Raw genomic sequence first — 57,671 nt, forward strand, 5'->3', positions numbered from 1 at the left:
GTGGCTTTTCGAAACACATGTGGCTTCTCAGCTATCGGGTTCTTCCCTTCGGATGGTTATTCTTCAAGTTTTTAGCCAGCCTTCTATTCACACTTCACCCCGATATAAGGAATACACTTCCATGACTTCCAATCTTTTGACCCGCCGCGCGATGCTGAGCGGCGGGGCGTTGCTGGGCATGAGTGCTCTGCTTTCTGCGTGCGGCCAGCAGGCAAATAACGAGGCGGCAGCCACCGCATCCACCGCACCGAGCGAGACCACTTCAGCCACCGGCGGTGAGTCGCCCACAGCGAGCGCTACTCCATCCACTATCCGCGGCTATTCCGGCGGCTCGAAGGCACCTGATGGTGAGTACCGCAAAGCAGACGGCTACGGCCCTGCGCAGAATGTTCCTCTTCCGAAAGCCGAGCCGCAACAGTACCCCGAAACTACGCAGGGCCTCTACCGAATGATGAAGGACTGGGTGGTTGCCCATAACTATGCAATTCAGACTGGCGACTGTTCCTATGCATTCAAGTATGTAACAGAGGATGCTGAAGAATATGGGTTCTACGAATATCTTGAAGAGATGTACTCCCATGGAGGCTGGGTCGCCGATGGACTAGATATTTTTATCAGTATTCCGTTAATTTACAACCTTATTCCTACTTTCTATTTTATTTTTCTAACAAATAAGATTATAATAAGGAGTGTTTATTTTCGGAGGTTTTTATGTCATTTCTATCAAAAAATTGGGCAGGACTGTCAGTCTGTCTGATCATTTCTATCATCTCTTGGGTTTTAGGAGGATTTCTGCCTGTTGTGGGAGCACCTGTTTTCGCCATTTTTATCGGAATGATTCTCCATCCCTTTCTCACTTCCTATACACAACTGGATGCCGGTTTGACTTACAGCTCCAAAAAATTGCTTCAGTATGCTGTTATTTTGCTTGGGTTTGGACTCAGTATCTCACAAGTTTTCGCAGTTGGAACATCTTCCCTTCCTGTCATCATTTCGACCATTTCTATCGCTTTAATTATTGCTTTCTTTTTCCAACGCTTTTTTAACCTTGATACAAAGCTAGCTACCTTGATTGGAGTTGGATCTTCTATCTGTGGCGGTTCTGCCATTGCAGCGACTGCTCCTGTTATTCACGCCAAGGAAAAAGAAGTAGCCCAAGCCATTTCTGTTATCTTTTTCTTCAATGTCTTGGCAGCTCTTATCTTTCCGACTCTAGGTTCTTGGCTCCATCTTTCCAACGAAGGTTTTGCTCTCTTTGCGGGTACTGCGGTCAACGATACTTCCTCTGTGACAGCTACTGCTAGTGCCTGGGATAGTCTTTACAATGCAAACACTCTTGAGCCTGCAACTATTGTCAAACTGACACGCACTCTAGCTATTATCCCTATCGTTCTCTTCCTCTCCTATTGGCAAAGCCGTCAACAAGGCGACAACCAAGGAGTGAAGCTTAAAAAAATCTTCCCCGTTTTCATTCTCTACTTTATCCTAGCTTCTCTGCTAACTACTCTTCTCACATCTTTCGGTGTCAGCACTAACTTCTTTTCACCTCTCAAACAACTCTCCATATTCCTCATCATCATGGCTATGAGTGCTATTGGTCTCAAAACCAACCTCATTGCTATGATCAAATCCAGTGGAAAATCCATTCTTCTTGGAGCCCTTTGCTGGATTGCTATCATCCTGACTAGTCTTGGCATGCAATTACTCATCGGTATTTACTAAGAAAAAGGGAGCCTAAAGGCTACCTCAGAACGTAGACAAATCAGATGGATTTTGGACTGTCGTTGGCTCGCTTTCTCAAGAGCAGCTGAAGGAAAAAGGGCTACTGAAATAACCCCATAACCATTGAGAAGCCACATGTGTTTCGAGAAGCCACCATTATTGTGGCTTTTCGAAACACATGTGGCTTCTCGGCGTATAGGTATCGGCGCATGGGTATCAGCGCATAGGTATCCGCGCATGGTGACTTCCGTAAAATGGTTGTATGGCTAAGAAAACTAAAGGTAAGAAGAGCGGCGCAGCAACCGCCGCCGTAGCACTGCTGACCGAGACGAACACCCCCTTCCAGATGCGCGAATACGAGCATGTTGAGGGCGTCACCTCCTTCGGTGAAGAGGCCGCGAAGAACCTCGGCGCCTCCGAGGAGCAGGTGTTCAAGACCCTGCTGATCGTGCACGAGAAGGATTTCGCCGTCGCAATCGTGCCGGTCTCTGGCAAGCTGAACATTAAGGCTGCCGCCGCTGCCCTGGGCTGGAAGAGCGCCTCCATGTGCGACCCGAAGGTCGCTGAGCGCCGCACCGGCTACGTAGTGGGCGGTATTTCTCCGCTGGGCCAGAAGACCCCCTCCCCCACCCTGCTTGATGAGTCTGCGCAGCTTTTTGACACGATCATGGTCTCTGGCGGTAAGCGCGGCCTGGACGTTGAGCTCGCCCCGGACGACCTGCTGAAGCTCACCAACGGCAAGTACGCTGACATCCGTGCTTAGTCCGCGCGTAGCGGGAATAATCCGCCCGGCCGCGGCGTTACATATGCCGTAAGAGCCTGGGCATGAGAGCAAACTGAAGGAGTCATGATGGGCAATTCGCTACCCGGCGTGGGTGCTATCGCCAAGAACTGGCGTGAAGTGCTCAAGCCTGAAGAGTACGCTGTTCTGCGTGAGGGCGGCACCGAGCGCGCGTTCACGGGCGAGTACTGGAACACTCACACGGAGGGTGTGTATTCTTGCCGTGCCTGCGGTACGGAGCTGTTCCGTTCCGATCAGAAGTTCGATTCGCATTGTGGTTGGCCGTCGTTTTTCGCGCCGCTGGCTGAGGACCGTGTGCGTTACTTGGAGGACACGACCTTCGGTATGCGCCGCGTGGAGGTGCGTTGCGCCGCCTGCGATTCGCACCTGGGTCACGTGTTTGAGGGTGAGGGCTACCCGACTCCCACGGATTTGCGGTATTGCATTAATTCGGTGTGCTTGACGCTGGCCCCCGCGGGTGAAGCCGCGGCTAATAAAGCACAGCCGGGTGAAGCACAGCCCGGTGATACCCCAGCTGACGAGGCGGAATCCGCCGAATAAACCCCGGCGATACCCCCCCCAGCAGGCACGCAGGTGAACCCCTTATTGTGAGTCTCTCTAAATTCGAGGCTTTAAGCTCGGGCGGGTAGAATGGCGTAGTGCCTTCGCGGGCACGTCACCCCGCCCGGGCTCATGTTTGCTCGGGCGTACGCCTACCCGGGCATCTGGCGCATCGTATGGGCGCGTCGAACCAGACAGAGGAAAAGGATTGAGTGCATGAGTACCGCAGCTGAACAGAATGCCGCAGGCACCCCTCAGCTGACCCTTAACGGTATCGAAGTTCCGGACGTTGTTCCTCTGGAGACCCCTTCCGCACCGATTCCGACTCTCATCACCACTGAGAGCGGTCTGCGTCGTGCCGCTGAGCAGTTGGCGGCGGCGTCCGGCCCGGTGGCTGTTGATACGGAGCGTGCCCAGGGCATCCGCTACGGTTCGCGTGCTTTTTTGGTGCAGCTTAAGCGTGAAGATCAGTTGTACCTGATTGACCCTGAGGCGTTTAAGGATTTGCGCATTATTAACGATGCTTTGGCGGATGCTGAGTGGGTTATTCACGCCGCGATTCAGGACTTCCCGAGCCTGGACATGCTCGGTATGCGCCCGAACCGTCTGTTTGATACGGAGCTGGGTGCGCGTCTTGCCGGTCTGGAGCGCGTGAACCTGGGTGCGACCGTTGAGGAGCTGCTCGGCTATAAGCTGGCGAAGAAGCACTCGAAGGAAGACTGGTCGCGCCGCCCCCTGCCGGAGTCTTGGCTGAACTATGCGCTGCTGGACGTTGACGTGCTCATTGATTTGCGTGACGCGTTGGAGGAGCTGCTCCGCCAGCAGGGTAAGCTGCAGTACGCCCTGGAGGAGTTTGAGTACCTGTGCAAGACCCCGGTGAAGGATCCTGCGGATCAGCCGGAGCGTTGGCGTAAGACGAAGGGCCGCACGATGTTGCGTTCGGTCAAGCAGCTGACGGCACTGCGTAACCTGTGGGTTGAGCGTGACTCGCTGGCACGTAAGAAGGACGTCGACGCGAAGCGTCTGCTACCTGATTCTGCGATTGTGGAGGCGGCACGCACCATGCCGCGTAACGTGCCCGCTATCATGTCGATTCCTGGTTTTCAGACGCGTGGTTTGCGTCGTGAGGGCCCGCGTTGGGTGCGTGCTATTGCCGCGGCGGCACGCGGTGAGAACGCCGTACCGTTCACTTTGCCGTCGACTGCCCCGCCGCCGTTGAAGGCATGGGAGTCTAAGCGCCCCGAGAACTTGGCGCTGTTCACCGAGGTTCGTCAGGCAATTGATGAGCTCTCTGAGGAGCTGAATATCCCGGCGCAGAACCTGATCACGACCGATTATGTTCGCCGCCTCTGCTGGGAGCCGCCGGCTCGTTGTGACGAGCAGACCCTGCGGGATGCGCTCGCTGAGTACGGTGCGCGTTCGTGGCAGACGGGTCTGGTTGCCCCCGTGATTGCGCCGATTTTTGCCCGCCACCTGGGGTAGATTTCTCTAACGCTGAATAGATGTGTGTGCCGGTTGGGTGTGTTGCTGATGCGACCGCCCGACCGGCATTTTGTGTGCCTCGGGAGTTTGACACGGTAGTTTGTCCCGGTATTTTGCCTCAGCAGTTTGTCTCCGGTGCAAACGTGAACCAAGCTTAGCCTGCTCTCATTCGATTTTTGTCCCAAACCGGCATAGGGTGGAGAGAGTACACGAAAGGAACCACCATGCCCGCACCCAACGGATGCTGCCGCTCTCAGAAGGCATGCGCCTCCCCTGCTACTGAATCTGCAACCGTCGACACCGCAGTCGATACCACAGAAACTGATTCTTCTGCGCGCGTCTTCTCCCGCCGCGCAACCCTCATCACCGGTGCCGTCGCATCCGGTGCGCTGCTCGCCTCCTGCGCTGAAGGTGACTCCAACGTTACCGCGCCCGAAGGCACCGTTGAGGTAGGTTCCGCCTCCGCAATGGGCGTGGGCAAGGCCGCTAAGCTGACCCACGGCTCCACGACCGTTATCGTGTCCCAGCCGTCTTCGGGTGAGTACAAGGCGTTCAGCACCGTGTGCACCCACCAGGGTTGTCAGGTGCAGGTGCAGGACTCCAACCGCATCGTGTGCCCCTGCCACGGTTCCGAGTACGCCGTAGCTGACGGCTCGGTAGTGCACGGCCCTGCGGAGGCGCCTCTGACCAGCTACCCAGTGCAGGTGAAGGGCGGCAAGATTTTCGTCAGCGGCACTACTAACAATTCCTAAAACCACTACTTCTCATGCTCATAAGCTCAGGCGCTGGCCGATAGCGCCCCGTACAGTGGATACAGCATAGTGCATACGGCAAAGCCCCGCCCATCACAATCGATGGGCGGGGCGTTAATGTCTATACTGTGTCCGTCGCTAAGCGCCTGCTATTGCGGCGCGCTACTAAGAGAAGCTCAGGCGGCACTCAGATACGACCGTTTAGCGGGTGTGGCGCGGCTTCTGGCCCTCTTCACGAGCGAACGGCACCTTATCGCCAGCCAGCTGCGCACGCAAATCCGCGATAATGGTTTCCGCGGTCAGGCCGACCTCCTCCAGAATCTGCTCGCGAGAAGCATGCGGAATGAACTCCGCCGGAAGACCCAGCTCGCTCAGCGCGGTATCCACGCCAGCCGCACGCATTTCCTGGCGGATGCGCGAACCCACGCCGCCGGAACGCACGCCGTCCTCAATGGTCACCACAATGCGGTGATCACGAGCCAGCTCAACGACCGAAGACGGCACCGGCATCACCCAGCGCGGGTCAACCACGGTGGACTGGATGCCCTCGGCGGCAAGCACCTTGGAGGCTTCCAGAGCCACGCGAGCCATAGCGCCCACGGCAACGAACAGCACGTCACGCTGACCGGTCTCCGGGTGGGGCTCACCGGTGCGTGCCAGCACGTCCACACCGTCGCTGCGACGCTCCAGGGCGGGAATGTCCTCACCCACGGAGCCCTTCGGGTAGCGAATCACGGTCGGTGCGTCGTTGATAGCTACAGCCTCACGCAGCTCTTCGCGCAGGGTCGCGCCATCACGCGGAGCCGCCAGGTGCAGACCCGGAATGAACTGCAGCATCGCCAAATCCCACATGCCGTGGTGGCTTGCGCCGTCCGGGCCGGTAATGCCGGAGCGGTCCAGCACCACGGTCACACCCGCCTTGTGCAGGGCAACGTCCATGAGCAGCTGGTCAAAGCCGCGGTTCAGGAAGGTTGCGTAGAGGGCAACCACCGGGTGCATGCCGCCGTACGCCAGACCGGCGCTCATCGCCACGGCGTGCTGCTCAGCGATACCTACGTCAATAACGCGCTCGGGGTGGCGCTTCTGGAATTCGCGCAGACCCACGGGAATGAGCATCGCGCCGGTAATACCGACGACGTTCTCCTGCTCATCCGCAATATCTGCAATTTCGCGGCCAAAGACGCCGGTCCACGACTCAGAGGTGCTGGTCGAAACATCCTCACCGGTCAGCGGGTCAATCTGGCCCACCGCGTGGAACTGGTCGTCCTCATTAGCGCGGGCGGGCGCGTAGCCGTGGCCCTTCTCGGTAATGGCGTGCACAATCACCGGGCCGGCATAGTTCTTCGCCGCGGTCAGTGCGTTCTCCACAGCCTGCTGGTCGTGGCCGTCAATCGGGCCCACGTACTTCATGCCCAGGTCTTCAAAAATGCCCTTGGGTACGACGACGTCCTTAATGCCCGCCTTCATGCCGTGCAGGCCGCGGTACACCATCTGACCGACGGGGCCGCCACGCTGCAGACCGATGCGCACCGCATCCAGAGCATTGTCGTAGCGGTGATCGAGGCGCACACGATCCACATGCTGCTGCACACCGTGCTTGAGCTCAGAGAGCTGGTTCGCGAAACCGCCAATGGTCGGCGCGTAGGAGCGGCCGTTATCGTTGACCACAATCACGACCTTGCGGGTGCGGTCGGCAGCAATATTGTTCACAGCCTCCCACGCCATGCCGCCGGTCAGCGCGCCGTCACCAATGAGGACCACGGTGTAGCGGTCATCTTCACCGTTGAGCTTGTGCGCGCGAGAAATACCGTCAGCCCACGAAATCGAGCTGGAGGCGTGCGAAGACGCGATAATGTCGTGCTCAGACTCGCCACGATCCGGGTAACCCGACAGGCCACCCTTCTGACGCAGAGTCTTAAACGCGTGACGACCAGTCACCAGCTTATGCACATAGGACTGGTGGCCGGTGTCGAAAAGAATATTGTCCTTGGGAGATTCGAAGACACGGTGAATGCCGAGGGTCAGCTCCACAACGCCCAGGTTCGGGCCCAGGTGACCGCCGGTCGCCGACACGTTCGTCACGATGAACTGGCGGATTTCCTTAGAGAGCTCCTCCAGCTGCTCGTAGCTGAGGTTCTGCAGGTCCGCCGGGGACTGAATACCCGGGAGCAACTTGGCAGTGGCACCATCGCCAATGCTGTAGTCGGCGGTGGGTGCGCCACCGGCGGCGCTATTCGGGGTCTCCTCCTGCGGCAATGCGTTTTCAGCGGACATACACCCACACTCCTCAAGGTCGGGGCACGGCTCATTCCGTGCGTTGGTTCTTCAATGATTCTACCGTTTACGATGCCAAAAAGCAGATTTATGCGCCCGCAGAGCAAGACGCACCGGGTTGAGCGAAAACGGCCTGAAATAACCCCTAGTGGGCAGGCTGGTGAACAGCCCAACCCGTCCAACACGGCGATTATTTGCTGCTTTGTTACGGCTACTAGCCTCGCGCTACTCTCCGCACTACTTGGTGCGGCGGCGGCGCGGACGAGGCTTCGCCGGGGCACGCTCAAAAAGCGCAACCGTCTCCACATGATGCGTATTCGGGTACATATCAAACGCCCGAAGCTGCACCATATCCCAACCCAGCTCACGCAAAATACCGGTGTCACGACCCAGGGATGCCGGATCGCACGCCACGTACAGAATACGCTTGGGGTCCAGCGCATCCAGGCGTTCCAGGGTGGTGCGGTTCGCGCCCTCACGGGACGGGTCAAGGACCACCGCATCAATGGCGGGGATTTCGCCAAACTCAAGGGCGGTCTTCAAATCGACCAGGTGGCGTGCCACATCGCCGCGAATCACCTCAATGCGGGTGTCCGCAGAGTTCTCGGTGCGGGAGCAACCATCCGGCGCGAAGTTCGAGCGCGCATCCTTATGGGTCACCGGGGAGCCCTCAATGCTGACCACGGTACCGGTTGCGCCCACGGCGTCCGCGAGCGCGGCGGTGAACAGGCCCGCGCCAGCGTACAGGTCGAGGGTGCATTCGCCTTCCTGCGGGCGGAGCATGGTGAGCATGGTTCCGACCATGGTGGAGGGGGCGGCGCGGTGAATCTGCCAGAAGCCGCCGGCGGATACCTGGTAGCTGAATCGGCGGGAGCCGAAGGTGACTTCTTCGGTGACGGAGCGCAGGCCCGCGCCGAGCAGCTGGTCGCCTTCGGGTACGCGGCGGTAGGGGCTGTGGGCGGAACCGGGGCGGCGGCGCTTGGGCTTGCCGTTGGAGGTGGACTGCGGGGTAAAGAACAGCGAAATCTTGCGCTTGGCGAGCAGACCCCAGGCGTCGGATGCCTGCTGTTCGATGTCCTTAGCGACCTCCTCGACGGAGAAGCGCGGGTCGACGATGAACTGCAGCAGGACCCTACCGCGGGAGGAGACGGTCGCCTCGACTTCGCGTACGCCGCGCAGGTTCAGCTGTTCAAGCTGCAGGTTACGCAACTCGGTGGCGGCGAGGGGAAAGTCGACGACCGGTACGGGCTGGGAGGCGCGGTACGGGTGCATGCCGACGCGCCAGGTGACGGCAGGGCTCTTCTTGCCGCCGTTCTGCTCTTCGCTATTGTGCGCGCGGACCTTGGTCACGTTGTAGCGCACGCGGCTACGCCAGGACAGACCCTCGTTGTTATCGCGCAGGGGCAGCTCTTCAACCATGAGGTTGGTCAGCAACGGCGATTCGAGGGGCAGGCCGCCCAGGCGGTTGATTTGGGTGCGGACGATATCGGTCTTGTAGCGTCGCTGCTCATCCAGGTTGATGTGGCCGTACTCCATGCCGCCGAGTAGTTCGGGTACGCCGGTTGCTGCGGCGCGTTCCTCTTCGGTGGCGAGCGCATCCGCCTGAATCCAGGGGTGGGCACGGCGCGCCAGGGAGGGTACGGGTACGGAAATAACGTCCGCGAAGTAGAAGCGGCGCTTGGGGCCGATTGCGGTGATGCGCACTTCAGCCTGTTCGCCGACGATGCCGTGACGCACAAAGATGACGCCCTGTTCGGTGCGCGCTACGAAGGCGCCGCCGTGTGCGGGTGCCTCACAGGTGACGGTGAGGGTCTGCCCGACGCTGTATCCGTCTACTTTTTTAGAGGCGGCAGGCGTGGTAGCAGTGTGAGTCACAGCATTGTCTCCTAAAGAATCACTTAATGTGAACTATTTTACACCGGTTTGTATCTTTATTCCGATTCCGACGCCCCGCTAGGGGTACCGAATAGGGCGTAAAGGGCAAAGTCCAGGCGCTATTCGAGGGGATGTACGAGGCTACGTACGGGGTGTACGGAGGCTCAGAAATCGGCTTAGCCGATACGGCTAGCGCTTCTTCTCGCGCGCCACAGCGTCCGCCTCGTGCAGGCGGCCGCGGTACACCGCGTGGCGGTTACTCTGAATCAGTTCGCGGCCGCCACCGGCTGAACGAGTAATCTTCGGGGCGACAGCTGCCGTTGGGTCCTCTGCTTCTACCGTTGATTCTTCGCTTTGTAAACGCTGATCAAAAATCTCATCATACACCTCATCCTCGTGCATCGCCCAGGGCACGGTTGCCGTCATAACGCCTGGCTCATGCAGAAGCGCCTGCTTGAGGCGGCGCACCGTGCGGCGGTGCAGAAGACGCTGCCACCAGTGCTCCACCACGAATTCCGGCAGGTAGACCACCAAAATATCGCGCGGTGACTTCTTGCGGCGGCGGCGAATATACGAGACGACAGCATCCACCGTGTCACGGTACGGCGAATCAATCACCGACAGCGGCACCGGAATGCCCAGGGCGTACCAGCGCTTCTTCACGACTTCCAGGGCGGCGCGGTCGTTGTTGACCGTCAGCGCCTCAATCGTGGAGGGGCGACCGGCACGCGCATAGGACAGGGCGCGAACCGCCGGGCGGCGCACACGCTCCACATACACGATGGCGTGCACACGCGAAGGCAGGGCCGCCACATCCGCAACGGATTCAGCGTTCAGGGGGATGTCCAGGGCGGCATCCACCGCATCGTAGTGGCGGCGAGTCACAACCATACCTCCAACCATCAGGGCAATCATTCCAAGGGAGAGCCACGCACCGGCGGCGAACTTCGTCACCACGACGATGACCAGCACCGCGGCGGTTACGACCACGCCCACCGCGGAGACCGCAATATCGCGCAGCAGGGCGCGGCGCGGCATCTGCGCCAGGGTGATGCGCAGCAGACGCATGCGGTAGCGCACCACCGCCAGCTGAACCAGCATCATGGACAGGCACATGCCCACAATGTACAGCTGAATCAGCGAGTACACGTCCGAGCCGAAAATGCAGGTGAGGAAAATTGAGAATGCCGACAGCGCCAGCACACCGTTCGCGTACAGGCCGCGTGAATCCACGCTGCGGAAGAATACCGGCAGGTACTGGTAATCAGCAAGCGACGAGGCAATCACCGGGAAGCCCGTAAACGCCGTCAGCGAGGCAATAATCAGCACGCCCACCGTCGCAAAAACCAGCAGCTGCGCGAAGAACGGCGCACCCTGATAAATCGCCAAAGCCACCTGGTACAGCGCCGGCTTCTGGTGGAAGTACTCCCCCGGTGTGTGCCCGTCAATGAACAAGAAACGGGTCGTATCGTGCACCATGTGCACGCGGGTTGCCGCCGCAAAACCGAGCAGGCTCACCAGCAGGACCGAGGTGATCAGGCCCATCAGCATCATGGTGACCGCCGCGTTATATTTCTTCGGGCGGCGGAAATACTTCACCGAATTAGAGATCGTGGAAACACCCGAGAACGCCACCAGGCCGGCAGAGAACGAACGCGCCAGAAGTAGCACCAGCGCCAGGCCCTCCAGCGAATGGGTCTCCAGCTCAGGGGCAATCACGTAGGTCGCCGATTCAGCCAGCGGCAGCGTACCCGTGGCGGCACGAACCCAACCCACAATGAGGGTGAGCCCCAACAGCGCCAAGAAAACATACAGCGGCCAGTATGCGATTTTTCCCAGCAACTGCACGCCACGCAACGCAAACAGCGTCAGGGCAACAATGAGCAGCACCGCAATGAGGGTGCGCCAATCCTGAATCTGCGGGTACAGCGCCACCAAAAATGAGGACGCCGAAGACATAGACACCGCCACCGTGAGCATATAGTCCATCAGCGAGGATGCACCCATCACGATCGAGGGCAACGCACCCAGTTTGCGGTGCACCAGCTGAATATCACCCTCGGAAGCAATCTGGTTGATGTTGTACCGGTACGTGCCAATCACCAGCAGACCGACCATCGCCACACCCAAACCAATCCAGGGTGAAAAAGCGAGCGCAGAGGCACCCGCAGCGGCAAGGGTCAGGATCATCTGGTCGGCTGCGTAGGCGACCGAAGAGATGCCGTCGGCACCGAAAAGAGGCAGGGCGTAGCGCTTCGGCAGCGCGACTGCCGAAAGATTTCGCGTGCTGACCGGCTGACCGATCAGGGCGATGCGCATTTTATCCCAACGATTCCTCACGCTGTTAAGGCTATCGGTCGCGGCTTCAAAGCTCAATTTTATTCAGCCGAATAGTGGGCATTGCGAGCGGAATATCACGGAGCCTCGGCGCGGAGGCTCACCCGCCCATTACACTGGTAGAGGTAGGCGGTAACGCCTTATCACCGTAAAACATCAACACTCGGAGGGATGTATGCCTCACTTCGTCATTATGGGTGCCGGACGCGTGGGCGTCATGCTGGCGCGCACTCTGGAAGCTTCGGGGCATACGGTCGCCGTCATTGACCAGGACGAACGTGCTTTCCAGCCGCTGCGTAAGGGCTTTGAGGGCCGCCTGGTGACCGGTGTCGGTTTTGATGAGGACACCCTCAAGCGTGCCGGTATTACCGAGGCGTACGCTTTTGCCGCGGTCTCTTCGGGCGATAACTCGAATATTATTGCCGCCCGTGTGGCACGCGAAATGTTCAAGGTGAAGAACGTTGTGGCGCGTGTGTACGACCCGAACCGCGCCGAGTTCTTCCAGCGCATGGGTATTCCTACGGTGGCGTCGGTGCGTTGGTCCACCGACCAGGTGCTGCGCCGTCTGCTGCCCGAGCAGGCGCTCAAGGGCGACTTCCGCGAACCCTCGGGCCGCCTCATGCTCACCGAAATTCCGCTCGACGACGGTTGGGCGGGTCACGCCCTGACCAGTATTGAACGTGCCGCCGGGGTGCGCATCGCCTACATCACCCGCTTTGGTGAGGGCATGCTCCCCCGCCCGGACAGCGCCTACCAGCAGGGCGATAGTGTGCACGTCATGATGCGCACCGACGACGTTGCGGACGTAACCCGTATTCTCTCCCGCCCGCCGCGCGTTGAAGACGAAGAAGTGGAGGCGAACTACGCCCCCGCCTCGGGCCACCGCAAGCACCCCCACGCCCCGAAGAAACCCGCTGAACAGAAGCACAACGACGTACCCGTTGCCGAGCATGAGTTCCACCTCGGTGACACTCCCCCGGAGCTGCCCGACCCCCTCGAACTCATCGGCCGCCATCGTGATTCCTCGAAAGGTGAGAAGTAAGTGAAGGTCCTCATTGTTGGTGCCGGTTCCGTGGGTGCCTCCATCGCTAAAGAGCTCATGATGAACGGCCACGACGTGACCATCATCGATTCCAAGCCCGAAGTCAAGAAGCGCGCCGATCTGCCCGGCGTGCGCTGGCATATTGGTGACGCCTGCGAACTGTCCGTACTGCGCCAGGTGCACCCGAACAAGGCGGACGTGGTCGTTGCCGCAACCGGTGACGATAAGGCAAACCTGATGGTCTCCCTGCTGGTGCGCAGTGAGTTTGGTGTGCCGCGCACCGTGGCGCGCGTGAACAACCCGCGTAATGAGTGGCTCTTTGATGATTCCTGGGGCGTGGACGTTGCCGTGTCCACCCCGCGTCTGATGACCGCCCTCGTTGAGGAAGCCGTGGAAGTCGGCGACGTGGTGCGCCTGCTGACCCTGCAGGCTGGCGGCGCGACCCTCGCCGAGTACACCGTGCCGGATGACCACCCCGTCATCGGTTACCGCGTGGATCACGTGCAGTGGCCCGTTGATACGGTGCTCACCGCGATCCTGCGTGACGGCGCGCCAATCCCGCCCAGTGCCGACGTGGCGATTGAGGGCGGCGACGAGCTGTTCTTCATCACGACCATTGCCGGTGAGGATCAGATTCGCGCGCTGTTCGCGTAAGCGTTTATACGTAAGTTTTTGGGTAGCGTTTATACGTAAGTTTTTGAGGAGGCGAAAGCCCCGGTCACCCATACGGGTACCAGGGCTTTCGCTTACTTTTATGAAGCTATTTCACGAAGTTGCGGGCTATGATTTAGCGGTTCTTGGAGCTTTCAGAATCTCCGGGCACCTCAGTTTCTTCAGCATCCAGTGCCTCGGGGTCCTCGCTCACCAGCGCCTCCTCGGGAGCCGACACACGCCACGCCAGCCACACGCCCAAAGCGTACAGCGGCAGACCCATAATCAGGCGGGTCGCCCCCAGCGCCTCCACATTATTCGCAAAATACAGGGGCACCTGCACGGCAAGGCGTAGCATCATTAGCACGGTAATAATCCAGGTCGCCAGCATGTACTGGCGCAGGCGTACCGGGTTCTGGCGCCAGCTCAGCGCCTCACCGCGAATGACCGCAAAAATCAGACCCATCAGCGGCCAACGCACCAGCATCGACAGCAGATACGCCAGGATGTACACGCCGTTCGTCCAGAAGCCCACCACAAAGTAGTCGCTCGCATTACCGGTACGGTACGCGGCAAACGCACAAATCGCCACGCCCACCAGACCGGTCAGCGCACTCACCAGCTTAGAGCCCTGCACCAGACGAATCAGCGTGAACACGCCCGCCGCAGCCAGCGCCGCAATCAGGGACAGGTTCAGTTCCTTCGTCACGGTGAACAGCACCAGGAACGCCACCGCGGGCAGGGAGGATTCCACCAGGCCGCGCCAGCCGCCGATAGCGTACAGAATATCCACATCGCCGTTGGCGGTGCGGCGCATATTCGCACCCATGGAGGCGCTCAGGCTCTGCGCCAGCTGATTCTCCTCCTGCGCCGGGTCAGTAGCCGGGCTAGTTGCGGGGTTAGCGTTCGGATCGGGCTGGGTTGAAGACTGCTCAGCGCTCATGTTTTCCCTTCTCAGCAAAGAATTGCGGCACGATCTCATAGCGCGGGTTATAAATCACCGGCTGATGAGCCCTCACCGACACCACACCGGAACAACGCAACAACGCACCGGCAAGCACGCCGGGCACCATCCGCTGCCCCTGCCACTTCAGCAGCACCCTATCCCCCGGGTTGAACGGCGCATACGGCGGGAAAGACACCTCGTGAGGCTCCTGCACCGCCACAGTCGCCAAAGACGCCGTGTTCAAATGGTGCTGCTTCTCGGGGTCCTCGGATTCCTCCTCGAAGTCCTCACCGGGCGGCTCCACAATCGGCATACCAATCAGCGCCAGCGGGCTCGACCACTGCAGAGGCTTCGACTTAGCCACCACCAGCTCGGCACGGTACATCGGCTTATCCTGGGCGGTCGGCAACCACACCTGCTCTACGCGTCCGGCAAGGCGTACGCGAAAGCGCTCGGGGTACCCGGGAGCAAGAATCTGCTCCTCAGGAACCGCGAGCGCACTCGGGTAGTTCGAGAACTCAGGCATTAGCCAATCTCGGTAATCTCAGGGCCGCGGCGAGGCATCGGGCGCAGCTTGCTGTGCTCGTTCTCGGTTTCTTCCTCCACGGCGGGCTCTTCCTCAGCCGCAACGATCAGGTCGGCGGGCAGAGTCATGGGCAGCAGCTCGCGCGGCGGGCGCGGCTCGTCACCACGGTCCACCACGACGGTGCGGAAGACTTCCTCCACGGAGGCGGCAGCCTTATCGTCACCGAGCACAGCCGCGCCGGAGATGACGCCGCGCAGGAACCAGCGGGGACCGTCCACACCCACGAAGCGGGCGATGCGCTCGCCGGGCTGGCCGTCCGGGGTGACGGCGGGCAGGCGGGTCAGCATCTCGGCGCCGAATACGCCGGCGTAGATGTCGACGATGCCGCCCTGGGATTTGACGGATTCGGTCAGGTCGTGACGGATGTCGTCCCAGATGCCGGTGGTGCGCGGTGCGGCGAATGCCTGCACCTGCAAGGTTGCGCCGTCACGGGTGATGGTTGCGGCGATCACCGCGCCGGTTGCGTCGTCAGTTTCGAGGCGCAGGTTCATGCCGTCGAGCAGCTTGATGCGCAGCGCACCCAGGTCGACGTAGTCTTCGAGGTCTTCGGCGGTGACTTCTTCAATATCGTGCGGGCCGTTGACGCGGTCGTACTTGATGACCTCGGGAGAGTTCTCCTCTTCCTTCAGCTCCTCAACCTCGACGTTGGTCTCCTCAATCTCTTCGGCGACAGCCTTGTCGATGGCGGCCTTTTCAGCCTCCTCGGCGTGCTTCTTCTTACCAAATCCGAACATGGTATTCCTACTTTCACCGCACGCAGGGTGCGGGGGTTTCTTCTCTTCTCTCGTGCGACAATCGCGGTGAGAGCAGACTAGTGGATTCCGCTGGAGCCGAAGCCGCTGGAGCCGCGTTCGGTCTGATCCAGTTCGTCCACAATGGTAAAGGTTGCGTGCTCGTACTTCTGAATGACCAGCTGGGCGATGCGGTCGCCGCGCTGCACGTGGAAGGACTTGGTCTTATCAGTGTTGAGCAGGGTGACCATCAGCTCGCCGCGGTAGCCGGAATCAACGGTGCCGGGTGCGTTCACAATGGTGATACCGTTCTTGGTTGCCAGGCCGGAGCGCGGGTGCACCAGGCCAACGTAGCCTTCGGGCAGGGCGATTGCCACGCCGGTGGGGACGAGGGCGCGTTCGCCCGGTTCCAGTTCGAAGTCGATGCGGGAGCGCAGGTCAGCGCCGGCGTCGCCGGGCTTTGCGTAGGCGGGTGCGGGCAGCTCGGGGTCGAGCAGCTTAATGTGGACGTTTACGGGGGTCATCATGGTCAATACTCTAACCTTTCGCGGGTGTCTGTGCCATCACCTCGCGCTGTGTTGAGACTCTACTGCGGGGTGTTTTCGTTGCGTGTTCGCGTTCAGCACGTGCGGCGGTGTGCCGTGTTGGGTGCGACGCGGCGCTGTTCTTGCGCGCGCGGCTTTCACATACTCAACGGGGCGGGTGCACTCGGCACTCGCCCCGTCATGAGGTGTATGTCGGGTGGGTGTTAGCCCTTCCCTAAAGTTTTAGCCCTCGCACTCGATGCAGTAGGACAGGCCGCCCTCTTCGCGTGCAATCTGCGAGCGGTGGCGCACCAGGAAGCAGGATGCGCAGGTGAACTCGTCGTCCTGAGCGGGCAGAACAACAACGTTCAGCTCCTCGTTGGAGAGGTCAGCACCGGGCAGCTCGAAGCTTTCTGCTGCGCTGTTTTCGTCTTCGTCCACCGCACCGGACTGCATCTCGGAACGGCGGGCGTTCAGCTCCTCGTAGGACTCTTCGTTCTGCTCTTCGTCCTGCTTGCGAGGTGCATCGTAATCAGTTGCCAAACTTTCACGCTCCGTTGGTTCTGTGGCTGTGTGTTGAACTAGGCCACGCTGGTTTAATGAGTGCTCTAGGTGCCGCTGGTGAGGATTTAACCCCGACGGCATGCCAGGTATTGTTCACCATTGGCACCCTATTTGTCTAATCCTGGGTAGGCTTTGGACGGTTTAGGCGTCACATTCTAGCTTTTTCGGTCCGAAAAGTACATCTTTTTTTGGGGAAAATCCCGCCTCCGCTACTGATTTACCGCGCTTTCACGGTACCCTGGAAGGTAGTTTGCGTTCCGTGCAACACATTCACGAACGCGTCCGGTTCACCTATGGAGGTTCTCATGCTTGAACTGCGTCTGATTGGCGTTCACGATGACGGCGAAAATCTGGTGCTTGAGTCTGCTGACGGCACCCGCTTCTTGCTGCCGATTGACGCGAACCTGCGCACGAGCATCACCAAGGCTCGCCGTATTCAGCCCGCCCGCGGTCTGGGCGCTAAGGGCACCTACGGTCCGCGCGATATTCAGACCCGTTTCCGTCAGGGTGCCTCCGTTGAGGAAATCGCTGAAGAGTCCGGTTGGGAGCCGGAGCGCGTGCGACGCTACGAGTGGCCGATTGTTGCTGAGCGCGCGCACATTATTCGTGCCGCTCAGAGCGTGAAGATTGGTCGCCGCAGCTCCGCTTCGGGTACCGCACAGATCCCCGTGACCCTGAGCGCCCGCATTGAGGAAGTCTCCGAGCGTTACGGTTTTGAGGAGGCAACCCAGGACTGGACCACCCGCCAGCAGGAGAACGGCCAGTGGCGCGTTGAGGTTGATATTGCGCTGAAGGATTCGGTGCGTCAGAACCTGCCCGAGCAGGTCGTCTTCCCCGCACGCTGGGTGTACAACCCCGCGAACCAGGGCCTGTACGCGTCGAATGAGGCGGCGTACTTCCTGATGGGCAATAGTGAGGACGCTGTTGCCGCCGCCGCGAAGAAGGCGCCCGTGGAGGTTCCTCCCGCCCGCCTGCCGAAGGCACCCGAGCCCGCACCGGCACCCATTACTTCCTCTGAGAGCGCTGATGAGCGTAAGCTCAAGGAGCTCCTGGAGCGCGCCCGCTCGGTGCGCCCCGCCCAGGTTGAGGAGCCCGAGGTGTTCGTGCACCGCGAGTCCGCTGAGCCTGTAGCACCGGCTGCGCCCGCGGCACCTGTTGCACCTGGTGTGTCTGCGCCGGTAGAATCTGCGGCTCCTGCTGCACCCGAGCCCACCGCAGAAACCACCCTCGAAACCACCGACCCGCTGGCTGTGGATTCGGAAGCACCCGTTGAATCCGTTCCGGTCGAGTCCTTCGCCCTGCCGGCACCCGTCGAGGACGCACCCGCTGCTGAGGCGCCCGCAGCTGAAGCACAGCCTGAGCCCGCAGCTGAGGTACCGGCTGAGCCCGCCTCCGCGGCCGAGAAGCCCAAGTCTTCCTCGAAGAAGCAGCGCGTGAGCGTTCCCGCCTGGGACGACATCATCTTCGGCGGCCGCAAGTAAGCGAGCACCCTCGCGCCCGTCCGATTAAGGGCATCTAGACGAGGGCTTTAGTCAAGGGCCTCTAGACATACGAAAACCGCTGGTTATTCACCCGAATAACCAGCGGTTTTCGTTTATCCTCCAGCGTTTTAGAAGACTAGTACTTTAGAAAGTCTTGAGCATGCGCAACGGCACCAGACGCTCAGCGTCCGTCAGCGAACCGTGCTGACCAACCATGTGCAGGGCACGCTCCTGATAGTGGCGCATATCGTACAGCGCCCAATCGTCGCGAGCGCACACCATCAGGTCGCCAATGCGGCCGCGCGCCGCATCCGTGATGACCGGGCCGAAGTAGCCGGCGCGCATCAGCTCGCGAGAGTCAATCACCCAGGCGCGCTCGCCCCAGTACTGCGCCCAACGCTGAGCAGTGGCGGTACGTGCCGCCTCCGAGGTGTCTTCCAGGTACAGGTGCACGGCGCGCGGTTCACCGGCGGTCATGGCGATATTGCGGGTCAGCTCCTCCACGCCCGAGTAGTCGATGCGCTGGTGCTCGGGCACGTTCACCATGCCGTGATCGGCGGTCACGAAGAGTGCCGCCCACGCCGGGGCGCGCTCCGCCAGACGCTTCAGCGCCGAGTTCAGTTCCTCCAGCTGCTGTAGCCATTCGTCGCTACCCACGCCGTAGCGGTGGCCCGCCGCGTCAATCTCGCCCCAGTACAGGTACACGGTGGTGGGGGTGCGGCTGGAGAGCGCCTCCAGGGCGTAGGTGACGCGGGCGTTATAGCCGACAGCATCCACGAAGTCGCCGCCACGCAGCGCCGCCTCCGTCAGACCGGTACCGCGGTACTTACCCAGCGAAATGGTGAGCACGCGGCGGTTCGTATGGTGGCGTTCCAGCACGGTCGGCAGCGGCTGCCAGGCGTGCGGGTCCACCGACTGATCCCAGCCGGACAGGTGGTTCATGACCGAGCCCGCTCCCCCATTACCTGCCGGGTTGCGCACCTCATAGCCGGCAATGCCGTGCGCGCCGGGTGCCGTGCCGGTACCCAGCGAGGTCAGGGAGGCGGCAGTCGTAGTGGGGAACGCGGCGTCCAGCGGGCCCAGGTTCAGGGTCTTACGCAGGGCGGGCGCGTAGCCACCGTAGCTGTTGAGCAGCTGCTCGCCCAGGCCGTCCACCATGATCACGCAGGCGTGACGGAACGACGCCGGATCAACATCCTGCTCCGCGAGGCGGCCGGCAAGGTTCAGCGGGTCGGCAACAGCGTGGAACGCCGGGTCGGAATCTAGCGCGTGCGCGGGGCGCGCCAGGCTTCGCTGAGCCACCAGAGAGGAGGCGGACTCCAGCACATCGGCGATGCTATTGCTACCGTAGGCGGGCGCGGGAGGCAACGGCGCGCCCAGAACATCGTGCAGAGTGGGCTGTTCGGTGCGGGACGGGGCCGTCATAAGTTCCTCTCGGGTGTCTTAGGGGTGTAGCGAGCGCCGTTGGGGCGCTGGTTTTTATCGGCGGGTTGCGTACATGCGGGCACGGTGCAGAGCACGCGCAAAATGCTGCGCACGCTGAACCGACTCAGGACCGTCAGCGGTCGCAGAAACACGCACCGCAATGTCCTCGCGGCGCGCATCGCCGGTGAAGCCGTGGTCGGCGTTGCACTGCGGATCCTGGCAGCCAGCAGGAGCCAGCTCCATGTGCAGCGAACCGGTCCAAGCAATCTGGAAGGAAATCTCAGTCGGGGCGGTGCTACCGGCGTTGTACGCCTGCGGCTGGCTGAAACCGTAGCTGATGGTGACCGCGTTCAGGGCGCTCAGGTGCACCGCCTCCACGCTCACATGCGCCACGGTGCCCTGCGCGTCACCTTCAAGGTGCTGGTCGTCCAGGTGCGCAAAGATGACGTGCTCACCGCAGAGCACCATCACGGTGATGTGGCGGTGAAAATCATCGCGGGAGAAGTGGGTTTCATGCTGTACGAAGTGCGCGTCCGGGTTCATGCCCGCCAGCGCGTCATCCACCACTTCCAGCACGAGGTCGGGGTAGAAACCGGCATGCTTAATATCTGCGACCAGTTGCTCGCGTTCGGGGGTGGTGGCGTACATCGTACCTCTTTCGTGCGGTGCCCTCATGAGGCGACGTCGGTCGGCGCACACGATGAAGGCGGTTAGGTATTACTCCCCTCTACCTTAGAGGGTTCCAGCCGGGCTGTGCTACTTGACCACGCTAATACAGGCTCATATGACGGTGTGCAATCCCCCGGTATGCTTCGGTTACTGCCCCGCAACCGCCTTGGCGCACCCCACAGATGACGCCGACCAACCAGCCCGTCTCATCCGCTACCACCCGCTAAAATAAGAGGAGCGAAAACACACCGACACGAGGAGATATATGGCTCGCCGATCCAAATCCGCCGTCAGCGACTACCCGGTGGATGTGGTAGAGAATATCGTCGACATCGACGTATCCGCCGAGATGGAAACCAGCTTCCTGGAATACTCCTACTCGGTGATTTATTCGCGCGCCCTCCCCGACGCCCGCGACGGCCTCAAGCCCGTGCAGCGCCGCATCCTCTACATGATGCACCAGATGGGTCTGCGCCCCGACAAGGGCCACGTCAAGAGCGCCCGCGTGACCGGCGAGGTCATGGGTAAGCTCCACCCGCACGGCGACGCCGCCATCTACGACGCGATGGTGCGCCTCGCCCAGCCCTTCGCGCTGCGCCTGCCCCTCGTTGACGGTCACGGTAACTTCGGCTCCCTCGATGACGGCCCGGCAGCCGCCCGATACACCGAAGCACGCATGGCGCCCGCCGCGCAGGCACTCACCGCGGACCTCGAAGAAGACGTGGTTGACTTCGTGCCGAACTACGACAACCAGTTCATGCAGCCCTCCGTGCTGCCCGCAGCGTTCCCGAACCTGCTCGTCAACGGCACCACCGGCATCGCGGTCGGCATGGCAACCAACATGGCGCCGCACAACCTGCGCGAGGTCATCGCCGGTACCCGCCACCTCATCGCCCACCCCGAGGCGACCCTCAAAGACATCATGAAGTTCATCCCCGGCCCCGACCTGCCTACCGGCGGCACCATCGTGGGCCTGGGAGGCATCCGTGACGCTTACGAAACCGGCCGCGGCACCTTCAAGACCCGCGCGAAGGTCTCCATCGAGCAGGTCAGTCCCCGCAAGCAGGGCATTGTCGTCACCGAACTGCCCTACATGGTCGGCCCCGAAAAGGTCATCGAAAAGATCAAGGACGGCGTCAACTCCAAGAAGCTCACCGGTATCTCCGATGTGGTCGACCTGACCGACCGCACCAACGGTCTGCGCCTCGTCATCGAAATCAAGAACGGCTTCAACCCGGAGGCGGTGCTCGCCGCCCTCTACAAGCACACTCCGCTTGAGGATTCCTTCGGCATTAACAACGTGGCGCTCGTGGACGGTCAGCCACAGACCCTCGGCCTGCTCGACCTGATGCGCGTGTACATTGACCACCGTCTGAACGTGGTCCGCCGCCGCACCGAATTCCGCCTGGGCAAGCGCACCGACCGCCTGCACCTGGTGGAGGGCCTGCTCGTGGCAATCCTCGACATTGACGAGGTCATCCAGATCATCCGTGAGTCTGATGAGACCGCTCAGGCACGCGAAAAGCTGAAGGTTGTCTTCGACCTGACCGACACCCAGGCGAACCACATTCTGGAGCTGCGCCTGCGCCAGCTCACCAAGTACTCCCGCCTGGAACTCGAAGCAGAACGTGACACCCTGCAGCAGGAAATCGCGGAACTGCAGCGTATCCTCGGCTCCGATGCGGCGCTGCGCGAACTGGTCTCCGAGGAGCTTGCCGAGGTCGCAGAACGCTACGGCACCGACCGCCGCACCCAGCTCAAAACCAAGGACGAGATGCAGGTTGCCATTGAGGCGGTCACCGCGCAGTCCAAGGCGAAGAAGAGCCTGGGCCTCGCCCTCGAAATCGCGGACGATCCCTGCTGGGTGCTGCTTTCGGCATCCGGCATGATGGGACGAACCCCCGGCAAGCCCATCCGCGAGGCGCTCGTGGATCCCGGCAAGCGTTTCAAGCACGACGTGTTCACCTCGATTGTGCCGACCACCGCGCGCGGCGAGATCGGTGCCGTGACCTCCGCAGGACGCATGGTGCGTCTGTCCGTCATGGACATTGCGGTGCTGGACGAGAACGGCGGCACCCCCTCCATGACGTCTGCTGTGAAGGCAGCCGAGCTGGTTCAGCTCGCCAAGGGTGAGAAGCTGGTCGCCCTCGTACCGCTGAACACGGTGCTGGCGCTAGCAACTGCGGGAGGCGTAATCAAGCGCCTCAACCCGGATTACCCGCTGAACCAGACCGAGTGGGACATCATGAAGCTCAAGGACGGCGACGAAATCGTAGCCGCCGCCCCCTGCCCCACCGACGATGCGGTGCTCACCTTCGTCACTCGCGATGCGAAGTTGCTGACCTTCGACGCGGCAAAGGTCCGCCCGCAGGGACGCACCGGCGGCGGTATCGCAGGCATCAAGCTTGCCGACGGCGATCGCCTCATCGCCCTGGGCGTGACCGCGCCCGGCGACGCGGCGGAGGTCGTGACCGTCACCAACGGCAAGGATGGCCTGGCGAGCGCCAAGGTCACCGCGCTGAGCGAGTACCCGCAGAAGGGCCGCGCGACCGGCGGTGTGCGTGCGCACCGATTCCTCACCGGTGAGAGCCAGCTGGCTCTGGCGTGGGTGGGCGTGGGCCCGGCGAAGGCGGCGTCCTCCGGCGGTGTGGCTCGTTCCCTGCCGACCGAGCACGGTGCCCGTGACGGTTCCGGTGTGATGCTCACTCAGAGCATCGGCATTGTGGGACCGAACTATGCGGCTGTTTCTGCTGCGCTGGCGGTTAGCCCGGAGGGTGAAAAGCTCTTCTAGGCGCGCCGTTCACGGACTTTCGACCTTAGATTGCTAACGAAGCCGGGGGTGAAGACACGTTGTGTGTGTCTTCACCCCCGGCTTTTATGTGGTGTACCTTAAGTAACACAGCACACATTTATTGACGCATTATTCCTAGAGGATTTGTCGTGCTTGATTTAATGTCCGTCACACCAGAGTTATTTATCGTGCTCCTGCTCGCTGCCTTCTGTGCGGGATGCATCGACTCTGTCGTGGGCGGAGGCGGCATGATCCAGCTCCCCGCACTGCTCATGGCACCCGGATTCTCACCCGTCGCCGCCCTGAGCACCAATAAAGTTGCCAGTTCCATGGGCACTTTGACGAGTGCCTCAACCTATATTCGCTCACTCAAAATCCCGTGGAAAATCCTACTCCCCGTAGCGTTCGTGGCGTTCTGCGCCTCCGCCGCCGGCGCATACTGCGCCACGATCCTGCCGGCACATATTTTCCGCCCCGCAATTGTGGTGGTTCTAGCCGCTATCCTCGTCTTCTCGGTGCTACAACCGCGCATACCTCGCGGGCAGCCTCGCGTGCTCGCAACCTCATCGTTCCTAGTGCGCGGCTTTGCACTGGGTCTGATTCTGGGCGGCTACGACGGCATCCTCGGGGCTGGCACCGGCGCGATGATGCTCGTCGCCCTGCAGATAGCTATGGGCTACGATATGCTCCACGCTACCGCCGCCGCCAAGGTTCTCAACACCGCCACCAACCTCGGCGCGCTCCTCTACTTCATTCCGCTGGGCTCGATTCACTGGCTCCTCGGAATCGCCATGGGATGCGCCAACATGGCGGGAAGCTGGGTTGGTGCCCGCACCGCAATTCACCTGGGCGAGCGATTCATTCGCCGCGTGCTCGTTATCGTTATGACCCTCATGCTGCTGCGGTTGAGCGCTCAGATACTCGGCTGGGTCTAGCTCTCTCCTCCCCCACCCACACCTGAACCTATCCGCGCGGAGATATAAACACTCAGAACTATCTGAGCACAAAGAAATGCCCCGGTACTTTCACGAAGTACCGGGGCATTCCTCGCAGTTTCTTGCGTTCAATCTCGCCCGTAGTGGCTACGCTCAGCTGCGTTTAGAGGCGAACCACTTCATCGCAGCGGGCAATATCCTCAGGACGGTGCGACACCAGAACCGTAGCCACGGAGCTGGAGCGGGTCGCCGCATCCAAGTCAGCCATCAGCGCGCGGGCAGACTCAGCATCCAGGTGCGCGGTCGGCTCATCCAGCAGCAGCACCGGCGAGTTCACCAGCAGGGCACGAGCCACCGCCAGACGCTGACGCTGACCACCCGACAGGAAGGAACCGCCAGCACCCACCGGGGTGCGCAGGCCCTGAGGCAGAGCGTCAAACCACTCGCCCAGACCCACACGGCGCAGAACCTCAATCAGCTCTTCCTCACTCGGGCGATCCGAACGGTCACGAGCCAGCATCAGGTTACCCTCAAGGGTCGACTCGAAAATATGAGCCGCCTGCGGACACCATGCCGCGTAGCCGCGCAGCTGCTCGCCTTCCAGGACCTCACCGGAAGCCAGCACGCGGCCGGACTCCAGCGGCAAAAAGCCCAGAACGGTTGCAAGCACCGTAGACTTACCGGAACCGGAGGGGCCGGTCACCGCAGTCCAGGAGCCCGCACGAGCGTTCATGTTCAGGTCGGTGAAGACCGGGTGATCCATACCGGGCCAGCGGGCGGCAGCGTCCTGCAGGCTCAGTGCGGGTTCGGTGACCTTCACGCCAAGCTCCTGCGGGGTACCGCAGCTGACCAGGGTGGGTTCGCCGGGCTTCGGCGGGCGCACAGCCTTAGAGTCCGCCTTAGCGTCAGATTCGGGGCGGTCAAAGCGGTGAGCACGCTGACGGTCAGCTTCCAGTAGCTCCTCCATCTCAGCCTCCGCGCGGGCACGCAGACGCTCAACACGACGCGGCAGAACGTGGGTGTCCACCTCAGCCTCGGTCGGCACGGAACGCTTCAGGGTCGAGGTCGCAACAACACCCTCCAGGGATACGTCACGCACGCTCGGGGAAATCGTCGCGAGCAGGCGGCTGAACGCGGGCCAGGAGCGGACCGCCTCAACATGACCCAGAGAGCTTTCCAGCATGCCGGTGCACAGCAGCACCACAATCGCCGCTTCGGGGGCACGCACGGTGCCGTCAACAGCCAGCGGGTACGCAATGACTGCGCTCGCCAGAGCCGCACCGAACCAGCTCAGGGTCACGAGGGTACGGCCCACGCCCTGAGCGGTCGAGCCCTTCTGCAGGGCGGACAGGTTCTCGGCGTCCAGGGCGCCGTTAGCCTTCTCAGCGGTGGTTGCCACGCCGTTAGCGCGCAGATCCTCAGCCGCCGAGAGCATGCCGGTACCCAGGCGCAGCATCTGCGCGGTGGAGCGGCGAGCCAGCGCCTCCGCACGGGCATCAGCGCGGAGCACAATCCACGGAGCCACAAAAGTGCTGACCAGCACGGCAAGCAGAACCGGGATCAGAGCCTGCGGCAGAATGCACGCGGTCGTAATCAGCGCCGCGGTCATGACCAGCAGGTGCGCAGCCGGCGGAATAATAACGCGCGGCACGCCGTCACGCAGCTCATCAATACCGCCCACGAGGCGTTCGAGCAGCGCGTCACCACGCAGCAGGGCACGCACGCTGCTCACGCTCTGCCATGCGCCAACCCAGGCGCGCAGACGCAGAATATTTGCGGCGGCAAGAACCTTCGAATGGGTCATTAGACGCTCAGCGTAGCGGGCGCAGGCACGACCCAGGCCGAAGAAACGCACGCCCACAATGGCGACCATCAGGTACATCATTGCCGGGCCCTCGGCAGCGCGAACAATCAGCCAGCCGGACAGCGCGGTCAGTGCCGCAGCCATCAGGGAAGTAATCGCAGCCATGATCACCGGGCCGGTTGCGGCGCGAACACCAATACCGGTCAGTTCCTTCAGGGTGCGCAGGCTTGCGAACAGGCCGGCAGGCTCGGCTTCCTCGGTCTCGGCAGCTACGGAGGCGCCCGCCGGGGCGGTGCTTTCAGCCTCGTACTCTTCCCTGTCCTTGAGCAGGTGCGCGGGGGCTTGCGCGGGAACCGCAACGCGGGCGGTATTCGCCTCGGCGGTCCATGTGTAGCCCTGGGCGGTCTGCACGGCACGAACGAGGATATCGCAGCCAGCGGCGAGCTCCTGCTCGTGGGTCACGATCAGAACGGTTGCGCCAAGTTCCGCCAGGCGGTGCAGGGCGCGGGTCACCAGGTATGCCGAGTAGGCGTCCAGGTGCGCGGTCGGCTCATCCACCAGGACGGTCAGCACGGTCTGCTCACCGCCGGCACGGTAGATAGCCTCGGCACGAGCCAGGGTACGTGCCACGGCGAGGCGGCGCGCCTGACCAGCACTGAGGGCACCGGGTTCAAGGGCGGTCAGCTTCTCCATGCCCAGCTGAACCAGCGGGCCAACCAGCAGCGCAGACTCGGCATCGGTGATGGACAGCTTCTTGGAGTCCATCGCTTCACCGAGCAGAGCGGCTGCACGCTCACGCTCCGCCTCGGTAGCGCTGAGTGCGTAGAGCGCCATTTCGGTCTGCACGGTCGGTGCGGTGAAGACCGGCGACTGCGGAATAACCAGGGTGGTTCCCAGACCGGTCACGCTACCGGTCAGGTGCACGGGCTCCTCCAAGCCGGTGGGCACCAGACCCTCGCGCACGGCACCGGAGAACACGTTCAGCAGGGTGGACTTACCGCAGCCGGACTCACCCATCACGCCGATAACTGCACCGCGTGCGTCCTGGGCGGTTTCAGTCTGGGTGTTGCCAACGCGACGGTCCAGGTTCAGGGACAGGTTAGTCAGCACGGCAGGACGCGCCGGGTAGCTCACCGACAGGTCCTTAACGGCGATGGTGGAAGGCTGGCCCTTCTGCGCTGCCGGATCCTGTGCAGACGAATCCTGCGCATTCGAGTCCGCAGCGGCGGCGGGCAGGGGCGCATCAATAATCTTCTGGGCGCTACGCAGGGCGGCAACGCCGTCCTCCGACTGGTGGTAGGCGGCACCCACATCACGCAGCGGCTGGTAGCATTCGGGAGCCAGCAGTAGTACAAGAATTGCGGTGTCCAGGCCCAGGGTACCGTTGACCAGGCGCACACCAATCAGCACAGCAATCAGCGCCACCGAAATGGTGGTGATGAGCTCCAGGGCGAGCGAAGACATGAAGGCGCTACGCAAAGTCTGCATGGTGCGTTCACGGTAACGCTGGCCGAGGGCGTTCATGGAGCGGGTCTGTGCACGTTCACGGCCCAGACCGATAATGACGGGCAGGCCGCGCACCAGCTCCAGAATATGGTCGGAGAGGCGGTGCAGTTCAGCCTGAGCTTCTGCGGTTTCGTCGCGGGTGTTCTTACCAATCAGAATCATGAACACCGGAATAAGCGGCAGGGTGCAGGCAAGCACCATGGCGCTCATCCAGTCTAGGGCCGCCACAACAACCCAGAGGATGAACGGCACAATCGCGGTAGACACGAACGCGGTCAGGGTCTTGGTGTAGTAGTCATCCAGAGCGTTCAGGCCACGGGACAGCAGCACAGCGGTCGCGCCGGTACCTTCGGGGGTGTCTGCACCACCGGTGGCGAGCACACGCTTGAGCAGCGAGGAACGAATTTGAGATTTCGCCCCGGAGGCGGCACGCTGCGCGCTCACAGCCAGCAGGTAGTCGGTGCCCGAGCGGACAAGTAGCGCAGCCACGGCGACCGCAATCAGGCCGGGGGTAATGGTGTCTGCGTCACCGAAGATACCACCGAGGCCGAGCAGCCAGCCGCCGTGCGCCTCCAGCTGCGCCTGTGCGGAGCCCGAGAACTCAATGTAGGCGCGGTACACGTCCGGGGCGCTCGTCTCTTTGAGGCGCGCGTGCTCGGCGGCAACAGCGGCGAAACCGGCGTGTGCCGCGCGGGCAATAATCACAGCCAGGGCGGCGCTGAAAAGCACCGTCGCGATGGTGTGCACGGCGGTGATGATACCGAACGTGCTGAGGGTTTTACGGGCGTCAGGGCCCAGAGGTGGGCGGCGGTCAGCGCGGTCGTTGCGCTTTCCTTCGGTCACCTCTGGTGCCTCGGTGTTCTGATGTTTGTCAGCATGACGCGGTGTGTGCGTTCGACTCACGTGTTGTCCTTAGTCTTCTGCTGTTTTTACCTCCCATCAGTTTAAGGGTTGGGCTATCCAATACCTATTTGACCAGTCAAGTTTCGGATAATTGGCTGGTCCTCACCCAGCGCTAGTTCTAGCCGCGCATCGCGTCGGCGGGGCTCTTGCGGGATGCCACCCACGCCGGGTATGCCGAAGACACCAGACCGGTAAGGGCGCCAACGCCCACGCCGAGCACCACGAATCCGGGTGAGAGAACCGCCTGCCAGCCCTGCACGAGCGAAAGAATAATCGTCGCAATCATGCCGGAGCAGGCGCCGATGGAGCCGCCGAGCAGACCGAGCATGACGCCCTCCATGAGGAAGATGCGGGCGATCAGCCATTTACTCGATCCGATGGCGCGGCGCAGCGCAATCTCTGCGGTGCGCGATTGCACGGACAGGTACATGGCGGTTGCCGCCGAGAGGGAGGCGAGCACCAGCAGAATACCGGAGAGCACACCCACGTACAGGCCCAGATCCGAGGCGATAGACGCGCGTAGGCTCTGCAGGTCGGAGGGGGTTTCCACGTTGATCTGGCTGGGTTCAGCGGGCTTGAGGGTCAGCGGAATTGCCTTGGCGACCGCTTTGCCGTAGCCCCGTTCGGTTTCGGTAATGTAGGTCACCTGGCCGCGTCCGGTGCGCTGAAGTGTGCCCGGCGAGACAATGACCGTGTTCCTGAATTCGTAGCCGCTATTGCCGGGGTCGAAAAGGCCGACGACCGGCATCAGCTGACCTTCCACCCAGATGCTCACACCGGGTGCCACCTGCGGCAGCCCGCCGAGCTTAATGCCGTACTCGACGGCGGGTAGCTCGCCGGGGCGGGGCTCGGTTGTGGCGTTATCTGCAGCCTTATCTTCGGGAATAATGCCGAGGGCACGGGCAGCGGAGACCGAGACGATAGCGCCGGAGAGCTGCTCGGCGCGTTCACGGTCGGCAACATTCTGCTGGGTGAGGGTCGAGTTCATCTGTTCGAGCGCACGCAGGGTTTCGGGGTTCATGCGGGCACCGATTTGCTCGAGCCGGGTCTTCGAGGTGGAGCTGAGGCCAATCGCCGTTTTGGGTTCGTCCTCATAGGGGCTGAATCGGGTGATTCGCACGTCGGCGGGCGCCACGCTGCTGACGAATCCGGTGTTCTTCACGTAGTCCAGCGCGCTAATGCGGTCGGCAACATTCTGCGCGGATTCGCCCTGCCGGTAGGTTCCGAGCACGTTCTCATCATTATCCCTGTCGCTGATGTAGAGCGTGGATTGTTCGGATCCGAGCAGGCGCTGGTTCACCTGGTAGCTGGCGGATTCGCTCATGCCGGAGGCGCTGATGAGTCCGCCCACGCCCAGTGCGAAGGACAGACCCAGTAGCAGGGTGCGTAGCGGTCGTGAGGTGAGCGCGGAGATTGCCTCTATGCTGTCGTCGGTGAGGAAGCTTCCGCGGCGGTGCGTAGCGGGCTTCTCCCCCGGTGCGAGGCTGGCGGAGGCGTCTACCGGGGCACCTACCGTGGCTTCTGCCGGGGTGTCCGTTGCAACCGGTGCAACCTCAGTACTCGGCACCTCAGCGACCGGCACCGTAGCCAAGTCGGCGCGGCTCTGCTCGTGCAGCTGCCCATCCTCAATGCGGATCACGCGGCGGGCGGCGGCGGCAACCTCCGGGTCGTGGGTAATAACCAGCACGGTACAGCCGGTCGCGTTAATGCGCTGCAGAATCTCAATGACCTTGGCGCTATTGTGGCTGTCCAGGTTGCCGGTGGGCTCGTCGGCAAGAATCAGCGGCGGGCGCGTGGCGAGGGCGCGAGCAATGGCGCAACGCTGCTTCTCGCCGCCGGAAAGGTAGCGGGTGCGGATGCTGGCACGGTCGCTCAACCCCAGAAATTCTAGGGTTTCTTCGGTGCGTTGCAGGCGCTCGCTGTAGGGTACGCCCTGCACGCGCAGACCCATGGAGGCGTTGGTCGTGCTGGTTTCGTCCAGCAGCATGTTTGAGGATTGGAAGATGAAGCCGAGGTGGTCTCGGCGCATTTCGTCGCGTTCTCTGTCGCTGAGTCCTTCCGTGTTTTTGCCGAAGAGGCTGTAGGTTCCGCTGGTGGGCGTGTCTAGCAGGCCAATGGCGTTGAGCAGGGTTGATTTACCGGATCCGGACGGACCAATAATGGCGAGGAATTCGCCGCGTTCGACCACCAGGTCGAGATGGTCGAGGACTGCTCGTTCGCTCCCCTCGAAAACACGGGTAATGCCGTGCATTTCAATAGCGGGTGCGGTACCGAGTCCGGCGGCAGGTGTAGCTGCGGACGCTACGTTGGGCGCAATTGTAGGCGCACGTCCTGGGCTTGTGTCTGGGGTTATCTTACGGCGGCTCATGAGACAAGCACCTTCTGTCCCGTGCTGAGGTTCGCGTTGATTGCGGCGTATCCGCCGGCGGTGCGTAGAACCTCAACGTTGACTCGTTCGGTGGCGGGCGCATCCTTGCTGGTCGAGGTGGAGCTTCCGCCCTTTTCAACGAGCACGTAGGTGCCCTGGGAATCCTGACGTACCGCGGTAGTCGGCACGGCGAGGGTGGTTGAGGTGTTGCCCTTACTGGTGATGGATGCGCTCTGCCCCGGAGTGAGCTTGCTCGGGTCGTCGGCGCTGAATCGCACGCTCTTTGCCGCACCCTTGGAGGGGTCGTTCTGCAGCTCACCAATGCTGGTGATGGTGCCTTCCACGCTGCCGGTGGAGGTGCGCAGGCTAATGCGATCACCGACCTTGAGCTTGTTCGCGACGGCGAGTTCAACGCTGGATTCCACGTAGGGTTCGCTGGTTTCTACGCTCGCGATGGGGTTGCCGTCGCTGATGAGCTGGCCGACCGCCGCAACCGCGGTGACGGTGTGGCTACCGCCGGGCAGAATCGCGTAGTTGCTGCGGGCAATGCTGGTGACCCCTTCGCTGGGCACGCCGGTCAGGTGCGCGCGGTGCAGGCGCGTTACGGCGTCGAGGGTGTCTTCGGTGACGGTGCCACTCTGCGCGGTGGCGTACCCGGCGGAGTTCAGTGCCTTCTGGAAGGCGAGCACGTCGTCGCCGTTATCGCCCAGGTTGAGGTCGCGGTACAGCGGCAACGGCCCCTCCAGCACGAAGACCGGGTCGGCACCAATAATGCCGATGAAGTCACCGGCCTTGAGCACGTTACCGGGCTTCTGGTTCTGGTAGACGAGCACCGGCTCACCGTTGGTGCGCGCGCTAATCGGGGCGGTCTCTCCCGCCTTGGTGGTTCCGGCAATGGCTAGTCCCTCACTGACGGTGCGTTCTTCAACCTTAGCCCAGACCGGGATCACGGTTTTTGCCTGCACGGTCGGGTCGGGGCCCGTGGCGGCGTAGCGGGTGCCCAGGTAGAAGGACAGCATGAGCGAGCCGATAGCGAGAATAGCCAGCAGCAGGAGCACACGGGGTCGGGCGATGCGCTCGCTAAAGCGGTGCCCGCTGTTTTGGTTCTGTGAGTGAGTGGTCATGGCGGTGTCTTTCTACGCGGGTGCGGGCTACCCGCCGAGCCTGTGTCTCGGGTGGCCCGCACCATTACCGGTCTTTCCCCGGCATCAAAATTCGGTTTTAAAATCCGACGTCAAAACCGGTCGTGGACGCTCGGGTTACTGGTGCTCCAGAACGTACTGCTTGAACTTCTCGTCGCGGTCGCGGTCGGCTTGGCGCTCCTGTTCAAGCTGCGACTGGTACTTGCGGATGAGCGGCATCTGGTACTGAGCTTCCAGGTCGTAGAGCTGCTTGCTCATGCCGACCTGCTGGTTACATTCGGCCTGGATGGTGGCGATGCGAATCTCTTCTTCGGAGGCGGGCTCGTTGAAACCGCCGTTCTTGCTCAGCTGCTCAGCCAGCGGGGTTTCCTCGGCGACGGAGCCTGCCGAGCGAGGGGTGAGGCCGCGGTCTGAGACGCACTGCTTCCACTTCTCTTCGAGCTCGCGGTGCAGTTTGCTACCGTAAACGGCATTGCCCGCCTCGGTGGAGATACGACTGGATGTGGACTGCCCTTCATTCTCGGGCCTCTTGCCTTCGGGCACCGCGGCCTCCAGGGTCTCGCGGGCCTTGGGGTAGCATTCGGTGCGAAGCTTGTCCTCGGGGCTCATGCTCTCCCCCGAGTTATAGGAGATAGGGGCGGCTGCGTTGTTGGGGTCTCGCTTCTGAGAACCGTACTTCTGGGCGTACTCGACGTTCCAGGGACCGTACTTTCGTCCCAAATCACCGCGGGGTGCGCTTTCAGAATAGGGAGCCTGGATGGTGTAGTTCTGCCCGTGTTCGGCGAAGCACTGCTTCATGGCAATCTGAAAGGCGGTGTACTCGTAGTTGGTGCGCTCGTAGTAGGAGTAATCGTCCAGGGGCATCTTCACGATGTCCTGTTCCGCGTCAAAGATGGCGTGGACGCTTTCGTCACGTTCCAGCGGCGGGTTGAAGAGCGAGCAGGCGCTCAGAGGGAGCACGCCGATGCAGAGCAGGGCACCCGTGGTGAGCAGGCGGCGGCTCATGCCAGTGCGAGGGGCGGCTGCGGTGGAGCTGCGGTTGAGGGATTTCATCGTTGAACGCCTTTCATAGGAGTGAGTTGTACACCACATTACACTTTTTACTCCCTGTCGCGCTCGAATTTCGGGGGGGTGTGCACCAAAAATTTTTGCGCGCCTACTCGCCTGCCGAGAGCTGCATCCTCTGCGAGAATATCCTCTGAGGGAATAGTCCTCTGGGTGGCATAGAAAAATCCCCCGAACTTCTCGAAAGAGAAATCCGGGGGATTCTTCAAACAGCTACATGCTACTTGGTCGGCATTTCAGCCAGTTCGGTAGCGTCGTGAGCGTCGGGGATGTGATCCACGTGCAGACGCTTACGGAAGACCCAGTAGGTCCATGCCTGGTAGACGAAGACGACCGGCAGACCCATACAGGTCACGAAGGTCATAACACCCAGGGTGTACTCGGAGCTGGATGCGTTCGCAATGGTGAGCGAGTATGCCGGGTCCAGGGTGGAGGGCAGAACGTTCGGGTACATTGCGGTGAAGATTGCCAGCGCGCCGAATGCGAGGAACACGGACAGACCAGCGAAAGCGCGACCCTCACGGCCACCCTTTGCGGAGATCCAAGCAATCAGAACAGCAACCACAGCCAGGATGGTGCACAGCCAGGAGACGCCGTTACCGGTGGTGAAGTCCAGAGCCAGAACCCATGCAACGATCGGCAGCAGCAGGACGGGAGACCAGCGTACCAGGGTGTTGCGGGCACGGTCACGGATGTCACCGTCGGTCTTCAGAGCGACGAAGGCAAGACCCTGAACCAGGGAGAAGCCAACGAAGCCCAGACCGCCGAGCAGAACCGGCAGGGAGACCCAAGCGAAGGCGCCGCCGACGCGGTCACCATTGTCGTTGATGGGCAGACCCATGGAGGTCAGACCGAGCAGAGCACCGACGAGCAACGCGATGAAGAAGGAAGAAACAGACAGAGCGATGTTCCAGTTACGGATCCACTTCTCGTCGTTCTTCTTACCGCGGTATTCAATTGCGACCACGCGCAGAATCAGGAAGACCAGCGCGAGGGTCAGAGGAATGTACAGAGCCGAGAAGAGGGCTGCGTACCAGATGGGGAATGCTGCGAAGATAGCAGCACCGCCGGACACAATCCACACCTCGTTACCGTCCCAGACGGGGCCGATGATGTTCAGCAGCAGACGACGTTCCTTCTCGTTCTTGGTGAACTTGGAACCCATCAGCATACCGACGCCCAGATCGAAACCGTCGAGGATCAGGTACATGATGAGGAAGACGCCAATGGCGACAAACCAGAGGGTGGGCAGGCCAGGCTGACCGGCAAAGATATTGAAATCAAAGTTCATGGTGAATCAATCCTTACCCGCCTAGTAGGCGAACTCCAGCACATCGCGCTTGGACTTGTCGTTGGACTCGTCCTCGTGGTGCGACTGAACCAGCTCGGGCATTGCTGCCACAACACCGGCCTTGACGTACTTAATGAGCAGGTAAACCTCAACCACCATCAGCACACCGTAGAGCAGGCCCAGGGTGAGCAGGGAGAAGAGGATTTCTTCACCGGAAACACCCGGGGAGATAGCTGCTGCGGTGAACAGGTGGATCGAGGGATCACCCTGAAGGTTCGGAGCCACAACGAAGGGCTGGCGGCCCATTTCGGTGAAGATCCAGCCCAGTGCGATGCCAAAGAAGGGAGCCAGGATAGACCAGACAGCAACGTTCTTGAGCAGCTTGGACTCGGGGACGGTGCCTACGCCCTTCTTACGGGTTACCCACAGTGCGTAGAGGTAGAAGGGCAGAACGATTCCGCCGAGGCCCATCATGCCGCGGAAGCCCCAGTAGGAGACCTCGAGGGAGGGCAGGTAGTCAATCTTCTGACCTGCGCGCTCACCGTAGAGCGGGTTGTTGGGCAGGTTGGTGCCGAACTTAGCTTCGTACTCGGGCAGCAGGGTCTGGATGCCCTTCACCGGGGTGTCGAAGTTGTCGTGTGCCAGGAAGGACAGCACGCCGGGAACCTCGATGACGGGGGTGATCTTGTCACAGCTCTGAGCGCCGAGCTCACCGACGGTCAGAACGGAGAAGGAGGTGCCGTCGTGGCACGCAGCTTCTGCAGCAGCCATCTTCATGGGCTGCTCGTGAATCATCATCTGTGCCTGAATGTGACCGGACGCGCCGATACCTGCGAAGGCGAGGAGGCCCACAACAGCGCCCAGGCGCAGGGACTTGAACCAGACCTGGAAGTCTGCCTTGTCGCGTGCGCCCTTGTCGGACTCACCAACAACGACCTTGCCGTCAACGACCTTGTCGATGCCGTCCTTGCGGCGGCGCCACAGCTTGTACCATGCGATACCAACCAGGAAGCCACCGGCAACCTGGATAGCGGAGGTGATGACGTGAGTGAAGGTCACCCATGCGAGGGGGTTCAGCAGCACAGCGCCGATGTCGGTCATACGGGGACGACCGTCAATCATTTCTGCACCAACGGGGTGCTGCATCCAGGAGTTTGCAACCAGAATGAAGAATGCAGAAATCCAGGAGCCGAGGACTGCCATGAACAGCGAGAATGCGTGTACAGCAGGCTTGAGGCGATCCCAACCGAAGATCCACAGACCCAGGAAGGTCGACTCAACGAAGAAGGCGAAGAGGCCTTCCATTGCCAGCGGAGCGCCGAAGACGTCGCCGACGAAGCGGGAGTATTCACTCCACGCCATGCCGAACTGGAATTCCTGAACCAGACCGGTGGCCACACCCATTGCGAAGTTAATGAGGTATAGCTTGCCCCAGAACTTCGTCATGCGCTTGTATTCGTCCTTCTTGGTACGAACGTAGCGAATGTACAGGTAGGTCACAACAAGGCCCAGACCCAGAGTCAGCGGAACCATGAAGAAGTGGTAGACGGTGGTAATACCGAACTGCCACCTACCAAAATCAAGGGGATCCATTGATAGGTCCTTACTATGTGTGTACTTAATGTGTGTTTGTGCCAGATTTCGGGTAGTCCGCCATCGATGGAGGGCATACGAGAGTTACTGACACACTGTCTCTCATGCTTCTAAGGTACAGGGTTTTCTTGAGAAGCTGTGAGTAGGCTGTGCATAGTATGGACGTTTATTGTTTGACGTTTCGCTAAAGGTACGTTGAACGTTATCCCCCGACGCGCGGGTAGATTGAGGGGCGAAGCACTGTGGTGCATTGCGGGGTTGCGAGGTAGTTTCGGAACCACGGTGAAACTTTGCGTTTTTACATTATTTCTGCAAAATTTTGGTGACAGATTCCCGGAATATGACAGGTGGTTCAAGTAGTGCTCAAAGCTTAAATTTGCCTAAACCATACCGATTTTACTGAGATTTTCAAGAAATAGTGTGACTATTATCACGGAAAAATCATGGAATGTGACACGCCAGGCACCGCTCCCCCGCAAGGTACCGCAAGCTACATATCGATGCTCTCAGTATCCAGCTGATGAGCACCCGCAATGATGAACTCCTTACGCGGAGCCACCTCAGAACCCATCAACAAGGAGAACGCACGCTCGGCAGCCTCCGCATCCTCAATGCGAATACGGCGCAACATACGATGACGCGGATCCATCGTGGTCTCAGCCAACTGATCGGCGTCCATCTCACCCAGACCCTTATACCGCTGAATGGGTTCCTTATAGGACACACCCTGCTCCTGCAAAGAATCCAGAAGCTCATGCAGCTGCTTCTCCGAGTAGGTGTACACCATCTCGTTCGGCTTACCGCGGCGCACCACCTCCACGCGATGCAGCGGCGGAACCGCAGCGTACACGCGACCCGCCTCAATCAGCGGACGCATGTAACGGTAGAACAGGGTCAGCAGCAGGGTACGAATGTGGGCGCCATCCACGTCCGCATCGGTCATCATAATGACCTTGCCGTAGCGAGCAGAATCCAAGTCAAAAGTACGACCCGAGCCTGCACCGATGACCTGAATCAGCGCCGCGCACTCAGCATTCGCGAGCACATCAGTCACCGAAGCACGCTGAGTGTTCAGGATCTTACCGCGAATCGGCAGCAGAGCTTGATACGAAGAAGAACGCGCCAGACGCGCAGTACCCAATGCCGAGTCACCCTCCACAATGAACAGCTCAGAATGCTCAACATTGGTCGAACGGCAATCCACCAGCTTAGTGGGCATGGACGAAGACTCCAGCGCGGTCTTACGGCGCTGAGTTTCCTTATGGATGCGCGCCGAGACGCGGGTCTTCATCTCAGAGACGACCTTCTCGCACAGAGCGGCCGCCTGAGCCTTCTCCGCACGGGCGGTCGACTCCAGGCGAGCCTTCAGCGCATCACCCACGACCTTCGACACGATCTGGCGAACCGCCGGGGTACCCAGAATCTCCTTGGTCTGACCCTCAAACTGCGGCTCGGCAAGACGCACGGTCAGCACGGCGGTCAAGCCGGCGAGCACGTCGTCCTTCTCAATCTTGTCGTTACCCACCTTGTACTTGCGGGCATTATCGGCAAGGTGCTTGCGCATCACGCGCAGCAGGCCCTGCTCAAAACCGGTCGTGTGAGTACCGCCCTTGGGGGTGGCAATAATATTCACGAAGCTGCGGACCGTCGTCTCGTAGCCAATACCCCAGCGCAGCGCAACGTCCACTTCGCAATCGCGCTCCACGTCAGTCAGCTGCGAGCGGCCGTCCTCACCCAGCACCGGCACGGTCTCGGTGAAAGAGCCGCTGCCGCTAAAACGCCAGGTGTCGGTAATACGCTCATCGTGCGCCAAGAACTCGACGAACTCGCTAATGCCGCCGTCGTACTGGAAAACTTCCTCGTGGGGCTCCAACTCGCCGGGGGTGCCGGGCAGGCGGCGCTCATCGCGGATGCAAATACGCAGACCCGGAACGAGGAATGCAGTCTGGCGCGCACGAGCAGCCAGGTCCTCGTAGCTGAACTTGGCGTCGGGGGTGAAAATCTGCGGGTCAGCCCAATAGCGCACGCGGGTGCCGGTCACGCCGCGCTTAGCGCGACCCACAATCTGCAGGGCGTCAGTGCCCTCGGTTGCGGGAGTGAACGGGTCATCAGGCTTGGGGGTGCGGCCGGACTCGAAGAAGCCGGGAATGCCGTGGCGGAAAGACATCTGGTAGGTCTTCGAACCGCGGTCTACCTGCACGTCCAGGCGGGAAGACAGCGCGTTCACCACGGAGGCGCCCACACCGTGCAAACCACCGGAGGCGTTATAGGAGCCGCCGCCAAACTTACCGCCGGCGTGCAGCTTAGTGAACACGACCTCCACACCGGACAGACCGGTGCGCGGCTCAATATCGGTGGGGATACCGCGGCCATCATCGCGCACCTCAACCGAACCGTCACGGTACAGAATGACCTGAATGGACTGACCGAAACCGGCGAGCGCCTCATCCACCGAGTTGTCGATAATCTCCCAGAGGCAGTGCATCAGGCCGCGGGAGTCGGTGGAGCCGATGTACATGCCCGGGCGTTTGCGTACAGCTTCCAGACCTTCCAGCACGGAGAGGTGACGGGCGGTGTAGTTCGAAGACGCCACGGGAATCCTTTCGGGTGAATATGTCTGCGGTGGTGAACGCGTGCCACCGGGCGGAGTGCGAGTCCGGCTCAAGTGCTACGGGGGCAGAACGACAGCGGGGCACGACGCGTGTCGTGCCCCGCAGAGCGTTCAACGTTCGGAACTCTATTCTAGCGTGGCTTGGGGAAAAGAGTGATTAAGACAGTCACCGCTAATGCGCTGCTCTGCTCACACGTTCCTTCCCCTAGTGAGCCTCACCCGAGGCGCGCGAGGAGCTCTCGTGACGGTTCGTGACCATGATATTGGACTTGAAGTAGAACTCTTCGGGAAGCTCATTCGTGACCGGGCCGTGCGGGAATTCGCTGAGCTTCGGCACGAAGTACCAGTCCATCAGCTCGCCGCTGCTCTGCTTGAGCACACGGCGTTCCCTCATGGCGTGGCGTACCTTGCGGCGCAGACGCGGGCTGTCTTTCAGGGTGCTGGTGAAGACCCACGGAGTCTCGTAACCCTCAGTGATCATGCCGAAGGTGATGCGCAGGTTGCCATTCTCATCGGCGTCCATCGTGAAGTCGCCGTCTGCAATATCGGTGAAGGCGAGCATCCAGCTGTGGCGGCGTTCGTAGCTTTCGCGGGTGGTCTGCAACGCCGCAATGATGCGATGGTCGACCAGCAGCTCCACCTTGCGTTCGGTGATTTCACCCAGACGAGCGTAGGAGCCGAAGGCGCGGTTCGCACCACTACGGCGAGGCCACTTCGTCACCGCACCGTGCGGCACCTCCCCCGCAAAGGTGAAGGGGCCCGTCATGGTGCCGGGCAGACGCAGACGCTCAAACGGAGCCGTCGGCAGGAAAGTCGTCAGTAGCTGATCGGAGCTGACCGACTTACCCCAGCGCGCCATCTCAAAAATGGTCGGTTCAGGGCCTACAGGGTAGATATGCGGCATCTTGCGACCGAACTCGTCAAAGCCCTCAATAAACTCGCCGTTGGAGCTGTACCCGGGCATGGTCGCACCAAGCGGGCGAGTCCACGATCCCGAATACGGCTTGGTCAGGTGCGGGTTCTCCACCGGCAGGATGCTGGTGCGAGCACCCAGGTAGGCGGGCATGCGGGAGAGGTTACGCCATGCGAACTTCGCGGCAACCGCCTCGCGCCACCACATCGGGCGTTTGCCCGGGGTCTGCCCGCCCAGACAGTGCATGAGCAACCAGAATCCAGCCCAGCCGAGGCAACCTACGGCAACCACGCAGAAAATAATTGTCAGCACAGTGTGCAGGGTTCCGGTCGCCCAGATATTCGTGGCAATCAGAGCCATGAACGCCACCCACGCCGCCATGACGTACGGGCCGAGCGTAATCATCGGATCGACCACCTTCACGGCGGCAATGACGCGGCGGTTCAGTCCGCGCCACACGTAGGAGTACGCCCAGCATCCGGCGGCAAGGGCGAGTGCCATCAGCAGAAGAAGGATGAGCATCGGTGTGTCTCTTTCGCTGCAGGTTTTTCTACCGCGGTCGGTGACAGCAAGCGTCGGACAGATGCACCGTTGACAGATGCACCGTTGAAAGGCTCTTCAATAGCAAAACTCGCCTGCCGAAGGTACCTTCAGCAGACGAGTTTCTTTGGTGTCACTAACCTTGAGGTAAAGCTTCTCTACCTATTGTGCCTTTAATTGGTATCCCTGTGGGGGATTTTAGGGGGATGCACGAAAAAATCGTACCCAGCCCCGCCTTTTCACCCATCAGACCGGCACAGTGAGACAAGCAGACCGAGTAAGCTCTGGCGCCTCAGCGACTGTTTTAGACAGCGGTTTTAGGAGACCAACGCGGCAGCAATCTGAGGAATCAGCGCCTCAAAAGCACGCGCACGGTGGCTAATCGAGTTCTTAATCTCGGCGGGAATCTCAGCGCACGACTTGCCAGCGTACTGCCCCTCGTACAGGGCGTTCTCACCGTTCAGTTCCACGGGACGCAGAATCGGGTCGTAACCGAAGCCGCCCTCCCCCGCCGGTGCGGTCAGCAACTCGCCGGGCAGCTCGCCGTACTCGACCGCCTCAAAACCGCTCGGGGAGGCAACCGACGCCGCGCAGCAGAACTTCGCGCCGCGGTGCTCGGCAGAAATATCGCTCAGCTGAGCCAGCAGCAGGTTCAGGTTCGCGGAGTCATCGCCGTGGCTACCCGCCCAGCGCGCCGAAAAAATACCGGGAGCGCCATTGAGCACATCCACCGACAGGCCGGAATCGTCAGCAATAGCGACCAGGCCGGTTGCCTCGGCAACAGCGCGTGCCTTCAGCAGGGAGTTCTCAGCGAAGGTCACGCCGGTCTCGGGAACGTCGGGTGCGTTCACGCTGGAGGCGTCAACCACCTGGGTGTCAACGTCCAGGCCGTCAATGCGTCCGCGCAGAATTTCACGCAGTTCCTTGAGCTTGCCCTTATTGTGGCTTGCCAGAACGATCTTTGCGTCTGCCATAGTTTCTCCTTGTCGACGGAACTAGTTACTGGGACGGGTTAGTGTGCCAATGCTTCACGCTGAATCTGAGCCAGCTCAGCGGTGCCTTCCAGCGCCAGGTCGAGCAGGCTGTTGAGCTCGTCGCGGTCGAAAGGCGCACCCTCGGCGGTGCCCTGAACCTCAACAAACTTACCGCTACCGGTGACGACCACGTTCATGTCGGTCTCGGCGCGAACGTCCTCGGTGTAGGGCAGGTCCAGCATGGGGGTGCCGTCAATAATGCCCACCGAAATTGCGGACACCGAATCGATCAGCGGGTTCGCCTTAGCGGGCAGAATCTTCTGCTCCTTCGCCCAAGAAATAGCATCAGCCAGCGCCACGTACGCGCCGGTAATAGAAGCGGTGCGGGTGCCGCCGTCAGCCTGCAGAACGTCACAGTCAAGCACGATGGTGTTCTCGCCCAGCTCATCCATGTTGATGACCGCACGCAGGGAGCGACCAATCAGGCGAGAAATCTCGTGGGTGCGGCCACCCACGCGGCCCTTGAGCGACTCGCGAGAAGAACGGGTGTTGGTGGCGCGCGGCAGCATCGCGTACTCGGCGGTCACCCAGCCCTTACCTTCGCCCTTGAGCCAGCGCGGCACGCCCTCAGTGAAGGATGCGGTGCACAGCACGCGGGTGTTGCCGAACTCGATGAGGGCGGAGCCCTCAGCGTTGCGGGACCAGCCGCGGGTAATGGTGATGGGGCGCAGCTCGTTGAGGGCGCGGCCGTCTTCGCGGGTTGCAGTCATGGGTTCTCCTTGAATCTGTCTGCGGAATCTGTGTCTGTCTGTTGACTCTATGTCGAAAGGCAAGCGGAGCTGAGCGCAGTTTGCACTAGTCCAGCTCGTTTTAGCTTAGCTCGGGTTTGGCCTAGTCCAGCTCGGGCTTGGGCAGCGCGATCGCGGTGTTCAGCGGCGGATCGAGCACCTCCACCACGTTCAGGGTGGACGTGACCGGGTGAGCCTCCGTCGGGCGCGGGTAGATGCGGTAGCTTGCCGCCATTTCGGCAATGCCGACCGGGCCGGAGAAAGCACTGCGCGCCTCCGCGCGGGCGATGTCCGGGTCGTTCCACACGGGCAAGTGGGTTAGCAGCAGGTTACGCACGCCCGCCTCCGTGGCGGCCTCGCCGGCACGCTTGCCGGTCAGGTGAATACCGCGCAGGGCGTCGTCGCGACCCTCCTGGTATGCCGCCTCGCAGAGGAACAGGTCAGCGCCGCGCGCAGCCTTGACCAGGCCTTCGCACAGGTCGGTATCACCCGAGTACGAGAACACGGTGTGACCCTCGCGATCGTTGCAGGTGATGCGCAGCGCGTACGGGTCCTTCGAGGGGTGAACCACGCGGAACGGCTCCACGCGGAAGGGACCAATCTGCACGGGCTCACCCTCAGTCCAGGTGTGGTACTCAAACTCGGTGCTCATGCCCGGATCCGGGTCCAGGCCGTGAGTCGCCGAAAGGTACTCGTTAATCGCGGCGGGACCGTACAGCGGAATGCGGCCCTTGGGCCAGCCGCGCGGATCCCACTTGACCGCCACGTGCAGACCGGACAGGTCGATGCAGTGGTCCGGGTGCAGGTGCGAAATCAGAATCGCGTCGATATCGCTCAGGTCGATATGGCGCTGGAGCATGCCGAGGGAGCCGTTGCCCATGTCCATGATGATGCGCCAGGTTCGACCCGCGAAGTCCGTGGCGGTGAGCATGTAGCAACTAGCCGGTGAGACGGGGCCGGGAAAGGAGCCCGTGCAACCGATAACGGTTAGACGCATGAGGTGTCGTCCTTAGGGGTGGTGCCGGAAAATTCGGTGCCCGCGACAGTGTGTGCTGCCTCTGCAGGATCTGCCGATTCGTCGAGGGTGATGTTGCGGTGTGCCGCAAGCATTTCGGGGGTGAGTGCCGCCAGCGAGCCGGTCGGGTAGCGTTCCGCCACGGAGCTGGTGTGGCGAACGTTGGTGACCTCGGGGCCGAGGAAGCGGCGCGCCAGCTGCGAGAACGTCTCAGATTCGCCGGTGGCGAGGAATTCGTGGTGCGGGTTTTCCTCGGGGACCGGGCTTTCAATGGCGTGGTTGAGCAGTTCGCGGTACACATCCTTCGCGGTCTCATCCGCGGAGGAAACCAGGGTGACGTCCTCACCCATAATGTAGGAAATCACGCCGGCCAGCAGCGGGTAGTGGGTACAGCCAAGCACGAGGGTGTCCACGCCGGCATCCTTGAGCGGCTGCAGGTACTCGCGGGCGGTCTCCAGCAGCTCGGGGCCGGAGGTAATACCCTTCTCCACGAACTCCACGAAGCGCGGGCACGCCACCGAGTGCACCTCAAGGTTCGGGGTAATCGCGAAAGTGTCCTCGTAGGCGCGAGAGGTGACGGTCGCCTCCGTCGCGATCACGCCGATCTTGCGGTTGCGGGTTGCGGCGAGCGCACGGCGGGCGGCGGGCTGAATCACCTCGATGACGGGAATGCCGTACTGGCGGGTGTAGCGTTCGCGGGCGTCGCGGAGCACCGCTGCGGAGGCGGTGTTGCAGGCGATGACGAGCATTTTCACGCCGGAGTCGACGAGTTCATCCATGATGCGCAGGGCATTGGCGCGTACTTCTGCGATTTTGAGGGGGCCGTAGGGGCCGTGGGCGGTGTCGCCGACGTAGATGATGCGTTCGTGAGGCAGCTGGTCCATGATGGCGCGTGCCACGGTGAGTCCGCCAACGCCGGAGTCGAAGACGCCGATGGGTGCCGCGGCGGTGGGGCCTACGGGCGCGGGGCTTCCCCAGGGGGTGCGGGCACGGTAGGGATTTGTTGCGTCGATGCTGTCACTCATGTGTCACCTACACTTCGTTATCGGTCGGGTACCACGTTCTATGCTAACTCGCTAAGATTACCCTTTTAGTTCGTTCGGCGGTTAGATGAGTCGAGAACCACCATTATGTGGTTGTATATGACGATAGTTTGAGGGGTAATTCGAAAAATTCGTTCTATTCTTGCTCGTCTGCCCCGCCAGGTGCTCCGCCGGGTGCTTCCTATTCTTCGTCGTCCAGGCCGTCGAGCATGGCGAGCATGAGCGAGTCCTGAACCCAGGAGACGAAGTTGTACACCACTGCCATGTACTCTTCTTGGGTTTCGATTTCGGAGGGGTCGGTGAACGCCGCAATGTCTTCGGCGGTGTCTTCGTCCACGATGTAGAGGCGGTCGGCGAGCACCAGGCGAATATCGCCGAGCGCGGCAGCCCAGGCGCGGGCGTGCTCCTCATTCAGGCGCAGGTCGCTGGATTCAATGTCGAAGGCGAGCATGGCGAGGTTCGCGCGTTTGGTTTCGCGCAGGTCGCGTTCGGTGTAGCGGCGGTACTCGGTGGCGGCTTCGTCGTCGCTACTTGCGGCGGGCAGCAGGCGTGCCACGGCGCTATCGGCGGGGATGGCAGGGTTTTCGGTGATGCCGACCAGCGCCTCCAGCGGGTCGACGGTGCCGCCGTCGGCGGTGGTATCTGCCGGGCGCAGTAGCGCGCGTACGTCTTCGGCGAGTTCGCGGATCAGGTCGCGTTCGGCGGGTTCGAAGGAGGCGGTGTAGCCTCCGGGGGTGCGGCGGAAGGGTCGCGCCATTAGTTTTCTACTTTCTCGAAGGTTGCCAACAGGCCCCAGGCGTGCATTGCCTGGGTGTGTTTTTCGGCGTCTTCGCGTGAGCCGGTGAAGACGATTGCCTTGCCGTTATTGTGCACCTGCAGCATGAGTTCTTCGGCGCGGGCGCGGGAGTAGCCGAAGTGGCTACGGAAGACGTAGGACACGTAGGTCATAAGGTTGACGGGGTCGTTCCAGACGATGACATTCCAGGGGGTGTCTGTGGCGAGGATGTTCTCCAGGGCGGTGTCGAGGTCGGTGTCCTCGAGGGTTCCGGTGGAGAGGGTCACGGCGGTAGTGTTCATTGGTTTCCTTTGCGGCCGGTTCCCTTTGATTATACGGGCGGGTATATGTTGCCCCCCCCCTGCGTAGCTCCAGTGTTGCCTCTGTGTTCATCCTGCGCTACTGCGGTGTTCGTCCTGCGTTGCTCCCGCACAGAGTGCTGGTAATTTGTCATACTACAGCACTTAGAGTCAAGAATACTTTATGTAGTGATTGACACGCCGACTCAAGAGGAAAAATACCCTAATCCCCCACTACAATAAACACATGGCTACTACTTCCCTTCTCACCGACCACTACGAACTGACCATGCTCCAGGCGGCACTCGCCTCCGGCGCAGCCAACCGTAAGTGCACTTTCGAAGTCTTCACCCGCCGCCTGCCCGCGGGCCGCCGCTACGGCGTCCTCGCAGGCACCGGCCGATTCCTCGAAGGCCTCGCTAACTTCCGCTTCAACGACGAAGAACTCTCCTTCCTCTCCTCCCGCAACATCGTCAACAAAGAAACCCTCTCCTACCTCGAATCCTTCACCTTCAGCGGCAACATCCGCGGCTACGCAGAAGGCGAAGCATTCTTCCCCCACTCCCCCGTCATGCAGGTCGAAGGCACCTTCGCCGAAGCGTGCGTCCTCGAAACCTACCTGCTGTCCATCCTGAACTTTGACTCCGCCGTGGCGAGCGCCGCCTCCCGAATGAGCGCCGCCGCAGGCAACCGACCCTGCCTCGAAATGGGTTCGCGCCGCGCCCACGAACGCGCCGCCGTCTCCGCTGCACGCGCCGCCGTTATCGCCGGCTTCGCGGGCACCTCCAACCTGGAGGCCGGTCTGCGCTACGGCCTGCACACCATCGGCACCAGCGCCCACGCCTTCACCCTGCTGCACGACAGCGAACGTGAAGCATTCGAGGCGCAGCTGCGTTCCCTCGGCGCCCGCACCACCCTGCTCGTCGACACCTATGATGTGGACGAGGCGGTCCGCCTCGGCGTGGAACTGGCTGGCGAAGAGCTCGGCGGCGTGCGCCTGGACTCCGGCGACCTGGTCGCCACCGCGGCCCGCGTGCGTGAACTGCTCGACTCGCTCGGTAACACTAACACCAAGATCACCGTCACCAGCGACCTGGACGAGTACGCCATCGCCTCCCTGGCGGCAGCCCCCGTGGACTCCTACGGCGTGGGCACCAAGCTGGTCACCGGTTCCGGTGCGCCGACTTCCTCCATGGTGTACAAGGTTGTTGAGCGTGAGAATGCCACTGGCGAAATGCAGCCGGTCGCTAAGGCATCGGCTGGCAAGGCGTCCATCGGTGGCGCCAAGCGTGCGGCCCGCCGCCTCAACGGCATGGGCATTGCGACCGCCGAGGTTCTGGGCACCCACGAGGACCCGAACCTGCTCGAGGACACCCGCCCGCTCATGGTGGACTTCGTCCGCAACGGCGAACTGCTGCCCGGCTTCACCGGCGAGGAAGGCGTGCGCCGCGCAACCGCCCGCCACGCTGCCTCCCTGGCTGAGCTTCCCGAGGCCGCCCGCCGCCTCTCGGAGGGTGAGCCGATCATTCCGACCGAGTTCATCTAAACCACCCTTCTGAGATACTGTTTTCACTCGGCGAATTTCACTCGGCGAATCAGAGTGAAAACTCATTCCTATTTGTAAAGGACAGACATGTCTAAGGCACTGATTATTGTTGACGTGCAGAACGATTTCTGCGCCGGCGGCGCCCTCGCCACCGAGCGCGGTGCGGACGTTGCCGCGCTGATTAGCGAATACGTGGAGAACAACCACCACCGCTACGACGCGATTATTGCCACCCAGGACTGGCATATCGATCCGGGCTCGCACTTCTCTGACACCCCCGACTACGTTGACTCCTGGCCGGTGCACTGCGTCGCCAAGAGCGAAGGCTCGCAGATTCACGAGAACCTGGACACCGACTACATTGAGGCGTACTTCCGTAAGGGCCGCTTCGAGGCAGCCTACTCGGGTTTTGAGGGTCTTCTGGCACCCGAGGATGAGGTCGCAACCGGCGAGCACGAGCCCGGTGTGGATGCGTCCGAGGACGGCCCGCAGACTCCCCTGTCGGAGTGGCTGGATGAGCGCGGTATCGAGTTCGTCGATGTTGTCGGTATCGCCACCGATTATTGTGTGTCGGCAACCGCTCGCGATGCGGTCGATGCAGGCTACGAGACTCGCGTTCTGGTTGACCTGACCGCGCCCGTGCACGAGGACAAGCTTGACGACGTAGTTGCCGAGCTTGAAGATGAGGGCGTCGAGGTGGTTGAGGTTCTCTAACCTCCACTATCACTGTAGGTAACTCGCCATTTCAAGGCGGGCGTTGAATATACAGAGACGGGGAGCCTGGGATGTACTATCCCAGGCTCCCCGCCTCTAGCGTGCCCATAACTTATCGTGCCTGCAACCAGCCGAGGTCATGAAACCTCTGCGGTTATGTAGCAGATTGAGCCGCTTACTTAAAGCTGACCTCCGCCATGCCGTTCACGCGCACGTTCGGGCCAGCCGGCACCTCCTTAGTGCCAACGATTGCGCCATTACGCACGCTCGGCGCCAGGTAGGATCCGCCAGCGCCACCGGCGCCGCCCTGCTGAACGTAGCCGACCGCACGGCGCGGGTTCTTCGGGTTGTTGCACCACTGCTGCGAGATGATGATTGCCGAAACCGCGTTCACCACGCCGGAGCCGCCGCGTACCCATTCCAGGCCGCAGACCGGGCTAATGGCGTAGCTGGAGCCGACGTTTCCGGGCGCGAAAAAGCCCGCGAGCGCATACACTCGCAGGCTTTTCTACCCCTCAACCTTCAGAGGGCGTTAGACTAACCCTTAGTCTCGCAGAGGTACACCTTGGCCTCGCCGTCATAGACGTTAATGCCGGTCCTCATCGAGTTCATAGAGTTAGAGAGTTCACCCTGAATAACACGCGGCGACAGGTACGAACCACCCGCACCACCGGCACCGGAGAACTGCAGGTAGCTCACGCTCTGGCGGATACCCGCAGGGTTGTTATTCCACTTCTGAATGGTCGTAATAGCAGACAGCGCCAGTGCAGCACCCGAACCACCACCTCCGTAGCCGCCGCCACCGCCTCCGGACATTGCGAACTGGTAGCCGTTGAACTCAGCAGCGGTCTCCTCAGCAGAGAATTCGATGCGCTCGCCGCCGGGCAGAGTCAGTACTTCAAGGTTCTTCGGGTCGTTATTGTCGAGCTGGTAGCTATAAGCGACAGCGCCGTTACCGCCCTTAGCCTTAAAGCCGGAGCCGCCCGCGTTACCTGCGGCCGAAGAGCTGTACAGCACCTGGTTATTCTGGCTGTCGTAGCTAAAGATATGGTTGGGGCTACCGGTCGGCACCTCGGGCTTAGCAGCGCCCGCTCCACCGGCGCCATTGTTTCCACCCTTACCGCCGTCAACAGATACCTTAGTGTTCAGGCTGTGGGTGTAGAACTGGGTGCCCGTAGTGGCGTCCTCGCCGCGAGTGCTCAAACCGCTACCCGCAAAGCTGCGGATGGGCGGATCGGTCGGGTGGTAATTCTTCGTCACGCTCGCATCAAGAACAGCGGGGAAATGCTTAGCATGAGGCGCTGAGGTGTAGGAGTACGTGATGCCTCCGCCACCGCCACCACCGGCGACAGCGATGACTTCGCCGTCAATCAGCAGTGCCGAGGCGCCGCCACCGGGGTGTCCATAAACTTCAACGGTACCCTTAGGACCGTCTTTAAGTTCCCTCCAGTTAAGGGCGCCCGGGTAGCGTTTGGTCACTTCAGCCACCACTTCGGCAGGCATGGTGAATCGAGGTGCGTCGCCGCCGTCGCCGTAGCCACGCCCGCCTCGTGCCGGGCCGCCAGTCTTAAGACCAAACGGATAGGGAGTGCGGGCGTCACCGGAGCCGCCACCAGCAATGACACGAACCGTCTGGCCCGGCTTCACCTCAACGATTCCAATCGCGCGGGCACCCGAGCCGCTTTCGTGGCCGGTGTCGCTGACTCCGCCACCACCAAAAATATCGAAGCGGATCCTATGCACGTTAGCGGGGACGGTGAATTCCTCTTCTACACGATAGTCACTATATCCCCTCAAGAACTTGTGGGGGCTTTCGGCAAAGACGCAGTCCAGGGATGCAGCGAACGCGGGAACAGCAGCCGAGGTGGCGATGACGGGGGCTGCCCACGCGGCACCCGCAACGACCCTGCGGCGAGAAATATGAGTAGACATCAGTGTCCTTCGGTGTGGTTAGTTCAGGTGCTCGCTCCCCTACCGCGCGCGGGGCGGCAGGCTGTGCCGGGCTGATGTTTCCCCGGAGGCGGGGCTCATCAGGTGCTACACTGCCGCCTCAGCTGTGAAGCGGAAAATGTGGTGCTTCAGGTGTGCGTGGTTGGGAAACGGTGACCTGGTGTTTCTCTATATGTGCACCGCTCATGCACTCAGCACTGCCCTTTTATTCATTCTGGCCGGTGTCTAAGAACGGGGAGGAGTCTACACCGAACCGTGTGTTCGGCGCCGGATGTTACCTCCTCTCCTACCCTACAGGTATAAGGCTCTAGTTGAGGGTCATCTCTGCTTATGCGACCAAATATTACGGGCACGCAAAAGCCCCGCGAGCGCATGCGCACCCGCGGGGCCCCCTTATCCAAAGGTATTTACGTGCTCACCTTAGGCAGGGAAGGTTGACTATACCTCACAAAGATACACCGTCGCGGTGCCCCCCTGACCATACTGCGAGCCTTTGTATGCATTATTGGCCCGAGAAATTTCACCTTCAATAACGCTCGGAGCCAGATAAGATCCACCTGCGCCACCCGCGCCGGCAAGCTGCGCAGAGCTGATACTCTGGCGAGCACCCGTCGGGTTATTATTCCATTTCTGAGCAATCGTAATAGCAGACTGTGAGAGCGCCGCGCCTGAGCCGCCACCACCGTAACCGCCACCGCCACCACCGGACACAATGACCTGCGCGCCGTTGAAGTATGGGGCGAGATGATAGTAGGACAGATATTTATAGGTTCCATCAGGGCGTCGGAGAGTTTCGTAATACTGAGAGTACATATCGTGGTTATCCAGCTGATAGCTCACAGACATCACGCCGTCGCCACCATTTCCTTGCAGACCATTAGTCCCGGGATTACCTGCAGTGGAGGAGCTATAAAGCACCTGCTTATTCTGACTATCGAAGCTAAAGATATCATTGGGGGTACCAGTCAACACGGTCGGCTTAGCACCACCGGCACCACCAATACCATTACCGCCACCCTTGCCACCTTCAACAGTCAGCTGAACGCTCGGGTCCTGAGCATAATATTCACGCCCAGTTGTGGCGTCACCACCGCGTGCGCGTTCCCCCGACCCACCCACACTGAGCACGGGCGGGCGGGTCTGGTTTTCCGGGCCAATCATACGAGCGTCAACAATTCCTGGGAAATGGTCCGGGTCAGGTTCCGTCGTGAACATTGTTGCCCGGGTGACACCACCGCCACCGCCGCCAGCAACAGCGATGACCTCACCGTTGATGAGCAGAGCCGAGGAACCGCCGCCCGAGCATCCATAAATCTCTTCCATAGGCTGCTTAGGATGCGGACCGTGATCCCAATCAGCAGCCCACACCCAGCGCTTGGTTAGCTTTTTCATCACGTCATCGGGAATCCTGGAGCTGGGAACTCCACCACCGTTACCGAAACCTTGGCCACCTTGGGAGCCTTCAGTCCGGTACTCATCTAAATTGTCAGCTCCGTACCCTCGGACTTCGAGCATACCGCCGCCACCTGCGATGAGCTCAATAGTTGCCGGACCATCCACCCCGATAACTCCGGTTACTTTCGCACCTGAACCGCCGAGAGAGTTGTTTTCAAAGCCTCCGCCACCTGCACCACCGATCAGTTCAAAACGTATCTTATAGAAGGTAAGGCGGCTATGAAGATATTCCGTTTCTTCCCCGCGCTTATACATGTCAGCATAGGCAGACATGTAAGGTTTTTCTGACACGGTGCAATCCGGTTTTGAAGCAGCGTAAGCTGGCACTACTGCTGAAGCCGCAATCACGGGGGTTGCCCAGGCGGCACCCTTCACGACCTTACGGCGAGAAATATGAGACATCACTGTCCTTCAATAGTTGGTGTAACCGTTCTTCTAGCCCATTTCTCGCACTCGGCGCGGCAGAATAACGGCTACATGGTGTTTCTGATGGAGGCTCCTCCGTAATGGCGACCACGCCAGGTTCGGGAGGGGCATCCACCAATAGAGTACATGAATCAGGTTTTAGAGGCACCCCAAAAGGTCATAAAACACCACGTCGAATCATTTTTATACCCGTTTTATAACTGTCCGGCAGGCTATTTCATGAGTTTAGAACGCGCAAAAGCCCCGCGAGCGCACACACTCGCGGGGCTTTTCCCTCCGTTACGTTCTATTCACGTTCTAGCGTCGACCCACGAACCAGTCCGACAGCTTATCGATACGCGCCTGAATCTGCTCAGCCGAAGCCTGCGCGACCGCCGGGCCGCCACAAATCTTACGCAGCTCATTGTGAATCACGCCGTGCGGCTGACCCGAACGAATCGACCACGCCGCCACATTCTTCGCCAGCTTATTGCGCAACTCCTTCAGCTGACGGTGATCCACCACCGATGGTGCCGCGGTTGCGGGGCGGCGTGCCGCGTGTTCACGCTGATGCGCGCGCAGCAGCGTACCGACCTGCTCGGCGTCCAGCAGCCCCGGAATACCCAGGAAGTCCTGCTCCTCCTCGCTACCCACGGCGAGGTTGCCGGAGGCGAACTCGGCACCGTCAAACAGCACGCCGTGGAAGGACGCCTCGGAGCCGAGCGCCTCGAACTTGCCGCGTGCCAACTGCTCGGAGGCGCGCTCCTCGCGGTTCGCTTCCTCAATCAGGTGGTCGTCCAGACCCTCGACCATGGGGTCGATTTCTTGGGGTGCGCCGCGGTCGAGGGCGTGGTCGCGCTCGACTTCCATATCGTTGGCCAGCATCATCAGCTGCGGCACCGAGGGCAGGAACACGGATGCGGTTTCGCCGCGCTTGCGGGCACGCACGAAACGTCCGATAGCCTGCGCGAAGAACAGCGGGGTGCTGGTGCTGGTGGCGTACACGCCCACGGCGAGGCGGGGCACGTCCACGCCCTCGGACACCATGCGCACGGCGACCATCCACCGCTGCATGCCCTCACGGAACTCATCAATTTTCGCGGAGGCTTCGCGATCGTCCGAGAGGATCACAGCGGGGTATTCGCCGGTAATTTTCTGCAGCTGCTCGGCGTAGGCCTTGGCATCCGCATGGTCGGTGGCGATGACGAGCGCACCGGCGTCGGGCACGGTGCGGCGCACCTCGGTCAGACGCTTGTCGGCTGCCGCGAGCACGGTCGGAATCCACTCGCCGTTAGGGTCGAGGGCGGTTCGCCACGCCTGGGAGGTAATATCCTTCGTGAAGCCCTCACCCAGGTTTGCCGCCATTTCCTCACCAGCGGAGGTGCGCCAACGCATCTGGCCCGAGTACGCCATGAAGATGACGGGGCGCACCACGTGGTCCTTAAGCGCGGGACCGTAACCGTACGAGTAGTCTGCCTTGGAGCGGCGAATACCGTCGTTATCGACCTCGTAGGTGACGAACGGAATCGGGGAGGTATCCGAACGGAACGGGGTACCGGTCAGCGCCACGCGGCGGGTCGCGTCATCAAACGCTTCACGCAGACCGTCGCCCCAGGAGAGGGAGTCGCCGGCGTGGTGAATCTCGTCAAAAATAACGAGGGTCTTCGTCGCCTCAGTGTTGCGGGCGTGTAGCTGCGGCTTATTCGCCACCTGCGCGTAGGTCAGCGCCACGCCCTTGTAGTGGCGGCTGATGGTCACATCCGCGTTCTTGAAGTTCGGGTCAATGGGAATGCCGACCTTCGCGGCGGCGTCTGCCCACTGCTTTTTCAGATGGTCGGTGGGCGCCACCACAATAAGCTGGCGGACCGTGCCGCGGTTGAATAGTTCCTTCGCGAGGGTCAGCGCGAAAGTGGTTTTACCCGCGCCGGGGGTTGCAACTGCCATGAAGTCGCGGGGGTTGGTTTCGAAGTACTTCTGCATGGCTTCTGCCTGCCAGGCGCGCAGGCTGACGGAAGTACCCCAGGGGGCGCGGTCGGGGTATGCCGGGGAGAGCTTCGGCTTCACCATACTGTCGAATAGGGTGGGTTCCTCTGCGGGTGCGCTCATTCTCTCCTTCTTCCTCGTCTGCCTCTGCTGTTGCGGCGGGTTAGGCTCGGGACGGCTGATGCCCGCCGGGCACAGCGAGGTTAAATTCTAGCACCACATCCGCGGGTTGGGCCGGGCTGTGGTGCAAGAATTTGGTGCTCGTCAGCAAAGTCTCATAAGCGGTGTTGGGCCGTTGAGTCTCGCTGTTGCGGCGTGCTATTTATTCGTATTTATTCAGGCGTATCGCCCAGGTTGTATCGCCCAGGTTGTATCGCCCAGGTTGTGTTGTCTGAAGCGTGTCGCCTGGCGCGTATTATTCGCCGGAGCCGTTGTCGCCGTCGTTGCCGGGTGCAAGGCCTTCGTAGATTTCCTTGCACTGGGGGCAGACGGGGAACTTCTGCGGGTCGCGGCCGGGTACCCACATTTTGCCGCAGAGGGCGCGTACGGGTTCACCGGTCAGCGCCGATTCGAGAATCTTTTCCTTGCGTACGTAGTGGGAGAAGCGCTCGTGGTCGCCGGGCTCAGAAAGCTGGGTTTCTTCGCGTTCGAGCAGGGCGGTGCCGCCTGCGGTTCCGGGGCCAAAGGGGTCTTCGATGCCTTCGATCGAGCTCATGTTTCTCCTTGATGATGAGGTGGGATACATAGGGTGAGGGGTGCCGCTGCACGGTTGGGTGATTGGCGCCTTCTCTATTTTAGTAGCAGTTGGGAGGTGCCGAGCCCCCGGGCGGTCAATATGGAGGCAGGCCACAGCTCAACCATAGGCTCTTAGGTATTGCGGTGAGCTTCTTTCCGTCAGAAGTTCGAGGCTAGAATTTCGGGCGGCATAGAAGCATAGAAAAGGGGTTCCGCGCCAGGCGTAGTACCTAACACGGAACCCCTCTCGTTTATTCCTGATGTGCTGGAGCTTCAACTCTTGTTAGTTCGCTTGGAAACGTGCCACGCGTTCCAGCATCTTGGAGCTGACCTTGTCGTAGCGGTGACCGCCCCACGCCACGCCGCCCACGAGCAGTGCGGCACCAATCAGCAGCTGAATCAAGCCGCCGAAGACGAGGGTCAGCATATCCTGCGTGCTGAAAATATACACGATAACGGAGATACCGCCGGGTAGTGCGCTGAGCATCACCAAAATAATGGTGAGCATCAGCAGTAGCTGCTTAGCGAAGCCCTCATTGTTCTTCGGGTTCTTGAACGGGTTAGCCCCGGGAGGCGCCACGGGCGGACTAATGAAGGTGTCCATCACGCTGCCCATGCCAGCCGCTGCGGCGAGCACGCCCAGCTGGTGCATCAGCACAATGGGGAAGAGCTCCAGGTGCCCATTTACCGCTGAGGCGACGAACACCATCACCACTACGATCGGAACCATCAGGATGCTGTAACCCCAAAGACGGCCGATGCGGTCATCAATACCGCGCAGCGGAGAGAGTACGTGCAGGCTGAATGCAGTGTTGTCGTATGAGACGAGGTAGCACATGTAGTAGCCGGTGAAAACGGTGCAGAAGTACATCCAGAATCCGAAGAGCTGCATGACGCCGCTATTGATAATCTGGTTGGCTTCAGCCGCGTTGATGCCATTAAAATCAACATGAGTTTTAACGGACCCTACAGAGCTCAGGAACAGCGGCATGCCCACCGTCAGTATCAGGTAAAGCATGGCGGTGCTTACGGTTAGCAACTGCAGACGGTTGTCTTTCATGAATGAGTGCAGGGTTCGTGCTGCCACGGCGCCACGCGGGGTTGCGGGGAACCGTGCAAACAGGCCCAAATCGCCTGCAGCGACTTCGGCAGCGCTGGCGTGGTGGGCGCTACCGCCCACATTCGCCATGGAGCGTGCCAGGTTCTTACCCCACAGCCACCAACCGCCGACCAGGTAGACGAGGGTCAGAGCCAGGCAGCCAAGGGCGGCGCCCATATTGCCGCTCGCCATAAAGTAGGGCACCGCAAACGCGGAGCCGAAGGGGGTCACGCTGAGCCACGGCAGGTAGGGCAGCACCTCTTCCCAGTGCTTGGTCAGGTAGGTTATCGTTCCACCGAAGATAAAGCCGGCGCTCATCATCAGTAGCATGGCAACGATCATCAGGGTATTGGCGATGCGCGGGTTATCGTTCAGCGCCATGCCCAGGCGGTTAGCGAGGCGCGCCCACACCATGAGGTTCGCAAGGCCGAGCACGCAGCAGATGAGGTACACGACCAGCGCGAGCGGCTGCGATATAAACGCGATCGCGCCCAGCAGCACGGCAATGATGCTGGCAATGCCGGGGATACCCACGAACCCGCCGAGGAACTGGCCCTTCTGCAGGGTGGAGGGTTTGATGGGGAAGAGCACGAATCGGCTCTCGTCCAGGGTGCCGTCCAGTCCGCTGAAGAAGATAGGGACGATAGCCCAGGCGAGCGCAATAACCGCGCCTACCAGGAGGGTTCCGAGCTGACCGTATTCGGGTACCTCCGAGTTAGCGATAACGTATGCGGAGCCGAGGCCGAAGAGCATACCGCCCGCATAAAGCGCCGCAAAAATCAGGCCGATGAGCGCCCAGATGCTTCGGCGGAAGGAAGCGAGCACATACTGCCACTTTAGTGAGACGAGGTGCCCAACCATGACAATCCTTCCGAGGAGGTGCGGCCACCGACCAGCTGCACAAATCGTTCTTCAAGGCTCACGCCGGCGCGTACTTCGTCGACGGTTCCGGCGGCGAGAATACGGCCGGAGTCCATGACGGCTACGTGGTCGCACAGGCGCTGCACAAGGTCCATCACGTGCGAGGAGATAATGACAGTTCCGCCGGATGCGACGAAGCCGCGCAGAATGTCCTGAATATTGGCGGCAGAAACCGGATCGACCGCCTCGAAGGGCTCATCCAGAATCAGCACGGAGGGTGCGTGGACAAGCGCGGCGGCGAGCGCAATCTTCTTGGTCATACCGGCAGAGTAGTCGGCGACGGCGCGGCCCGCAGCGTCGGTCAGGTCCATGGCCGCGAGCAGATCCTTAACGCGGGAGGCGACGGTTTCCTTATCGATCCCGTGCAGGTAGCCGGAGTAGGTGATGAGCTGTTCACCGGTGAGCTTGTCGAAGAGGTGCACGCCGTCGGGCAGCACACCCAGGTGCGCTTTGGCTTTGAGCGGGTCGGCCCACATGTCGATGCCGCGCACGTAGGCGGTGCCTTCATTGGGCTTGAGCATGCCGGTGACCATGGAGATGGTGGTGGTTTTACCGGCGCCGTTGCGGCCGACCAGCCCGTAGAACGATCCGGAGGGAATGTCCAGGTTGATGCGGTCGACGGCGACCTTCTGACCGAACGCCTTGGTGAGGCCGCGGATTTCGATGGCGGGGCGGGCGCCAGCGGTCGGTGCGGTCTGCGGGGTGACGGGTAGCTGCGGTGCTACCGACGCGGGAACTACAGCTTCCGGAGCTACAGGCTCAGGGTTTACAGCTTCCGGGGCTACAGATTCGGGGACTATAGCTTGAGGTACTGCCGCGGCGGGTGCTTCCTCTACTGCGGTCTCTAGTACCGGGTTCTGCGGCGAACCTGGTTCTTGCGGGTTCGGGTCCTGGGGAAAGTGACTAGTGTTCATATTTTCACCCTACCACCCCCCCCCATGAGGTCTAGCAGGTTTGGTGATGAAACCTGCATTATTAAGTACTCACAACGCATATTATGGACATTCCGGAGTGCTATAGATACCATCCAGCCGCACTATCAGACAGGTTGAGTCGATAAACTCTCCCCACCCTCAAAACCGCCAAAAAACGCAAAACAGAACGGGCTACCGTCTACCCCCGCAACCCGAGTGCGGGGGTAGACGATAGCCCGTCCGTATTCAACGTTTCAGCCGCCTAGATTAGCCAGAGCTAGCTAGACCGGCTCATGACGTTTCCCAGGCGACAGCGCCTTTTAGAACAGCGCCATAGTCAGTGCCGCACGCGCCTTGACGGTGCGCGGGTCAGGTGCACCCACCACATCGAAGAGCTGCACGAGACGCTCGCGCACACGCGCCTTATCGTCGGGGCCTACCGCGCTGAACAGGCGCAGTAGACGGTTGTACGCGTCCTCCACGTGGCCACCGACCAGGTCCAGGTCGGCTACGTTGAACGCGGCGTCAATGTTCATGGGATCTGCCGCGGCCGCCGCACGTTCGGTTGCCATGTCCAGATCCTTCACACGGGCGAGCAGTTCAACCTGTTCCAGGCCGAGCTTCGCTTCCTTATCACCGGGGATCTCGGCAATTGCCTTGCGGTATGCGGCGCGGGCGCCCTCCAGGTCGCCGCGGTCGAGGGCGGCGACAGCTTCTGCGTGCAGGGGCGGCAGGGGCTTTTCATCTTCGGGAACGACCGGGTCGAAGCCGCCGGGCAGCTGGTACTGTGCCGCGAGTTGCAGAACCTGGGAGAGCACATCGCCGAGGTCTTCTGCGCTGACCGGGCCGGTGTAAATCGGTGCCGGGCGGCCCGCCAGAACGGCAACGCCCGCGGGCACGCCGCTCACGCCGAATGCCTGGGCAGCTTCGGGGAGCTTGGTGACGTCCACGGCGGCGCAAATCATGATACCTGCGGCGGAGTCAACGAGCTTCTGCACGCCTTCGAGCATCTGCAGAGAGGAGGGCGAGTGCGGCGCGTAGAGCGCAAAAATCACGGCGCCTTGGCTGGAGAGCTGAACGAACTTCTGGAACTCTTCGGGGGTGTTGACCTCGTAGCGCCAGGTGGGAGCGGAGGGGGTCTGCTCGCCACCCTGTTCGCCAGCAGACTGTGCCGCGTTCGGGTTCAGTTC

At 61.2% G+C, this 57,671-nt stretch carries 45 protein-coding genes (1 of these 45 only partly in view); 13 read left to right on the forward strand and 32 right to left on the reverse strand.

The window, feature by feature from the left end; genetic code table 11:
- Positions 1-121 precede the first annotated feature (121 nt).
- The 6 genes from HMPREF2928_RS06695 to HMPREF2928_RS06720 all read left to right on the forward strand — a co-directional run bounded on the left by HMPREF2928_RS06695 (position 122) and on the right by HMPREF2928_RS06720 (position 5,298).
- Positions 122-757: a DUF6318 family protein gene (locus HMPREF2928_RS06695; protein ID WP_070687897.1), complete on the forward strand. Its 636-nt coding sequence runs from the start codon at positions 122-124 to the stop codon at positions 755-757.
- Complete coding sequence (locus tag HMPREF2928_RS06700) at positions 712-1,722, forward strand: YeiH family protein (protein WP_070687899.1); 1,011 nt, start codon at positions 712-714, stop codon at positions 1,720-1,722. Before HMPREF2928_RS06695 ends, HMPREF2928_RS06700 begins: the two co-directional genes overlap by 46 nt.
- A 262-nt stretch (positions 1,723-1,984) precedes the next feature.
- The gene (ybaK, locus tag HMPREF2928_RS06705; RefSeq protein WP_005506356.1) at positions 1,985-2,485 is read left to right on the forward strand and encodes a Cys-tRNA(Pro) deacylase; all 501 of its coding nucleotides are present in this window, start codon (positions 1,985-1,987) and stop codon (positions 2,483-2,485) included.
- An 87-nt stretch (positions 2,486-2,572) separates the two neighbouring features.
- A complete protein-coding gene (gene msrB, locus HMPREF2928_RS06710; RefSeq protein ID WP_070675165.1) occupies positions 2,573-3,064 on the forward strand; it encodes a peptide-methionine (R)-S-oxide reductase MsrB in 492 nt (163 codons plus the stop codon).
- 216 nt (positions 3,065-3,280) lie between these two features.
- Positions 3,281-4,546 carry an HRDC domain-containing protein gene (locus HMPREF2928_RS06715; protein WP_070687901.1) on the forward strand — a complete coding sequence of 422 codons (1,266 nt, stop codon included), beginning with the start codon at positions 3,281-3,283 and terminating at the stop codon, positions 4,544-4,546.
- Positions 4,547-4,770: 224 nt separating this feature from the next.
- A complete protein-coding gene (locus HMPREF2928_RS06720; protein WP_070687903.1) occupies positions 4,771-5,298 on the forward strand; it encodes a Rieske (2Fe-2S) protein in 528 nt (175 codons plus the stop codon).
- A 201-nt stretch (positions 5,299-5,499) separates the two neighbouring features.
- Here the strand turns inward: HMPREF2928_RS06720 and dxs are convergent, their stop codons facing one another.
- The 3 genes from dxs to HMPREF2928_RS06735 form a co-directional block, all read right to left on the reverse strand.
- Complete coding sequence (gene dxs, locus HMPREF2928_RS06725) at positions 5,500-7,572, reverse strand: 1-deoxy-D-xylulose-5-phosphate synthase (RefSeq protein ID WP_080973360.1); 2,073 nt, start codon at positions 7,570-7,572, stop codon at positions 5,500-5,502.
- Between the two features lie 237 nt (positions 7,573-7,809).
- Complete coding sequence (locus HMPREF2928_RS06730) at positions 7,810-9,447, reverse strand: class I SAM-dependent RNA methyltransferase (RefSeq protein WP_012903711.1); 1,638 nt, start codon at positions 9,445-9,447, stop codon at positions 7,810-7,812.
- A 189-nt stretch (positions 9,448-9,636) separates the two neighbouring features.
- Positions 9,637-11,766 carry an APC family permease gene (locus HMPREF2928_RS06735; RefSeq protein ID WP_070687906.1) on the reverse strand — a complete coding sequence of 710 codons (2,130 nt, stop codon included), beginning with the start codon at positions 11,764-11,766 and terminating at the stop codon, positions 9,637-9,639.
- 193 nt (positions 11,767-11,959) lie between these two features.
- Here HMPREF2928_RS06735 and HMPREF2928_RS06740 point away from each other — a divergent pair, with 193 nt between their 5' ends.
- Together HMPREF2928_RS06740 and HMPREF2928_RS06745 are read left to right on the forward strand one after the other, a co-directional pair.
- Positions 11,960-12,826 (forward strand): potassium channel family protein, encoded by an 867-nt coding sequence (locus HMPREF2928_RS06740; protein ID WP_070687908.1) that lies wholly within the window; start codon positions 11,960-11,962, stop codon positions 12,824-12,826.
- Positions 12,827-13,480 carry a potassium channel family protein gene (locus HMPREF2928_RS06745; protein ID WP_005506372.1) on the forward strand — a complete coding sequence of 218 codons (654 nt, stop codon included), beginning with the start codon at positions 12,827-12,829 and terminating at the stop codon, positions 13,478-13,480.
- A gap of 133 nt (positions 13,481-13,613) precedes the next feature.
- Here HMPREF2928_RS06745 and HMPREF2928_RS06750 read toward each other — a convergent pair whose 3' ends face one another.
- The 5 genes from HMPREF2928_RS06750 to HMPREF2928_RS06770 form a co-directional block, all read right to left on the reverse strand.
- Complete coding sequence (locus HMPREF2928_RS06750) at positions 13,614-14,420, reverse strand: DUF3159 domain-containing protein (RefSeq protein ID WP_070604673.1); 807 nt, start codon at positions 14,418-14,420, stop codon at positions 13,614-13,616.
- The gene (locus tag HMPREF2928_RS06755; protein ID WP_070604671.1) at positions 14,410-14,949 is read right to left on the reverse strand and encodes an asparaginase; all 540 of its coding nucleotides are present in this window, start codon (positions 14,947-14,949) and stop codon (positions 14,410-14,412) included. Before HMPREF2928_RS06755 ends, HMPREF2928_RS06750 begins: the two co-directional genes overlap by 11 nt.
- Positions 14,949-15,743 carry a DUF3710 domain-containing protein gene (locus tag HMPREF2928_RS06760; RefSeq protein ID WP_070604669.1) on the reverse strand — a complete coding sequence of 265 codons (795 nt, stop codon included), beginning with the start codon at positions 15,741-15,743 and terminating at the stop codon, positions 14,949-14,951. Before HMPREF2928_RS06760 ends, HMPREF2928_RS06755 begins: the two co-directional genes overlap by 1 nt.
- 77 nt (positions 15,744-15,820) lie before the next feature.
- Entirely contained in the window at positions 15,821-16,267 is a 447-nt protein-coding gene (dut, locus tag HMPREF2928_RS06765) for a dUTP diphosphatase (protein ID WP_070616494.1), read from the reverse strand.
- A gap of 240 nt (positions 16,268-16,507) precedes the next feature.
- Positions 16,508-16,807, reverse strand: a complete 300-nt coding sequence (locus HMPREF2928_RS06770; RefSeq protein WP_005506382.1) for a DUF4193 domain-containing protein — start codon at positions 16,805-16,807, stop codon at positions 16,508-16,510.
- A 326-nt stretch (positions 16,808-17,133) separates the two neighbouring features.
- On the opposite strand from HMPREF2928_RS06770, the gene sepH reads away from it, so the two are divergent.
- Positions 17,134-18,309, forward strand: a complete 1,176-nt coding sequence (gene sepH / locus HMPREF2928_RS06775; protein ID WP_210399878.1) for a septation protein SepH — start codon at positions 17,134-17,136, stop codon at positions 18,307-18,309.
- Between the two features lie 144 nt (positions 18,310-18,453).
- On the opposite strand, the gene HMPREF2928_RS06780 is transcribed toward sepH, so the two are convergent.
- Both HMPREF2928_RS06780 and HMPREF2928_RS06785 read right to left on the reverse strand, forming a co-directional pair.
- Positions 18,454-19,734: an alkaline phosphatase family protein gene (locus HMPREF2928_RS06780; RefSeq protein ID WP_049357639.1), complete on the reverse strand. Its 1,281-nt coding sequence runs from the start codon at positions 19,732-19,734 to the stop codon at positions 18,454-18,456.
- Positions 19,735-19,788: 54 nt separating this feature from the next.
- Entirely contained in the window at positions 19,789-20,382 is a 594-nt protein-coding gene (locus HMPREF2928_RS06785; RefSeq protein ID WP_005506389.1) for a DUF5998 family protein, read from the reverse strand.
- 286 nt (positions 20,383-20,668) lie between these two features.
- Here HMPREF2928_RS06785 and HMPREF2928_RS06790 point away from each other — a divergent pair, with 286 nt between their 5' ends.
- Positions 20,669-23,194, forward strand: coding sequence for a DNA gyrase/topoisomerase IV subunit A (locus HMPREF2928_RS06790; RefSeq protein ID WP_070687912.1), 2,526 nt, complete (start codon positions 20,669-20,671; stop codon positions 23,192-23,194).
- Positions 23,195-23,355: 161 nt separating this feature from the next.
- Complete coding sequence (locus HMPREF2928_RS06795; RefSeq protein ID WP_070688040.1) at positions 23,356-24,129, forward strand: sulfite exporter TauE/SafE family protein; 774 nt, start codon at positions 23,356-23,358, stop codon at positions 24,127-24,129.
- 163 nt (positions 24,130-24,292) lie between these two features.
- Here the strand turns inward: HMPREF2928_RS06795 and HMPREF2928_RS06800 are convergent, their stop codons facing one another.
- From HMPREF2928_RS06800 to clpS, 14 genes are all read right to left on the reverse strand, one after another.
- A complete protein-coding gene (locus HMPREF2928_RS06800) occupies positions 24,293-28,282 on the reverse strand; it encodes a thiol reductant ABC exporter subunit CydD/CydC (protein ID WP_246823578.1) in 3,990 nt (1,329 codons plus the stop codon).
- 178 nt (positions 28,283-28,460) lie between these two features.
- Positions 28,461-30,593, reverse strand: a complete 2,133-nt coding sequence (locus HMPREF2928_RS06805; protein WP_246823579.1) for an ABC transporter ATP-binding protein/permease — start codon at positions 30,591-30,593, stop codon at positions 28,461-28,463.
- A 113-nt stretch (positions 30,594-30,706) separates the two neighbouring features.
- Positions 30,707-31,834: an efflux RND transporter periplasmic adaptor subunit gene (locus tag HMPREF2928_RS06810; protein WP_070687918.1), complete on the reverse strand. Its 1,128-nt coding sequence runs from the start codon at positions 31,832-31,834 to the stop codon at positions 30,707-30,709.
- A 135-nt stretch (positions 31,835-31,969) separates the two neighbouring features.
- Positions 31,970-32,905: a multidrug transporter gene (locus tag HMPREF2928_RS06815; protein WP_083311397.1), complete on the reverse strand. Its 936-nt coding sequence runs from the start codon at positions 32,903-32,905 to the stop codon at positions 31,970-31,972.
- 232 nt (positions 32,906-33,137) lie between these two features.
- Positions 33,138-34,208 carry a cytochrome d ubiquinol oxidase subunit II gene (cydB, locus tag HMPREF2928_RS06820; protein ID WP_070687920.1) on the reverse strand — a complete coding sequence of 357 codons (1,071 nt, stop codon included), beginning with the start codon at positions 34,206-34,208 and terminating at the stop codon, positions 33,138-33,140.
- Between the two features lie 21 nt (positions 34,209-34,229).
- Entirely contained in the window at positions 34,230-35,801 is a 1,572-nt protein-coding gene (locus HMPREF2928_RS06825; RefSeq protein ID WP_005507833.1) for a cytochrome ubiquinol oxidase subunit I, read from the reverse strand.
- 490 nt (positions 35,802-36,291) lie between these two features.
- A complete protein-coding gene (locus HMPREF2928_RS06830; protein ID WP_070687922.1) occupies positions 36,292-38,394 on the reverse strand; it encodes a DNA gyrase/topoisomerase IV subunit B in 2,103 nt (700 codons plus the stop codon).
- Positions 38,395-38,617: 223 nt separating this feature from the next.
- Positions 38,618-39,847 (reverse strand): RDD family protein, encoded by a 1,230-nt coding sequence (locus tag HMPREF2928_RS06835; RefSeq protein ID WP_012903735.1) that lies wholly within the window; start codon positions 39,845-39,847, stop codon positions 38,618-38,620.
- A gap of 335 nt (positions 39,848-40,182) precedes the next feature.
- Positions 40,183-40,839 carry a non-canonical purine NTP pyrophosphatase gene (locus tag HMPREF2928_RS06840; RefSeq protein WP_070687924.1) on the reverse strand — a complete coding sequence of 219 codons (657 nt, stop codon included), beginning with the start codon at positions 40,837-40,839 and terminating at the stop codon, positions 40,183-40,185.
- A gap of 38 nt (positions 40,840-40,877) precedes the next feature.
- A complete protein-coding gene (gene rph / locus HMPREF2928_RS06845; protein ID WP_005506419.1) occupies positions 40,878-41,609 on the reverse strand; it encodes a ribonuclease PH in 732 nt (243 codons plus the stop codon).
- Positions 41,610-41,730: 121 nt separating this feature from the next.
- Positions 41,731-42,624: an MBL fold metallo-hydrolase gene (locus tag HMPREF2928_RS06850; RefSeq protein WP_005507828.1), complete on the reverse strand. Its 894-nt coding sequence runs from the start codon at positions 42,622-42,624 to the stop codon at positions 41,731-41,733.
- A complete protein-coding gene (murI, locus tag HMPREF2928_RS06855; protein WP_049350313.1) occupies positions 42,615-43,667 on the reverse strand; it encodes a glutamate racemase in 1,053 nt (350 codons plus the stop codon). The genes HMPREF2928_RS06850 and murI overlap by 10 nt, the downstream gene beginning before the upstream one ends.
- Positions 43,668-43,866: 199 nt before the next feature.
- Entirely contained in the window at positions 43,867-44,442 is a 576-nt protein-coding gene (locus tag HMPREF2928_RS06860; protein WP_070687926.1) for a DUF2017 domain-containing protein, read from the reverse strand.
- Positions 44,442-44,762: an ATP-dependent Clp protease adapter ClpS gene (gene clpS, locus HMPREF2928_RS06865; RefSeq protein ID WP_070687928.1), complete on the reverse strand. Its 321-nt coding sequence runs from the start codon at positions 44,760-44,762 to the stop codon at positions 44,442-44,444. The genes HMPREF2928_RS06860 and clpS overlap by 1 nt, the downstream gene beginning before the upstream one ends.
- Positions 44,763-45,006: 244 nt before the next feature.
- On the opposite strand from clpS, the gene HMPREF2928_RS06870 reads away from it, so the two are divergent.
- Both HMPREF2928_RS06870 and HMPREF2928_RS06875 read left to right on the forward strand, forming a co-directional pair.
- Complete coding sequence (locus tag HMPREF2928_RS06870) at positions 45,007-46,305, forward strand: nicotinate phosphoribosyltransferase (RefSeq protein WP_070687930.1); 1,299 nt, start codon at positions 45,007-45,009, stop codon at positions 46,303-46,305.
- An 87-nt stretch (positions 46,306-46,392) separates the two neighbouring features.
- Positions 46,393-47,019, forward strand: coding sequence for an isochorismatase family protein (locus HMPREF2928_RS06875; protein WP_070687932.1), 627 nt, complete (start codon positions 46,393-46,395; stop codon positions 47,017-47,019).
- Positions 47,020-47,194: 175 nt separating this feature from the next.
- Here HMPREF2928_RS06875 and HMPREF2928_RS06880 read toward each other — a convergent pair whose 3' ends face one another.
- From HMPREF2928_RS06880 to HMPREF2928_RS06915, 8 genes are all read right to left on the reverse strand, one after another.
- Positions 47,195-47,515, reverse strand: coding sequence for a hypothetical protein (locus tag HMPREF2928_RS06880; protein ID WP_070687934.1), 321 nt, complete (start codon positions 47,513-47,515; stop codon positions 47,195-47,197).
- A gap of 41 nt (positions 47,516-47,556) precedes the next feature.
- On the reverse strand, positions 47,557-48,951 hold the full coding sequence (locus tag HMPREF2928_RS06885; protein WP_070687936.1) for a transcriptional initiation protein Tat: 1,395 nt from the start codon (positions 48,949-48,951) through the stop codon (positions 47,557-47,559).
- 456 nt (positions 48,952-49,407) lie between these two features.
- Entirely contained in the window at positions 49,408-50,826 is a 1,419-nt protein-coding gene (locus tag HMPREF2928_RS06890; RefSeq protein WP_246823580.1) for a transcriptional initiation protein Tat, read from the reverse strand.
- 321 nt (positions 50,827-51,147) lie between these two features.
- Positions 51,148-52,935, reverse strand: a complete 1,788-nt coding sequence (locus tag HMPREF2928_RS06895; RefSeq protein ID WP_049354840.1) for a DEAD/DEAH box helicase — start codon at positions 52,933-52,935, stop codon at positions 51,148-51,150.
- 292 nt (positions 52,936-53,227) lie between these two features.
- On the reverse strand, positions 53,228-53,527 hold the full coding sequence (locus tag HMPREF2928_RS06900; RefSeq protein ID WP_005506434.1) for a DUF3039 domain-containing protein: 300 nt from the start codon (positions 53,525-53,527) through the stop codon (positions 53,228-53,230).
- 303 nt (positions 53,528-53,830) lie between these two features.
- Positions 53,831-55,507 (reverse strand): transporter, encoded by a 1,677-nt coding sequence (locus tag HMPREF2928_RS06905; RefSeq protein ID WP_070687940.1) that lies wholly within the window; start codon positions 55,505-55,507, stop codon positions 53,831-53,833.
- Complete coding sequence (locus HMPREF2928_RS06910; RefSeq protein WP_070687942.1) at positions 55,483-56,481, reverse strand: ABC transporter ATP-binding protein; 999 nt, start codon at positions 56,479-56,481, stop codon at positions 55,483-55,485. Before HMPREF2928_RS06910 ends, HMPREF2928_RS06905 begins: the two co-directional genes overlap by 25 nt.
- A 320-nt stretch (positions 56,482-56,801) precedes the next feature.
- A protein-coding gene (locus tag HMPREF2928_RS06915) for a co-chaperone YbbN (RefSeq protein ID WP_070687944.1) crosses the window boundary here: on the reverse strand, positions 56,802-57,671 show its 3' portion. It continues 129 nt past the right edge of the window; the window shows 870 of its 999 coding nt (coding positions 130-999); its start codon lies off the right edge, out of view; it ends in the stop codon at positions 56,802-56,804.

The sequence above is a fragment of the Rothia sp. HMSC072B04 genome (assembly GCF_001813725.1).
GTDB lineage: Bacteria > Actinomycetota > Actinomycetes > Actinomycetales > Micrococcaceae > Rothia > Rothia mucilaginosa.

What these genes read in the sequence shown, in the direction of transcription:
- HMPREF2928_RS06695 (WP_070687897.1), top strand. Translation starts at nt 122, where the DNA reads ATGACTTCCAATCTTTTGACCCGCCGCGCGATGCTGAGCGGCGGGGCG.
- msrB (WP_070675165.1), top strand. Translation starts at nt 2,573, where the DNA reads ATGGGCAATTCGCTACCCGGCGTGGGTGCTATCGCCAAGAACTGGCGT.
- HMPREF2928_RS06895 (WP_049354840.1), bottom strand. Translation starts at nt 52,935, where the DNA reads ATGAGCGCACCCGCAGAGGAACCCACCCTATTCGACAGTATGGTGAAG.
- dut (WP_070616494.1), bottom strand. Translation starts at nt 16,267, where the DNA reads ATGATGACCCCCGTAAACGTCCACATTAAGCTGCTCGACCCCGAGCTG.
- HMPREF2928_RS06755 (WP_070604671.1), bottom strand. Translation starts at nt 14,949, where the DNA reads ATGCCTGAGTTCTCGAACTACCCGAGTGCGCTCGCGGTTCCTGAGGAG.
- HMPREF2928_RS06840 (WP_070687924.1), bottom strand. Translation starts at nt 40,839, where the DNA reads ATGGCAGACGCAAAGATCGTTCTGGCAAGCCACAATAAGGGCAAGCTC.
- HMPREF2928_RS06825 (WP_005507833.1), bottom strand. Translation starts at nt 35,801, where the DNA reads ATGGATCCCCTTGATTTTGGTAGGTGGCAGTTCGGTATTACCACCGTC.
- murI (WP_049350313.1), bottom strand. Translation starts at nt 43,667, where the DNA reads ATGAGTGACAGCATCGACGCAACAAATCCCTACCGTGCCCGCACCCCC.
- HMPREF2928_RS06850 (WP_005507828.1), bottom strand. Translation starts at nt 42,624, where the DNA reads ATGCGTCTAACCGTTATCGGTTGCACGGGCTCCTTTCCCGGCCCCGTC.
- HMPREF2928_RS06700 (WP_070687899.1), top strand. Translation starts at nt 712, where the DNA reads ATGTCATTTCTATCAAAAAATTGGGCAGGACTGTCAGTCTGTCTGATC.
- HMPREF2928_RS06805 (WP_246823579.1), bottom strand. Translation starts at nt 30,593, where the DNA reads ATGCACGGCATTACCCGTGTTTTCGAGGGGAGCGAACGAGCAGTCCTC.
- HMPREF2928_RS06900 (WP_005506434.1), bottom strand. Translation starts at nt 53,527, where the DNA reads ATGAGCTCGATCGAAGGCATCGAAGACCCCTTTGGCCCCGGAACCGCA.
- HMPREF2928_RS06740 (WP_070687908.1), top strand. Translation starts at nt 11,960, where the DNA reads ATGCCTCACTTCGTCATTATGGGTGCCGGACGCGTGGGCGTCATGCTG.
- sepH (WP_210399878.1), top strand. Translation starts at nt 17,134, where the DNA reads ATGCTTGAACTGCGTCTGATTGGCGTTCACGATGACGGCGAAAATCTG.
- HMPREF2928_RS06795 (WP_070688040.1), top strand. Translation starts at nt 23,356, where the DNA reads ATGTCCGTCACACCAGAGTTATTTATCGTGCTCCTGCTCGCTGCCTTC.
- HMPREF2928_RS06720 (WP_070687903.1), top strand. Translation starts at nt 4,771, where the DNA reads ATGCCCGCACCCAACGGATGCTGCCGCTCTCAGAAGGCATGCGCCTCC.
- HMPREF2928_RS06810 (WP_070687918.1), bottom strand. Translation starts at nt 31,834, where the DNA reads ATGACCACTCACTCACAGAACCAAAACAGCGGGCACCGCTTTAGCGAG.
- HMPREF2928_RS06790 (WP_070687912.1), top strand. Translation starts at nt 20,669, where the DNA reads ATGGCTCGCCGATCCAAATCCGCCGTCAGCGACTACCCGGTGGATGTG.
- HMPREF2928_RS06905 (WP_070687940.1), bottom strand. Translation starts at nt 55,507, where the DNA reads ATGGTTGGGCACCTCGTCTCACTAAAGTGGCAGTATGTGCTCGCTTCC.
- HMPREF2928_RS06735 (WP_070687906.1), bottom strand. Translation starts at nt 11,766, where the DNA reads ATGCGCATCGCCCTGATCGGTCAGCCGGTCAGCACGCGAAATCTTTCG.
- HMPREF2928_RS06835 (WP_012903735.1), bottom strand. Translation starts at nt 39,847, where the DNA reads ATGCTCATCCTTCTTCTGCTGATGGCACTCGCCCTTGCCGCCGGATGC.
- HMPREF2928_RS06815 (WP_083311397.1), bottom strand. Translation starts at nt 32,905, where the DNA reads ATGAAATCCCTCAACCGCAGCTCCACCGCAGCCGCCCCTCGCACTGGC.
- HMPREF2928_RS06780 (WP_049357639.1), bottom strand. Translation starts at nt 19,734, where the DNA reads ATGACGGCCCCGTCCCGCACCGAACAGCCCACTCTGCACGATGTTCTG.
- HMPREF2928_RS06785 (WP_005506389.1), bottom strand. Translation starts at nt 20,382, where the DNA reads ATGTACGCCACCACCCCCGAACGCGAGCAACTGGTCGCAGATATTAAG.
- HMPREF2928_RS06875 (WP_070687932.1), top strand. Translation starts at nt 46,393, where the DNA reads ATGTCTAAGGCACTGATTATTGTTGACGTGCAGAACGATTTCTGCGCC.
- HMPREF2928_RS06750 (WP_070604673.1), bottom strand. Translation starts at nt 14,420, where the DNA reads ATGAGCGCTGAGCAGTCTTCAACCCAGCCCGATCCGAACGCTAACCCC.
- dxs (WP_080973360.1), bottom strand. Translation starts at nt 7,572, where the DNA reads ATGTCCGCTGAAAACGCATTGCCGCAGGAGGAGACCCCGAATAGCGCC.
- cydB (WP_070687920.1), bottom strand. Translation starts at nt 34,208, where the DNA reads ATGAACTTTGATTTCAATATCTTTGCCGGTCAGCCTGGCCTGCCCACC.
- ybaK (WP_005506356.1), top strand. Translation starts at nt 1,985, where the DNA reads ATGGCTAAGAAAACTAAAGGTAAGAAGAGCGGCGCAGCAACCGCCGCC.
- HMPREF2928_RS06910 (WP_070687942.1), bottom strand. Translation starts at nt 56,481, where the DNA reads ATGAACACTAGTCACTTTCCCCAGGACCCGAACCCGCAAGAACCAGGT.
- clpS (WP_070687928.1), bottom strand. Translation starts at nt 44,762, where the DNA reads ATGAACACTACCGCCGTGACCCTCTCCACCGGAACCCTCGAGGACACC.
- HMPREF2928_RS06890 (WP_246823580.1), bottom strand. Translation starts at nt 50,826, where the DNA reads ATGTCTCATATTTCTCGCCGTAAGGTCGTGAAGGGTGCCGCCTGGGCA.
- HMPREF2928_RS06885 (WP_070687936.1), bottom strand. Translation starts at nt 48,951, where the DNA reads ATGTCTACTCATATTTCTCGCCGCAGGGTCGTTGCGGGTGCCGCGTGG.
- HMPREF2928_RS06715 (WP_070687901.1), top strand. Translation starts at nt 3,281, where the DNA reads ATGAGTACCGCAGCTGAACAGAATGCCGCAGGCACCCCTCAGCTGACC.
- HMPREF2928_RS06760 (WP_070604669.1), bottom strand. Translation starts at nt 15,743, where the DNA reads ATGTTCGGATTTGGTAAGAAGAAGCACGCCGAGGAGGCTGAAAAGGCC.
- rph (WP_005506419.1), bottom strand. Translation starts at nt 41,609, where the DNA reads ATGACTGCAACCCGCGAAGACGGCCGCGCCCTCAACGAGCTGCGCCCC.
- HMPREF2928_RS06860 (WP_070687926.1), bottom strand. Translation starts at nt 44,442, where the DNA reads ATGGCGCGACCCTTCCGCCGCACCCCCGGAGGCTACACCGCCTCCTTC.
- HMPREF2928_RS06870 (WP_070687930.1), top strand. Translation starts at nt 45,007, where the DNA reads ATGGCTACTACTTCCCTTCTCACCGACCACTACGAACTGACCATGCTC.